Here is a 53878-nt window from a genome sequence, read left to right on the forward strand (position 1 = left end):
TTTCGGGCTTACCGCATTCTTCCTGCCGCACGTGATGCTGGTGGTGGGAGACATCTCGACCGTGGCGGCGGCGGGCGTGGCGGTTCTGTTCGTCGCCGGCTTTTTCGTCCTGTTCTGGCTGCGCGCGCGCAGCCAGCGGCGCAAGGGGCGGTGAGGGCTACGCCAGACTTGCCGCCAGAAGCATGAGCCCCAGCACGAGGATGAGAAGCGCGCCGGCAATCTCGATGCCGGCATGGATGCGCGCGCTCCATGCGCCGCCGCCGGCGATCGCCACTGCCCAGTTCTTGGCTGTCACGGCGAGTGTGGCGAGGATGGAGACGGTGATGGCCGTGCCGAGCGCCATGGCGAAGACGGAGACGATGCCGCCAAGCCACAACGCGTTGAGAAAGGAAAAGGTCAGCACGATGAGAGCGCCGGAACAGGGGCGCAACCCCACCGCGGCGACGGCCGACCAGCCCGTTTTCCAGTCGAGGCGCTCCCCGGCGAGCACCGTCGGGTCCGGCGCGTGGGCATGGCCGCAGGTGGGGCAGGCTTCGCCCGGCGCATGATCGTGATGGTCATGGTGATGATGGTGGTCCTCGCCCTCGCCGTGCCCATGATGGTGATGTTCTTCTTGGGCATGGGCGGCCGAGAGGCTGTGGGCGGCCGGCCGTGAAGGCCCTCCCTTCGCCACCAGATGGCGAAGCTTGCGCCACAGAAGCCAGGCACCGAAGGCGGCGATGAGCGCGAAGCTCGCACTTTCCAGAAAACGGGTGGCGTGCGTCATGGAAATGGCGGTCCCGCGCAGCGCCAGAAAGACCGCCGCCATGAGCAGTATGGCGGTGATCGCCTGCATCGCGGCGGCAGCGAAGGACAGGAGGACGCCGCGCCTGAGCGTCACCTCGTTGGCGACCATATAGGAAGAGATCACCGCCTTGCCGTGGCCGGGGCCCGCCGCGTGGAACACGCCATAGGCGAAGGACAGGCCCACCAGCACCCACAATTGAGAGCCGTCCTGGCGCATGGCCTTCAGCGCGCCCGTCAGCGCCCGGTAGAAAGCCTGTTGCTGGGTGTTGATCCACTGCATGAGGCCGGCCAGAGGCCCCACGGGGGCGAGCGAAGGCTCGGCGGCGCCGATGCCGAGGGAGCTTTGGGCATGGGCGGGCAGCGCCAGGAGCGCCAGAACCCCGACAGCGAGCAGCAGCCTGGCCAGACCTGCCCTGGAGCTTAGGCTAGCCATTGGCGTCGCACCGGATCTCGAGCTTGGTGGCGAAGATCTTGCTCAGGTCGTTGCCGCCCGGATCGTTGAAGAAGGCTTCAGTCAGCGTCTGCTGATTCTGGGCGATGGCTTCCTCGGGGTCGGGGCGGATGACGGCCCGGCTGCAGCCCTCGGGCAGGTTCTCGACATTCATGTAGCTGTCTTCCACGAAGTCTATGGCGGTGTAGAAGGTGGGGTCGTAGACGCCGAACTCCACCCTGCCCTGAAGGGGCATCGGGCCTGCGGGCCGCGACTCGAACAGGATGATGAGCTGGCCATCCACGAAATCGGTCATCAGCCGCTCGGGCGGCTGCATCCCGACGTCGCGGCCGTTGGCGGTGACGACCTGGAAGTAATTGAACTCGGCCAGCGATTCGTGGACGACGTCGGCAACTTCCTGAAGCTCCTCGGCGTCCAGGGTGAGGTCCTGGTTGCGGTCGAATTCGAGCAGCACCGTGCTGGAGAAGAGGTCGTCGAACCGCCACACATGGCGCAGCGCCTCCACCTCGCGATTGCCGTTCACCATCACGTCGAGCCGCGCCTCGGCAAATACATGCGGATGGGCGAAGGCCGGTGTGCTCGCGGCACACACAAGGGCGAGCGTTGCCATTCGCGTCCAACAATGCATGTGCAGTCGTCCCCCATCTGAGCCGAGAGGCGACTTGTCTATCACGAAGCAGGCGAAAATGGGACAGCGGAACGGGGCAGCGGCGGTTGTCCGCCGGCCGCCCGTTCTCAACCCCTGTCGCAGTTTTCCTTGAGCCAGCGGGCCATGAAATCCACGAGCGCGCGCACCTTGGCCGGCAGGTGGCGGCGATGCGGATAGACGGCGAAGATGCCGGCGCCATCGGTGATGTGCTCGTCGAGCAGCGTCACGAGGCGCCCCGCCTCGATCTCGGGCGCGGCGATGAAATCCGGCAGGAAGGCAAATCCCAGCCCCGCCACCGCGGCATTGCGCACGGCCAGCGGGCTGTTGACCTCGATGCGCGCGGAGACGGAGACGGTGAGCGGCGTGCCGTCACGCTCCCTGAAGGGCCAGTTCTGGCGGAAGCGGCCGTTGGTGTCCACGATGCAGGGCAGGCGCTCGAGGTCCCGCGGATGGGCAGGCCTGCCCACCTTTTCGATGAGCGCGGGGGCGGCGCAGAGCGGCAGGGTGAAAGGTGCCAGGCGCCGGGCAATCAGCGAGGAATCCTCCAGCCTGGTGATGCGGATGGCAAGATCGAATCCTTCTTCCACCAGATCGACGAACCGGTCGTCGAGCTGGATGTCGAGCACGACCTCGGGATGGGCGGCCGCAAAGTCGATCAGCGATCGCCCGATGGGCGCGTCGGCGAAGGTGCGCGGTGCGGAAAGCCGGATGCGCCCCCTGATGTCGCCGGATGAGTCGCGAATGGTCTCGGCCAGGCTGTCGATTTCGCGCACGATCTCGACGGCCCGCCGGTAGTAGGTCTGGCCTGCCTCGGTGAGCGAGAATTGCCGCGTGGTGCGGTTGAGCAGCAGGGCGCCGAGCTCGTCCTCGAGTTCGCGCACATATTTCGACAACAGCGCCTTGGAACGGCCCACCTTGCGGGCGGCGGCGGAAAAGCCTTCCGCCTCGACCACGTCGATAAAGGCGCGCATGCGGGTCAGCGTGTCCATGCCGGGTCCCCTCCTCAGGCCAGGATGGCGGCAGCCAGGCGGATGAGCTGCCGGTCGCTTCCCGGCGGGCCGAGCAGCGAGATGCCGAAGGGCGCGCCATGCACCTCACCCAGGGGAAGGGTGATCTGGGGCCAGCCCAGCATGCCGGCGAGACAGGTGAGCGGCGCTGCCTTCTCCCGATAGGCGTCGAATTCGGGCTGGGTGGCGATCTTCAGCGGTGCGGCGCTGGGCGCAGAAGGCAAGACCACCACCATGTCCGGGTCCATGAGCGCCGTGAAATCGGCGATGACGTCGCGGCGGAAGCGGTGTGCCGCCTCAGCCGTCGCCGCGCTCACCGAGCGGGCATAGGCGAAGCGCTCCCTCACGCCGGGACCCAGACCGCGCTCCCCTCGGGAGAGGAAGGCGCCGTGCGCCTGCCATGCCTCGTGGGCCTGGATCTCCTTGAAATGCTCGAACAGCTCGCCCGTCGGGCAGGGCAGGGCGAGGAAGCCTGCCGGCCGCTCGAAATGTTCCAGCACGCGCCTCAGCATCGCGCCATAGGCCGTGCGCTCCTCCTGTCCGAAGAGCAACGTCTCCATTTCGGCGATGCGCACGGGGCGGGCGAGGGGCACCTCATGGCTGTCGGCACCCAGCAAAACGTCGCCCACGGCGGCATAGGTGGCGATGTCGCGGGCAAACCAGCCGAAGGTATCGAATGAAGGGGCGAGCGGCATGGCCCCCTGCATGGAGATGCGCCCATGGGTGGTGCGCAGGCCGACCAGCCCACAGAACGAGGCGGGCACGCGGATCGAGCCGTTGGTGTCCGATCCGATGGCGATGTCGGCGAGACCGCCGGCGACGGCGGCCGCCGAGCCGGAGGAGGAGCCGCCCGTCACCCGATCCCGCGCCCGCGGGTTCACCGGCGCGGGAAAGTGTGCGTTCATGCCGATCATGGAGTAGGCGAGCTCGTCGGTCTGGGTTTTGCCCAGGAACCGCGCCCCGGCATCGAGCAGCGCCTGGATGGCGGGGGCCGTGGTCCGGGCGATGCCGCTCTCGGCGCCCCTCTGCGGGTTGCCTCCGCCCGTCGGATAGCCCACCACGTCGTAGATGTCCTTGACGGCGAGGGTAAGGCCCATCAACGGCCCTTCCGGCGAAGAGGAGACCGCCGCCTGGGCGTAATCCAGAAAGGCATTCAACGCATCTCGTGTCGCCGTCATTCCTGCTCCTCGGTGGGTTTGCGGCCGACAATCGGCGCTTGCTCGAAATTTTTCAAGCCGAGGCCGATTTTTCATTTGATTGTGACAGGCAAGGCGCCTATATCCGCGCCTGCCCAAAGTCGCACGTGCCTGTGGGTGTCCGCCGGGCCTCGGAAATGGCGAGGAAACCGGTAAGGTACCTGGACCTAACCCCTCCAGTCGGTTTCGCGGCCAACCACGAAACCGAGGACACCTTGAAGCAACGACGGTGCGGGCCTTTCTGGTGTCTGCCGGTTGTCCAAAGACCGGGGTTACTAAAGAGGCACACCTTCATTGCCGGCAGTGCGGATGGGAATCTCCCATACCAAAGCTGAGGCAGACAAAGCGGAGCTTTCGCCGAGAGGCGGGCGCTCATTGTCATGCGTTAAGCGCATCCACGGGTTTCCGGCAACTTCCACCCTCCGGCCCGTCGATCCGTTTGCCGCATCCTTTGTCCACCGCGGGCCGATGGCCCGTTGAGCTTGAGCTTCCAGCAAGGGCGGCCTGCCGCCGCCGGAGAAGGAGATACCCCGATGGCCACGCAGCGCATTCTCGACTTTCTCGCAACCCGACGTCCCGAGGGGCCCTGCCTCGTCGTCGATCTCGACGTCGTGCGCGAGAACTATCGCGCCTTCGAGCGGGCCCTGCCCGATTCCAGGATCTTTTATGCGGTGAAGGCCAACCCGGCGCCGGAGATCCTGAAGCTTCTGGCCGATCTCGGCTCCTCCTTCGACACGGCCTCCGTGCCCGAGATCGAGATGGCGCTCGATGCGGGCGCGACCCCTGATCGCATCTCCTTCGGCAACACCATCAAGAAGGAGCGCGACATTGCCCGCGCCTTCGATCTCGGCATCCGGCTCTTTGCCGTCGACTGCAAGGAGGAGGTGGAGAAGATCGCCCGTGCCGCGCCGGGTTCGCGCGTGTTCTGCCGCGTGCTGACCGATGGGGCGGGTGCGGAGTGGCCGCTGTCGCGCAAGTTCGGCTGCGTGCCGGAGATGGCCGTCGACGTGCTGCGCCATGCGGCGGCGCTCGGCCTCGATGCCTATGGCGTATCCTTCCACGTTGGTTCTCAGCAGACGGATCTTTCCGCCTGGGACCGCGCGCTGGGCGATGCGCGCTTCGTCTTCGAGGCGCTGGCCGAGCAGGGTATCGTGCTCAGGATGGTCAACATGGGCGGCGGTTTCCCCACGCGCTACCTGCGCGACGTGCCGGCGGCCCAGGCCTACGGCCAGGCGATCTTTACCGCGCTCAGCAAGCATTTCGGCAACCGGCTGCCGGAGACCATCATAGAGCCGGGCCGCGGCATGGTGGGCAATGCCGGCGTCATCAAGTCCGAGGTGGTGCTGATCTCCCGCAAGTCGGAAGACGATGCGGTGCGCTGGGTCTATCTCGACATCGGCAAGTTCGGCGGACTGGCCGAGACGATGGACGAGGCGATCCGCTATCCGCTCGTCACCAGGCACGATGGCGAGGAAACCGCGCCCTGCGTGGTGGCAGGCCCCACCTGCGATTCGGCCGACGTCCTCTACGAGAAGACGCCCTATCCGCTGCCCCTGTCGCTGACGGTGGGCGACGAGGTGCTGATCGAGGGGACGGGCGCCTACACCACCACCTATGCCTCGGTGGCCTTCAACGGTTTTGCGCCGCTGCGATCCTACGTGATCTGAGGGGCGCATCAGCGCCCTTTTCCACCCGTGCCTGCCGGCGTCCCGCCCGCGGGCACGAACCCTGGCGGGCATTTCATACCGGGAAGGATTGCAGAGATGCTCGGACACGCTTTCAAGGATGCTGGCAACCCGGCCGCCGCCGGGCGGGCCGCCGCTTTCATCATCACCGAGGAAACCCCCGGTGACGCGGGCGCGCGCGAGGCGCTGCTCGACCGCGCCATGGGGCCGAAGCGCAAGCGCAAGTCTTCCGAGAGGCTGCGCCGCGGACGGCGGCCGGCGCAGGGGCTGGCCTTTGTCGCGCGCAGCGCGGACGGGGCGCTCGTGGGCACCGTGCGGCTGTGGGAGGTGCGGCTCGGCGCGGCCGGCGCGCCGGCCCTGCTTCTTGGACCGCTTGCCGTGGAGCCGGCGATGAAGGGGGCGGGGATCGGCTCCGCCCTCATGCGCCACGCCATCGGCGCGGCGCGACAGCTTGGCCACCGCGCCATACTGCTCGTGGGCGATGCCGGCTACTATGCCCGCTTCGGCTTTTCTGCGTGCAAGACCGGCTCGCTTGCCATGCCCGGTCCCTATGAGAGGGAGCGTTTCCTGGCGCTCGAACTTGTCGAGGGCGCGCTCGACGGCGCGCATGGGGTGCTGGTGCCGGGCGCTCGCCGCGCGGAGAAATTGGGCCGCTCAGATCACCTGGCTCAGCTGCATGGCCAGCGCCATGTCGCCGTCGACGCGCAGCTTGCCCTGCATGAAGGCAGAGGTGGGATCGAGATCGCCGGAGATCAGCGCCTCCAGATCGTCCCTGGAAAGCGCGATCGTGCAGTCGGCGTCGCCATCGCCCACGGAGATCTCGGTGCCGGACAGCAGCAGGGCGCCCTCGGCGCCGCAGTCGAACTTCACCGAACCGTCGAGTGACCGGCCGGCCAAACGTTCACGCATCTTCTCGGCGATTTCATCCAGTCCCATGGCTGCTCCTTCCTGCGGCTTGGGTGGCAGGCGGATAAGCCCGCCCGCTCCGCCCGCCGGCTTGAACCGGCGAGGCACCATGGCGTAGCAGCCAAGTTACGTTTACGTCAATGTGAATCTGCGGGCGAGGGCTTTCCCCCCTTGCCCGGCTCATCCAGCAGCCGGTCGAGGAGATCCGTCAGGCGCTCCAGATTCTGCCGTCCGCCGAGACGGGCAATCATGCGGTTCTCGTGCTCCTGCCAGAGTGCCGTCATCCGCTCCACGCAGCGCTCTCCTTCCTCGGTGAGGTACAGGGAATGGGAGCGGCGGTCCGCCTGACCCTTGCGTCGCTCCGCCAGGCCGCGGGATTCGATGCTGTCCATCAGGAACACGAAGTTCGCCCTCTTGATGCCCAGCCACTCGGCAATGGTGGTCTGCTTCTGACCGGGATATTCGGCGATCATGGCCAGCACCGAGAATTCGGCCGGGCGCAGCTTCACCTTCGCCAGCGTGGCGGCAAAGTCTTGAAACACGAGGAGTTGTGCACGCCGCAGCTTGAAATCGAGAAGCGAGGTGATGCAGGGCAGCCGCCTGCGAACCGCTGGCATGGCCTGGCTGTCGTTGCAGTGTCTGTTGGTCTGGGCTGCGGAAGAAATCATGACACCTCCAGGACTGGTGGTTGCGGCGCGTGATCAGAGTTGCGGCAGGACAGCCGACCTGCGCATCGAGCAGGCGGCGAAAGCCGTGCCGGCGGGAACTGCGCCATGGGAAAAATGCGCACTTCAGCGTGCGGAGATAAGGATTATTCTCCTCAAATATTTCATCAAAAACAATAACTGAATAGGACAGATGAAGCCTGTTTCCTATCTCAGTTACGCCGTTTACATTTCAAATTGCGTCATTTTTGGGGCGGTAAACGGCGGCGAATGGCGTTGTCGCGTATTTCTGCCTTGGAAAGATAGTCGATCTGCTCGACCATCACCTCGTGAACCAATTCCTCTCCCACCCGTGCGTTCATGCTCTCCCTGATGCCATTGCGCAAGGCATCCAGGTCGATGTTCGCCCGCTCGGTGAAATCGATCTGCGGATTGGCGTAGAGATAGCTGTGGAGCTCGTCTGTCAAGAGTGCTTCGGCGGGCAGGGACAGCGCTTCAAGCCTTTCCGGCGGCGCGGTGAAGACGAGGCGCGCGAGAAAATAGCCGTCCACCCGTCCTTCCTTGACCACGGGAATGGAGATGACCGGCGTGCGCACATAGTCGAGCCCGCCGAAGAAGGCGGGCAGGGGCGTGGCATTTCTCGCCGCCTGCGAAGTCTGAAACGAGTAGAGCACCGCGCCGAGGGTGGCGGCGCTGATCCAGACGGCGGCGAGAAGGAACTTGAACATGCTAGCGTCCGAACTCGCGCACCGAATAGGTGCCGTCGGCCTGGGCGCGCTCGATGGCGCTTTGCAGAAGCGCCGCAACCTCGCCGACGGCGCTCAGATGCGCCTGAATGGTCGCCTCGTTGGTCGCCAGGCTGTCGCGCAGGCGCATCATGGCCTGGCGGTGCTCTTCGCCGAGCTGTTGCGGCTTGACGCCCTTGAAGGCGCGGCCCAGCTCGTGGAGGTGGCGGCTCTTGCGGGCGTTCGCGGCCTTTATGTCGAAGTGCGGCTCGCTGCGGATTGCCGCCGTCTCGGCCTCGATGGCCTCGGTGACACGCTCCAGGAGCGGGATGAGCGCAACGGCGCTGCCGTCGGCCGGCGCGGGAGCGGCAGTGCTGGCGAGGGAGGCTGGATCATTCATGGGTGTCTGCTCACGCTGGCTATTGTCGTCCGTCTTTTGCGGGAAGGGCAGCGGCATCGGCGGACAGGCGCCTGGCCATCTGGCGTTCGATCTCCTGCACCAGCCCGTTGGCAAGCGCGCTCTGGCTTGCCGCTTCCGCGACCTGCGGTCCGGAGGAGACGCCGGAGACCGGCACCTTGCGGCCGTCCTCCAGCGTGTAGTCGCCAAGCACGCGCTCTGCGATGCCTATGCCGCCGCGCCGGGCCATGGCCTCGCCCAGCTCCTGGGCCAGGAGGCCGCGCCACATGTCGCCGGAAAGCCCTTCGCCGTAAAAGGCGTTTTCCTCCGGCAGCATGGTCTGCAGAAAGCTTTGCAGCACCATCGCCTCGAACTGCACATAATGCTCGGGCATGCGGGCGGCAGCGGCCTTCGGCGCGGGGGCGGACACCTCGAAGGTGCCGTCGGCCGTTCCTGCCGCATGGGCCTTCAGGCGCGCGCGGGCTGCCTCCGCCCGTTCCGGGTCGGCCGCCCTTGCCACGTCCATGAGAATGTCGCCGGGTGGTGAGATTGCCACGAGCACCGTCCGCGAGCCGTTTCGCCTGCTTCCGACTATGGCAGGCAAAGCTTGCGGCAGGCTTGCCGCTCAGGGCTTGCGCCGCTGTTCCAGAAGCTCCAACAGCGCCTTTTCCTGCGTCGCGCGTTCGTGCTTTCGCACCGCGTTGTCATGCGCGCGCCCGGCGACTTCCACGCGGGCACGGGCGGCGGCAACCTTGCGCGTCTCGGCCATTGCCTGATCGAGCTGCCGTTCCTTCTCGTTCAGGGCGCGGGCGATGCGATCATGATAAAGGGCGGGAAAGAGGGAGGCGAAGCTGTCCGGCGCATCGAACTGCCGGGCGAGGGACTCGGCCTCCCGTTCGGCCGCCGATGCCTGCTCCAGATGCGCTGCGCGGCGTGTCTCGTGAAGCTCCTGAAGCTGCTTCTGGAGCTTGACGAGCCGCGCCAGCCGCTTGTGCCTGTCTCCTGCCATCGTCTATCCGCCGATCGTGGTGGGAAGGAAGCCATCGACGAACAGGCGCAGAAAGGTGGCGATGCCGAAATAGAGAAGCAGCAGCCCGCCGGCGATGACGAAAGGCAAAGAGATGAAATAGATGGGAATCTGCGGGGTGAGCTTGTTGATGAAACCGACGGCGAGATTGACCAGAATGGCATAGGCCACGAAGGGGCTGCCCAGCCGGATCATCACAAGGAAGGCTTGCGAGAGCGTGTCGGAAAGATCGACCAGCGCGGCTTGCGGGTCGAACAGTCCATCCACCGGGGCCAGCTCGTAGGAGGCCACCAGCGCCTGGATGACGGCGTGGTGGAAATCGAAGACGAACAGCAGAAGCAGCGCCGAGAAGGAGATGAGGGCGGCAAGCTCCGGCTGCAGCTCGTTCTCCTCCACGGCCACGCCGCCGCCGGCCATCCCGAAACCGACCATCATGGCCATGGCCGATCCGATGAACTGCAGCGCCAGCACGTAGAAGCGCGCCACCAGCCCGATGAGCGCACCGATCAGAACCTCCGAGCCGATGAGCACGAACATGGCCTGCGGCTGGCGCGAGACGTGCGGCACGATGGCGCCCCACAGATGCGCCAGCAGGGCGAGCGAGGCGGCGATGGCGACGAAGAGGCGCACCTGCACGGGAAGGCGGGCGCTGCCCAACCCCGGCATCAGCATGAAGCAGGCGCCAATGCGGCAGAAGGCGAGGAAGGCGGCGAGGATGGCCGTCTCGATCATCGCGCGGGGTCAGGAGATGGAGCCCAGAACGCTGATCTCCACCCCCTTGGCGATCTCGACATGGCTCAGCACGGGCAGGGTGGGGAAGAGGCGTTCGACGATCATGCGCACATAGGGCCGTGCCTCGGGGGCGGTGACCAGCACGAAGCGCTCTCCGGCGTCGATATGGGTGCGGATGGCCTTGCTCGCCTCCTGCCCGAACTCCTCCAGTTGGCGCGGATCGATGTCGAACTCGCGCACCTCGCCCTTGGCGTCGCGCTTCAGCGCCTGGTGGAAGGCCAGGTCCCAGCGGTTGCCGAGGCGCAGGACCTTCAGGACGCCGCCCTCGGAAAGGTCGCCACAGATCTGCTGCGCCATGCGGATGCGCACATGCTCCACGATCTGCTCCGTGCGGCGGATGTGCGGCGCGATCTCCGCGATGGCCTCGATGATGAGATGCAGGTTGCGGATCGACACGCGCTCCGCCAGCAGAAGCTTCAGCACCGCCTGCAGGCCCGGATAGGTGATGTGGGCGGAGCAGATTTCGTCGGCCAGCTTGCGGTATTCCGGGTCCAGCCGGTCGATCAGCGCTTTCATGTCCTTGTAGGAGAGAAGCTGCGGCAGGTTGTTGCGGATCACCTCGCTCAGATGCGTCAGCAGCACCGACATGTTGTCGGCATAGGCAAGCTGCTTGCTCTTCAGCTCCTCGATAAACATCTCGGAGACCGAGTAGGCGCGCATCCCGAAGGCCGGCTCCTTCACCTCCTCGCCGGGCAGGTCCGGGGCAGGCTTGCTGCCCAGAAGAACGGTCAGCTCCCCGACGCGAAGCTGATGTTCGGCCACCACCGTGCCGTGGATGTTGATGCGGTAGCTCTTGGGCGGGATGGTGAAATCGTCGGTCAGACGCACCTCGGGCACCACGAAGCCGTATTGGGCGGCGAACTTCTTCCGCATCTTGTTCATGCGGAAGGCCAGTTCCTGGTGCGAGGCGATGAGCCGTGTGGAAAGCTGCTTGCCCACCAACAGCTCGATCTCGGCCGTCTTCAGCGAGGATTTGACGGAGTTCTGCTCTTCCTCGGCGGCGTGCAGCTTCCTGCGCCGCTCTGCTTCGGCAACCGCCTCCTCGCGTGCCTTCTCGCGCCGCGGCAGCACGTAGCCGAGCCCCGCCATGACGCCTGCCAGCGCCAGGAAGGGCAGGGCCGGCAGTCCCGGCATGAGCGCAAGCGTGGCAAGCAGCGCAGCAGCCACGAACAGGGCGCGCGGATAGGCGCCAAGCTGCCCGAAGACGGCCTGATCGGCCGAGCCGCGCGTGCCCCCCTTCGAGACGAGAAGGCCGGCGGCAAGCGAGACGATGAGCGCAGGAATCTGTGTCACGAGGCCATCGCCCACCGACAGCTTGGTGAAGACGTCGGACGCCTGGGCGAGGTCCATGCCATGGCGCGAATAGCCGATGGCGATGCCGCCCACGATGTTGATGGCGGTGATCACGAGACCGGCAATGGCATCGCCGCGCACGAATTTCGAGGCGCCGTCCATGGCGCCGAAGAAGGCGCTTTCCTCCTCCAGCTCGCGGCGCCGGCGCTGCGCCTCCTTGTCGTCGATGGTGCCGGCGGAAAGATCGGCGTCGATGGACATCTGCTTGCCCGGAATGGCATCGAGCGTGAAGCGCGCGCCCACCTCGGCGATGCGGGTCGAGCCCTTGGTGATGACCACGAAGTTCACCACGATGAGGATGAGGAAGACGATGAGCCCGATGACGAAGTCGCCGCTCATCACCAGCCTGGAGAAGCCGCCGATGACATGGCCTGCCGCGTTTGTGCCTTCGTGGCCGTTGGACAGGATCATGCGCGTCGTCGCGATGTTGAGCGACAGGCGCATCATGGTGGCGATCAGAAGCACGGTGGGGAAGGAGGAGAAGTCGAGCGGGCGCTGAATCCACAGGGCCACCATCAGGATGAGCACCGAGAAGGCGATGGAGAAGGCAAGGCCGACATCGATGAGAAAGGGCGGAATGGGCAGGAACAGCACCGCCAGAATGATGACGATGCCGACCGCAAAGCCGATGTCACGCCCATGCCGCCGCGGCTGCGTGCCCGCAAAGGTTTCGCTCAACGCCATCTGCACCTCCTTGTGGGCTGCGAGGATAGGATGCGAAGCTTGTGCGAGGGCGGAAAGGATGGGCGGCGATCAGGCCGGGGAGGGCTCAAAACCCGTCCTGGATTCTCTGAAAGATCACCGTCGTGAAGGAGGAAATCTGCGCTCCGACGAATGGCCCGGAGAACGCCACGGCAAGCAGGATGGCCACGATCTTCGGCACGAAGGTCAGCGTGATCTCCTGCACCTGGGTCAGGGCCTGGACAAGCGCGATGCCGACACCCACCACCATGGCGACGATCACCGCCGGGCTGGCGGCCACAAGCACCGTCCAGATGGCATATTGCACGATGTCGAGGGCGTCGGCCTCATTCATGGTCAGCGGATGACCACGCCGGGTCCGACGACGATCTCCTCGCCACCTTCCAGCGTGGCCACCACGCCGTCGCTGTAGATCTTTACCTGGGAGACCGTGCCGCTCACCGAGCCATCGGCCGAGGTGATCTCGCGGCCGACGAGGCCGCCGGCCTGGGACAGCGAGGCAGCGGCCAGAAGCTGGTCCAGCTTGTCGTTGATTCTCACCGACTGCTCGACCTGCGAAAAGCTTGCAAGCTGCGCCACATACTCGGTGGAATCCATGGGCGCGGTCGGATCCTGGTTGCGCATCTCGGCGACCAGCAGCCTCAGGAATGCCTGATAGTCCACCGTCTGCGGTGCAGCGGTGGAGGATGTCTGGTTGCCGGCCGTGCCCGTGACCGTCGAAACGTCCATGCCCGTCTCCTCTATTCTGCGACCGCCCTGGAGAGCGCGTCTTCCCTCGGTCTTCCTGCCGCCAGAATCTCTTCCTCCAGCGGGTAGAGGGCGCGGATCGCCTTCAGCGCATCATAGACGCGGCCCTCGCACACCAGCGTGTCCACGTGCTTCAGCCCCGCCAGCACGCGCGCGTTGCGGAACACGCCCAGAAGATTGGCGAGCGTGTCGCGGAAGACCTCGCGCGCCTTCTCCGCGCCCTCGGGATCCATCAGCATGATCTGCGCCGCGAAATAGAGCTGGCGCAGCGGCGTGCGCGCGTCCTCCGGTTGCAGTACGTGGTTCTGCAGCAGGAACTGCACGTCGTTGAGAAATTCCAGCGAGACCTTCCTGTCGACCCTGATGACGGCGCCGTTGACGTAGATCTTCTCTCCCGCCTTGAGCGATATCTTCAGTGTGTTGGTCATTTCAGGCCGTCGCGGATGATCTGCGAGATTTCGATGAGTCCGTCGAAATTCTCGGAGCGCCCCTGGCGGATCGCCTCGCCCTCGCGCAGGAGCCAAAGGCCGATGGAGATCAGGTTGGCGCGCAGTTCCTTCGGCAGCTCATTGTCCGGGCTGCCCAGATCGCTCAGAAGCGCGGTCCACACCCGGTTCATGAACAGGATGGCGTCGATCGCCTCGGGGGAGCCGGCTCCCGCCTCGCGGGCGGCCGTCAGAAGCTCGATGGAGCGCGTCAGCACCTGGCGTTCGCGGTCCTTCGCGTCGGCCACCGAATCTGTCTGAACCTCGCTGTAGGAAAACTGGTACATGGTTTCTTGGGTCCCGCCCCCGATCGTCACAGATAATTCACGAGGCTGAGCTGCCGGATGCGGCCGGTCAGCGCATAGGCCGTCTCGATCTGGGTCAGCAGCTCGTTGACCCTCGTCGCTGCCTCATAGGTATCGACCCCTTCGAGATCCCTGACCAGCGCGTTGAACAGGTCCCTTTGCGAAGAGATGCGCGTGTTGGCTTCCTCGATGCGCCCCTGGACGAGGCCGACCTCGCTCTGGGTTCGAGCAAGGTCGGCCACTGCCCCCCCGACGAGCGTGGTGGAGCGCTCGTAGAGCGTTTGCATCGCCTCGTCGCCAAGCGGTATCTGCAGAAGGTCGCTCAGCGCTGCCGTTGCCATGGCCAGCCTGCGCATACCCCGTTCGTTGGCCGTGGCCGAGGTCTCGGCCGTCTCGTTCAGCGTGATGCGGGTGGTGATCTTCTGGTCGGAGGCATTGGACCAGGCATCGGTCCAGCCCGTGCCCATGAAGCTTGCCTCCACGACATCCAGAAAGGCGTCCATCTGCGCTGCCGTGATGTTCGCGGCCGCGGGGTCCGTCTGGGGGAAGCCGAAATGGCTCGCAAACAGCGTGTCGAACTGGGCCTTGTTGGGCGAGGCGGGGTCGGTGAAATCGTTGATCGGCGCCTCGTCGGTGTTGATGCCGGCGAACAGATACTCGCCGTTCAGGCTGCTGTTGAGAACGCTGGTCATCGACTCCAGTGCGTGGCGAGCGCTGGCGCGGATCACCTGTGTGTCCGTGTCCCCGGAGGAGGCGGCAGTCAGCGCCTCCAGGACATCCTGGGAAATCCTGCCGAGCTTCTCCAGGGCATCCTGCGTGGCGTCGAGCCGTGCGGTCGCCAGCCCGTTGGTGGCGGCAAGGTTCTCCAGCCGGGCGATGTCCCGCGTGGCCGAGAAGCTGGTGGCGGCACGCGCGCCGAGCGTAACGCCCGGATCGGCCAGGCGCCCGGTGCTCATCTCTTCCTGGGCGCGCGAGAGGTCCGCCTGCATGCGCATGAGCTGGTGGCGCAGGGTCTGCGAGAGGCTGAGGGTGGAGATGAAGGACGTCTTCATGGTCAGCGCGTGGCCTCCATCAGAGCCGACAGCATCGTGTCGATGGTGGCGATCAGCCGGGCGGACGCCTCATAGGAATTTTCCAGATCGAGCAGCAGCGACATTTCCTCGTCGATGTTCACGCCGGTGGCATCGGAGAGCACGGTCTGGGTGTGCGTAGCCAGCGCCTCCTTGGTCTGCGCGCCTCTCGCGGCGTCCTTGCGCAGGCTTTCAAGCCAGCCGATGGATTCGGCGGCGAAGGCGTTGAGGCTCTGCGTGGCCTCCAGCCCGCCTGCCGGGTCGAAGCTCATCGGCGCGTCGAGCTTGCCCAGATAGGCGTTCAGAAGGTCGGCATAGGAAGCGCCGCCCTCGGTGTTGTGCACATAGCCGGCGCCGTTGGCGCCGCCGTCGCGCAAGAGATCCGGATCGGCGAGGAAAGACGTGTTGAGCGCGATATTGCCGGCCAGCCCGTGCACCAGCGTGGCCGCCGCCGGCAGGGCCGGCCCGCCAGGCCAGGTGAAAAGCCCCGCCCGGTCGGCCAGGGTGCCGCTCGGGTCGGTTTCGGCAAAGGCGGTGATGAGGCCGCGCGCCGTCTCGTCGAGCTGGCGCTGCATCTGCACGGCCACGGTGTCGCGCAGCTGCAGGTTCGCCGCCAGGCTTCCCGCCGCGCTGGTGTTGCCGCCGCTGCCGGCGGCCAGCGGCACGCCGTCGATGTAGACGGCATTGCCCGTCATGCCGGGGGCATAGGTGCTGTTGGGCGAGAAGGTGACGGTGCGCGCCACAGTCTCGAAGAGGGTCACGCCATCGCCCGTCACCAGCATCATGTCGTTGTCGCCGCGCGCCACCGACGAAACCGGCACATAGGCCGAAATGTCCTTGAGAAGCGCGTCGCGCCGGTCGAGGGCGTCGGAGATGTCGCGGCCGGCGCGCGTGCCGGTCACGACCTCATTGTTGGCGGCCTCGAACTCGGCGAGAAGCCGGTTCAGCTCCCCCACCGAGGTGGCGATCTCCCGGTCGAGCTCGGCGCGGAAGGACTGCACGGTGGCGGTGCCCTCGTTGAGGGAGCGCACGACCCCGCGCGCGGCCTCCATCACGCTTTGCGCTGCCGACTGGCTGGAGGGCGTGGCGGCGTAGCTTTGCAGCGCTTCCTGCAATGCCGTCAGGGCGGCAGCCGGCGAGCCGGCATTGTCCACGCCGTTCACCCGCACCTGAAGCGTATCCAGACCCTTGGAAAGGACGGACTGGCCGCTCCACTGGGAAAGGGCGGAAAGGTTCTGGCGGAACAGGGCATCGTCGGTCGCCCGCCGGATGCCGGTGATGCGGGCGCCGTCGCCGGAGCTGGCAAGTGCCGCGGAACGGCGGGCATAGTCCGGATTGGACGCCTCGGAGATGTTGCGCGAAACGATGTCGGTCCTGCGCGACGTGTTGAACAGTGCCGACTGGGCCGTACTCAATGCGGACGTAAGCGACATTGCCTGCCTTCCTGTCCCCTCTTAATGCCTGGCTACCTCTTCAGGTTGACCAGAACCTCCATGAGCTCCGAGCCGGTCTGGAACACCTTGGAGTTTGCCGTGTAGCTGCGTTGGGACTGGATCATCTCGGTCAGCTCCTCGGCGATGTCGACATTGGAATTCTCCAGGGCGCCGGAGACCACCTTGCCGACGCCGATCTCCGCGGCATTGCCGTAGAAGATGGGACCGGAATCCGGGCTTTGGGCGAACACGTTGCCCGACAGCACCTCGAGCTGGTCCGGGCTCGCGACCTTGCCGAACTGGATCTCGTAGAGAGCCACGAAGGAGCCATCCTCGTATTGCGCGTAGACCGTGCCGTCGGTGTCGATCTGGATCGTATCGATCTCGCTTCCCAGCGTGCCGTTCGTTTCGGCCTGGTCTAGCTGGTATTCGTTGCCCGTCTGGCTCAGCGAGAAGTCGAGGGCGATCGTCTGGCCCATGGGCAGGTTCGCCGTTCCCGACACCGTGTCGGTCAACGTTCCCGCGGACGCGTTGAAGCTGGCCGTGCCGAAGGCGTTTCCGTTCACGGTGATGTCCCAGTCGGCTTCGCCCGTGGCGACGTTTTCGCTCACCTTCTCGAAGACGATCTCCATCACCTGCGTGTTGCCGGTCTGATCGACATAGGACAGCGAGGTGGTGTGCGTGTGGCCGACATCGGCATCGGCCGGCAGATTGGCCGCGAAGCTGCCCTCGCTCGACGGCGTGGGCAGGCGGTTCTCGGCCTCGATGCTGATCGGCTCCTCTGCGCCCGTCTGGATATTCTTGCCGATCAAGTAGAAGCCTGCGGCGTTGACAAGCCGACCGGCCTCGTCGGGGACGAAGGAGCCGGCGCGCGTCAGGAAGTTCTGCCCGTCCGCGTTTTGAACCTTGAAGAAGCCGTCGCCATCAATGGCCAGGTCGGTGACCGATGTGGTGTATTGCAGAACGCCCTGCGTGGAAATCGAATGGCGCACCGTCGTCGTCACGCCGCCCGAATTGTAGGCGCCGGCCGTGCTGGGCAGGACAAGGCTGGAAAATTCGGTGCTGGCCCGCTTGTAGCCGTTGGTGCTGGAATTGGCGATGTTGTCGGCGACCGTGGACAGGCGGTTGGCCTGTCCGTTCATACCGGAGACGCCGGTTTTCATCATGCCGTACAGACTCATTGCAGGCCCTCGTCGCTTTCTTGTTCCCGAGGGGAGAGTAGACGGCGGGACTTGCGTGAAGCTGGCCTGTCGCCGGTTTTTGGCCCCACCTAAACGACCAGCCGATAGCCGAGATAGCGCTTGGATTCGATGGGGTCGAAGCCCAGCCTGGTGCGCAGCTTCTTGCGAAGCTTGCTGATGTGGCTTTCCACCACGTTCTCCTCGACCTCTTCGTCGAAGATGCCGTAGATGGCGTTGAAGATCTGCGTCTTGGTCACGCGGGGCGGGGCGTTGCCGGCCAGATATTCCAGGATCCGGCGCTCGCGGCGCGGCAGGGGCAGGGGCTCGCCGTCGATCTCGGGATCGCGCCCGTCGGCAAAGATGCGCATCGGCCCGACGTCGGTGAAGCTCGGCTCCTGGTGCTGGGCGCGGCGGCTGATGGCGGTGATGCGCGCAAGGATCTCGCGCACATGCACAGGCTTGCGCACCACATCGTCGACACCGTATTCGAAAAGCCTGAGCGTGTCTTCCAGCGAGTTCTGCTCGCTCAGCGCGATGACCGGCGCATTGGAGCGGTCGCGGATGCTGCGCGCCGGCTTCTCGGGCGCCTCGCACTGGCCGAGAAGAAAGGCGCTGACGGCCTTCAAATCGTCTTCAGGCGCCGTTTCCACCCATTCCCGGAACTCCCCGGGGCGAAAACCTGCCGTGGCGACCCCCTCCCGACCGAAAAGTGAACTGTACCCCTCGGTTACGAGCTCCCGCTCATCCACCACAACAATCATCAGCCCGCCTCCGAATCAGTTGCCTGTCAAGAGGTACCCGCTGATGGGAATCACACACAACCATTATTTTTCGTAACAAATTTTTAGGGATTCGTGAGCACCGCCGTCCGAATCGCGATTTCAATCAGGAATTGCAGAAAGCACGGGCTTTGGGCGTCCATGCGCCGAAGCCGACAGCCACCATGTTGGTGATGACTCTGCACAGATAGCGCTTCTGCGCGGGGTCGTTGTCGGGACCGGCGTGATAGCGCGCCACCGCCATGGACCAGGTGCCGTGCCGGCGTTTGAGCTGGCTGAGGAAACGGGCGGCATAGTCGACGTTGCGGGCCGGGTTCAGCATTTCGCCGATGCTGCGGAAGTGCTCGCCGTGATAGTGATGATTGATCTGCATGCAGCCCAGGTCGATGAGCTTCACGCCACGCCCGCGCGCCTCGGAAAAGACGTGCACCGCTTCACTGGCGCTCTTCGCAAACACAGCCTTGCCCTCGATGTTCAACGCATAGGGCTGCAGGCTGCCTTTCACCCCGGTTTCTGTCAGGCCCACGGCATACAGAATGCCCGGCGGAATGTCGTATCTGTCCGCTGCGCGCAGGATCTCGGCCTCGCAGGGATTGGCCGCGGCGATCGTTACGGACAGGAGAAGGCTAGATATAGAGACCGCCGCGCGCAGCGCCATGGCGTTGCTCCTGCCGGCCTCCGGCCTCCCGGCGCCCGCTGCCCTTCTCTCCCTGCGCGTCGGCGGCGCCGCCACCGGAGCGCCCTTCGCCGGTGCCCGTTTCAGGGCCGGAATCGCGTCCGCCGACATGACCGTTCGCCTGGTTGCCTGCGCTGGGGGTTCCGCCCGACGGCGCCTGCTGGACGGTAATGCGGTCCACCTCGTAGCCCAGCGCGCGCAGTGCCCGCGTCATGGCCTCGCCATCGGCGTTCAGCCGTTGCCGGGCCTCCGCGGTTTCCACCTGAAGTTCAATCGAAAGTTGTCCATCCGAAACCTTCAGCCTGGCCGTCACCATGCCAAGCTCGGCAGGATGAAGCTGGATCTTGAGCGTATGGACGGGCTCGGTGCCGCGCGCGACGGCGGCCATGGCGCGCGCTGCTTCGCCGGCGGCGGATGCGAAGGCCGGGCTGGCCTCGAGACCGGAGATCAGCGACGCGCCAGTGCCGCTCATGGCGGATGGCGTGGCACCGGGCGCCGGCGCCGGCGCCGTGTGCAGGCTGACGATGCGCACCGGCTGCAGCCGGCCGCTTTCGGCGTCCCTGCCGCCGGCATGCCCATCCTGCCGTGCCTCGGTGGCGTCCGTCATCGCCGGCTGGCCGTGCAGGGGGGCCTTGCCGGCGGGGCCGGGTGGTGCCTCGGCGCCCCGGGCGCGCGGTGCGGAGGGAGCCTCCATTTCAGGCCGGGCCTTTGGGGTCCGTGCCGTGCCGGCCTCCGGGCCTGGCGCGACAGCCCCTGCCATGTCCGTTCGCGTGGCAGCGGCGATCGGCTCCCGGTGTTCCGTCGGAACCGGGGCGAAGCCTCCAAGCGCATCCTCTGCCTTCTTTTCGCCCGTGCCGGCGCCGACGGCCTCTCGTTCCTCATCCGGCTCCATCTGCACGGGGCGCATCGCGCGCGGCTGCGCCTCCTGCGCGCTGACAGACGCCCTGCTCCCGGCCATCGCCGGGCCGGCATCGCCTTGCAGGGCGGCGGAAAGGCGGCCGATGAGCGCGGCGAGACGCAACGGCCGTTCGCCCGTCTCGCCGGGCGGTTGCTGTCTGCCTGCCGGCCCTGCGTCCTCCTCCAGGGCGCGGCTGAAGCCCGGCATCTGGCCCGGGGTCTCCTTTCCGCGCGGGCTGCCCTGTGTGCGGGGCAGGGCCATGGATCTTGCCGTTCCCACCGCTTCCGTCATGGTGTTTCCTCCCGCAGCAGGGCGTCGATGGCCGCGAGCTTCTCTCGCGTCTCGGCCAGGAAAAGGGCGCCGTCCTCGTCTATCGTTGCATCCTGAGCGGCCTCGGGGGACGGGGGTGCCACCACTTCTTCGGCGATTTCGGTGGCCGCGCGCAGAAGCCGCCGGTCGCCCGGGGAGAGACGCTGCGCGTCGATCTCCTTCAGCGTCTTGAGCACCTTCTCCGCGTTTTCGCCGGTCACGGCGGCGAGATTGGCATAAAGCACGGCGCGCGGGTCGCGCTCGTCTCCCTGTTCGACGGCGTGCTTGCGCGCATTGCGCGAAGCGAAGGCGAGCAGGCGTTCATGGCCTTCTATGGCGCTTTGGCGGGCGATGCGCAGATAGATGGTTCGCGCCTGCTCGGGCGTCATTCCGGCAACGACCTCCTCGACAAGCCCCAGATCCACCTCTGCCTGCAGGGCAATGACGGCGGAGACGAAGCTCTCCGCAAACTGGCTTGCATAGGGCGAGCGCAGAAAGCGGCGGACATATTGCCGGGAGGCCAGGGCAAAACGCTGCACGTCGTGCGCGCTGGCGCTGAGCGTGATGGAGCGGCGAAGGGCCGCCTCCTCGATCAGCGTGCCGGGGCTCAGAAGCCGCGCCTTGTCGAACAGCCGCAGCGCGCCGACGGGGTCTTCCTGGCTCAGCAGCGCCCCCATCATCAGCGCCAACGGTGCGGCGAGCGTGTCCTCCGTCGCCAGCGGATCGAAGCCCTCCAGCATGGCGCGCGCGCCGGCGAAATCGCCGCGGGCATAGCGCACGATGCCTTCGCTGAGCATCCTTTCGCGCTCACCGAGCGCCAGGCGCCCGACAATGGACTCCAGCGTGGCGGGATTGCCGCCACTGGCGCCATAGACCAGGAGGGCGCGAATGTTGCGCGGATCCTCGAAGACCGCCGGATCGGTGGCGCGCAGCCGCTCGTCGATGACGCCAAGCAGCCTGCGCTGCATGGGAAGGGCGGCATGGTCGCCATCGGCGATCCTGTCCTGCAGGCGGTGCAGCGAGCGTACCATCTGATAGGGCTGCATGCCCTCCGCGCCCGCCGGCAGGGACAGGCCGACCATCAGCGCGATGCCGGCGACGACAGGCCACCTCATCGTGGCACCTCCAGCAGGATGTCGATGCGGCGATTGGCATCGGCCAGCGGGTTGTCGGGCACCTTCAGCCGCCGGTCGGCAAAGCCCGCCACTTCGGAAATGCGCTCCTCCGCAAGCCCGCCGCGCACCAGCATGTAGCGCGCGGCGTGGGCGCGGGCCGTCGACAGGCGCCAGTTGTCATAGTCTCCATTGCTGAAAGGACGGGCGTCGGTGTGGCCGTGGACGCGCACGGTGCCTGGATGCCCGGCAAGCGTCTTGCCGATCTTCTCCATGGCCAGCACGAGCTGGCGCGCCGGCACCGCCGAGCCGACGGGGAACATGCCGTAGCGCATGTCGTCGGTGACGGAGATCAGCACACCGTCCTCTCCCGCGGTCACGGTGACGGTGGTGGCGATGCCCTCGCGCTGCAGCGCGGCGCGGATTTCCCGGCGCACCGCATCTGCGGTCTGCTCGCGCGCGGCCTCGGCCTGCCGCTCCTCCTCGGCCAACGGCTCGACGGGCGGCACGGGAGCCGGCGAGGGGGCTTGCGACCGTGTCTCCTGCTGTTGCGCGGGGCGGGCTTCCGCCTGCGCCGGCCCGTCGGGCGTGTGCGCCGGGGGCCCACCCTTCCCGCCCGGCTGCCCGCGCTCCTCGTCGGGGTCTCCCTGCACGCCCACCTGGGGTTCGGCCACCTGCTGGGACCAGAAGTCCGGCGCGAAGGGATCGCGATAGGCTTCGCCGCCGGAGGCGCCGGAGGAGGGGCCGGCGTTCTGCACGCCGCCTTCGCCCTTGTCCGAGACGTTCTGCCTCTTGTCGATGTCGGCCGCGATTTCGGCCAACACCGCATAGGGGTCGGAAAAGAAATTGTCGTCCGAGTGCCGGCCGGCCTCTTCAGGGGAGGCCGGCTTGTCCCTGCCTGCCTCGGGCGGGCTCGGCATGGCGGCTGGCGTCGGCTCCGCCGACGGGTCGGGCTCCTGCGGCTCTGCGGCGCTCTGCGGCCCCTGGCCGATGTCCTGCACGCCCCTGCTGCTGGTGTTGCGGTCGATCAGCTTGATGGGATTGAAGTAGCTCGCCAGGGCGGCGCGCGTCTGCTCGTTGGCGGCGTTGATGAGCCACATCACGAGGAAGAAGCACATCATCGCCGTCATGAAATCGGCAAAGGCGATCTTCCATACGCCGCCATGATGGCCTTCATCCTCATCGTCGCCGCCGCGGCGCACGATGATGATCTCGGCCCGCCGTTCCTCGCCCTGCGCGGCGCTCATGACAGCACCTCCGCCAGCGCCTGCGACCATTCGCCAAGCCGTGTCTCGAACAGGCTTTCGTCGATCTCGGCGGTCAGGTCGAAATCGCCGGCCTCGGAAAACTCCACCTGTGCGGCGCGTTCGCCGAGGCTGGCCCTCAGCGCATCGCACAACAGCGCGCTGCCTTTCACGCGGATGCGCACGGCCTCGCGGTCCTCAAGCGCGGCGGCGACGATGCGCGTCAGTTCCTCGACGGCGCGCTTCTGCAGGTCCTCCGTCAGAACGACGCCGAGGATGCGCGCACTCAGCGCGGCGGTAAGCGCGGTCACCTCGCGCTGCATCTTGTCGAAGCGTGCGGCAATGAGAGCGCCGGCCTCCTCGGCAAGCTGCCTTCTGGCCGCAGCCATCTCCTCCTCGTGACGTGCGCGCTCGGCAGCCAGCCTTTCGGCGTGCTGGCGTTCCAGGCGCTGGGCGAGCGCTTCCTCGGCGCGCGCCACCGCTTCCTCCAGCGTCTGCCGCTCTTCCCCCGCGTCGGGTGCCTCCGGGCGGGGCGGGGCGAAGGCCGGCTCCATGTCGGGCGCGACGGCGCGGCGGGCGGGAGCCGCCGCGCCGAAATCCGGCAGCGCATCGGCAAGCGCCAGCCCCGGCATCAGCCCGTGGCCTCCGCCTCGGCACGTGCCCACTTGCGCAGGATGTGGGCCGTGCGCTCCTCGCTGAGATCGACCATGCGGGCAAGGCGTGCCTGCGGGGCGGGCCTGATCTTCAGGCGGTAGTCCTCGTCCTCTTCCTCCATCGTCATTTCGGTGGCTGCCTCACCCTCAGCGGGGGGCAGGCGGGGGTTCTCCGCTGCATCCGGCAGCGAACGCTGGGCAGCTTCAAGCTGCGCTGCCTCCTCGCCGGCAGGCCGCATCAGGGCGCCGGCAAGCGGCTTCAATCCGAACCAGGTGACAAGGAAGGCGACCAGAACGAAGGCGGCGGCATTGATGAGGGTGCCGGCCTGCTGGCCGAGGAAGGCCAGCGCACCCGGCTCGGCGGCCTCCACACCGTCGAGCCCGTCGATGAACTCTACGGCCGCGACATTGAGAACATCGCCGCGTGTCTCGTCGAAGCCGGCCGCCGAGGCCACCACCGTCTGGATTTCGGCGATGCGCTCCTGCAGCGCCTCGGGCGGTGCATTCTCGCCCAGAAGGGCGGCGATGCGCGCCTCGTTCACCACCACCGCGATGGACAGCCGCGAGACGCGGTAGCCGTTGCTGGTGGTGGCGATGCGGCGCGTGTTGATCTCGTAGTTGGTGGTTTCCTCGCGGCGCTCGCTCGCTTCGGAGGAGCGCGGCGTTTCGGCGGCGGGCGTTTCCTCCTGCGGCAGGTTCTGGAGCACCGTCGTCGGCGTGGCGGCCGTCTCCTGCATTGCGCTGTCCTCGGTGCGCACGATCTGCACGGAGCGTTCGACGCGCGAATCGGGATCGTAGATGACTTCCTCGACCTGCTGGCTGTCGGTGTTGACATCCGCCTTGACGCTGGCGCGGAAGTTGTCCGGTCCGAGATACGGGGTGAGCGCGCGGCGGATGTTCTGCTCGATCTGGGTTTCCACGGTGCGTTCGATGCCGAGCGAACGCTGGGCGGTGTTGTTGGCGGGATCGTCGCCGGCGGCCAGCAGCGCGCCGGAGGAGTCGAGCACCGTGACCTTCTCCGCCGCCAGTCCCGGCACCGCGGCGGCGACCATGTAGCGGATGGCAGCGGCCTTTTCCGCTGCGTCGAGGCCCGAGGCACGAATGACGACGGAGGCCGAGGGCTCCTGAGCCTCGCGGCGGAAATTGCCGCGTTCGGCCATCACGATGTGCACGCGCGCCGCCTTGATGCCGGCGATGGACTGGATCGTGCGGGCGATCTCGCCTTCCAGCGCGCGCACGCGCGTCACCTCCTGCATGAAGGTGGTCAGACCCAGGGAGCCCACATTGTCGAACAGTTCGTAGCCCGCGTTCGTGCTGGTGGGCAGGCCCTTCTCGGCCAGCAGCATGCGCGCCTGGGCGGTGCGGCCGGCCGGCACGAGCACGGTGGTGCCGTCGGAGGCGACGTCGAAGCTGATGCCGGCCTCGCCGAGCACCAGGCCGATCTGGTTGACGTCCGAGCGTTCGAGCCCAACATAAAGCGTCTCATAGGCCGGGCGGTTGAGGTAGATCGCGCCGGCCACGACGACGGCCATCACCAGCGCCAGAACGCCGCCCATCATGGCCAGGCGCCTCGGTCCCAGGCTTTTCAGGTTTTCGACGACGGTCTGAAGCTGCTCCGGCAAAGCCTCGATACTCCCAGCAGTGAACCCGGGGGTGAGGCTAGCGGGCGAAGCTTGTGCGAAAATGAAATGGGGGCCGCAGAACGCGGCCCCCGCATCGCCAGATCGCTTTTCCGATCAGCGGAAGAGCGACAGGATGTTCTGGGCGTTGGAGTTGGCGATCGACAGCGCCTGAATGCCGAGCTGCTGCTGCGTCTGCAGGGCGGCAAGCCGCGTCGACTCCTCGTTCATGTCGGCATCGACCAGCTGGCCGACGCCGCGGTCGATGGCGTCCATCAGCGCCGAGGTGAACTCCGTCTGCAGGTCGATGCGCGACTTGGCGGCACCGAGCGCCGAGGCGCCGGTGGCAAGGCCGGAAAGCGCGGTCTCGATGCCCGTCAGGGTGTCGTTGAAGTCCGTCTCGTCCAGGCCGGCCGTCGTCACGTCGATGTTCAGCACCGTGAAGGTCGCAGCACCGGCGCCGGTGGTGGTGAACTGGGTGTCGAGGATACCCGCGTTCATGCCGCCCGTGTCGACCAGGCGCACATCGGCCAGCGTGATCTGCAGGCTGCCGGTCGTCACATTGCCCGAGGAGTCACGGTTGTAGGACGAGATCACGCTGAAGGTCGTCGTCGTGGCCGTGGAGTCCGTCGACAGGAGGTTGGTGCCGGCATAGCTGGCATTGGCGATCTCGGAGAGCTGATCCTGCAGGGCGCCGATTTCCGTCTGGATCTTGGCGCGGTCCTCGGTTCCCGAGCTCTTGGCCAGAAGGACCTTCTCCTTGATCTGGTCGACCACCTCGACGGCCTTGTTTATCGCCGTGTAGGCGGTGTCCACCTTGCCGGCGGCGAGGCCGAGGGCGTCCTGAACGACCGAGTTGGCCTTGTTGTCCGAACGCATGGTGGTGGCGATGGACCAGTAGGCGGCGTTGTCGGACGCCTGGTTCACCCGATAACCCGTGGAGATGCGCTCCTGGGTGGTCTCGAGCTGCTTGTTGATGCTCTGCAGCGTCTGCAGCGCGGTCATCGCCGAGGTGTTGGTGTTGATGCTAGCCATGGGAAAGTGTCCCTCAAGTAACGTTTGAACGGGACATACCGGGCTGTCCGGTATGGCGGGGCGGCATCATGCCTGTGACCTTGGGTCCAAGATCAGCCCGCCATGCATCGATTGCCGTTATGGCGGCAAGTTCCTACCAAATGGTAAGCGGGTCCGGGTTTTCGTGGGCACCTCCATCGTTATGCAAAAGAACGCACAAGGCTGCCGACAAGCAGGTTCCAGCCGTCGATCAGCACGAAGAACAGGATCTTGAAGGGCAGCGAGACCACCGTCGGCGGCAGCATCATCATGCCCATGGACATGGTAATGGTTGCCACGATCAGGTCGATGACCAGGAAGGGCAGCACCACCAGGAAGCCGATCTCGAAGCCGCGCCGGATCTCGGAGATCATGAAGGCGGGGATGAGCACGCGCAGATCGGCTGTCTCCGCCGATGTCGCCACCTCTCCGCGCTCGGCCGCCAGATCGGCAAACAGGTTGTAGTCTTCCTCGCGCACATTCGCCGCCATGAAGGCGCGGAAGGGCTCGGCGATGCGCGCCACCGCCACCTCCTCGGAAATCTCGTTGTCCATCAGCGGGCGCACCCCGTTGGCCCAGGCCTGATCGAAGGTGGGCGCCATCACATAGAAGGTCATGAACAGCGACAGGCTGATGAGGATGAGGTTGGCCGGCGTCGTTGCCAGCCCCATGCCGGCGCGCAGGATGGCAAAGGCGATGACGAAGCGGGTGAAGCTCGTCACCATGATGAGCAGCCCCGGCGCGATGGAAAGGACGGTCAGAAGCCCGAAAAGCTGGATGATGTAACCGACGGTCGTGCCGTTGGCCTCGCCGGCGAGCGCCCCGAGGTCGAGCGTCTGGGCGCCGGCGGGCGCGCTGGCGGCAAGCAGCAGGGCTATGGCGAGGCGGCCGGGTCTCATTCGTAGAGCAGGGTTTTGACGAGAACATCGACGACGCGGCCGTCGCTGCGGATGCGGGCGCGCTCGCGCAGGTCCGCCTTGAGGTACTGGAAGCCGCTGGCGCTTTCGATCTGGCGCAGCTTCACCGTACGCATGAAGGCGAAGAGATCCTGGTGGACGGCCTGGGCGAGGACGGGGTCCGGCTCGCCATCGAAGAGGATGGCCAGTTCCATGCGCAGCCAGACCTCTGTGGGGTCTGCCAGATTGGTGGTGATGGGCTCGAGCGGAACGAGGCTTTGCGGCATGCCGGCAGGGGCCTTGGCACCGTGCTCGCCGTCGGCGGCGCCGGCTTCCTCCTTGACGGGGGCCGGCTCGGCAGCCGGGGCCGCCGGCTGCCGGCGCTCCAGATAGCCGCCGGTGAACCAGCCCATGCCTACGGCAAGCGCGGTCACGGCCACGAGGGCGGCAAGCTGCACGACGAGCGGTGCTCCCTTCTTCTTCTCTTCTTCCTGCGCGACCAGTGCCATGCTTTCTCCTCTCCTCAGAACGGCAGCACCGCGTCGAGGATCTGCTGCCCGTAGGGGGGCTGCTGAACCTCCGTCAGGCGCCCACGCCCGCCATAGGAGATGCGCGCCTCGGCAATGCGGTCATAGGAGATGGTGTTGTTGGGGCCGATGTCGGCGGGCCGGGCGATGCCGGCAAGGGTGAGAACGCGAAGCTCGGCATTGACGCGCACCTCCTGGGTGCCGGAGATGCGCAGGTTTCCGTTTGGCAGCCTCTCCGTCACCACCGCCGCCATGGTGAGCTTGATGTTCTCCGAGCGCTCGGTGGCGCCGGTGCCGGTGGTCGAGGTGCCGGAGTTGATCTCGCCTTCCGCGTTGGCCGAGCCGCCGGCATCGTTCCAGCCATAGGAGCCGGCAAGACCCAGATTGCGCCCCACCAGGCGCGAGCGCTCCGATTCGTTCTGGAAGCGTGCCTTGTCGTTGACGACGATTTCCACCGTCAGGATGTCGCCCACGTCGAGCGCCCGCGGATCGGTGAACAGACGGCTCTGGCGGTCGCTCCACAGGGAATAGCGGGAGGCTGGTCTGGCCGGCTGCGTCGGATAGTGATAGGCGGGCAGCATGGTCGGCTCTTCGCCGGCGCCGACGGGCGACAGGCTGGGCGGCCTGCCGATCTCCTTGATCGGTGTGCAGCCACCGAGGCCCACGGCCGTGACAAGGACAAGCGCGGCGACCCTGCTCATGAGGGATCCTCGGGACGGGCCGCGCTGGCCATGATGGTGGTCAGCGTGGCGGCGTTCTTGCTGTTCATCTCGTTTAGGATGACGCCCGCCGTCCGCGGGTCGAGCTTCATCAGAATGGCTGCGGCCAGCTCCGCGCGCACCTCCGACAGGCGCTCGGCGGCGGCGTCGGGACGCATGTTGGAATAGATCTGCACGAGGTTGCCTTCCGCCTTCGCCAGAAAGGCGTCGCGGCGGGCCAGCCAGCCTTCATATTCGGCGCGCTTCTTCTCCAGGGCGGCGATGCGCGAATCCACTTCGCCGCGCAGCCTTTCCAGCTCCTGCGCCTGCAGCGCGTAGCGGCGGTCGCGCGCCGCATCCGCGATGTTGGTACAGAAGCGCTGCACCTCGTCGCTCCGCCCGCCTTCCGTCTCGGCGGCGTGAACACTCGACAGGGCAAGCACCAGCGCCGCAAGCGCCAGGCCGCCGCGGGGTGGGAATGTTGCGATCTTGCGGTAGAGAACCATCCTCGTCGCGCTCCTATTGCAACACCAGCTCGGCCTGCAGCGCACCGGCGGACTTGATGCCCTGCAGGATGGCAATGATGCCGTCCGGCTTCACGCCGAGCCGGTTGAGCCCGGCAACCAACGTCTGCAGATCGGGACCATCGAGCACGGCCAGCTTGGCGTCGGGCCGATCGGCGTCGATGACGGTGAAGGGCTCGGTCTCGGTCTCGCCGCGCGAGAAGGGCTCGGGCTGGACGACACGCGGCATCTCCGTCACGCGCACCGTCAGCGTGCCGTGGCTGATGGCGACGCGCGAGATGCGCACGTCGTTGCCGATGACGACCGTTCCCGTGCGCTCGTCGACGACCACGCGCGCCGGCGAATCCACTTCGACGGGGAGGTTTTCGAGCTCGGCATAGAAGCGGGCGGCGGAGACGCCCTTCGGCTTGCGGATCACAACGGTGCGCGAATTCTGCTCGGAGGCGAGGCTTGCGCCGTAGCGGCGGTTCGTGAATGCGTTGATGGTGTCCGTCACGCGCAGCGCGGTGGAAAAGTCCGGGTTGCGCAACTGCAGCGTCAGCATGAGCATGTCGTTGAAGGTGGCCTCGACATGGCGCTCGATGAGGGCGCCGTTGGGCACCCGCCCGGCGGTGGGCACGCCCTGGGTCAGCGTCTCGGCCTGGCCCTCGGCCTGAAAGCCGGAAACGATCACGGGTCCCTGCGCGACGGCATAGATTTCGCCATCGGCGGCGCGCAGCGGAGTCATGACCAGGGTGCCCCCGGCCAGCGAGGTGGCATCGCCCAGCGAGGAGACCGAGGCGTCGATGCGCATGCCCGATTGCACGAAGGGCGGCAGGTTGGCGGTAACGATCACCGCGGCGACATTCTTTGCCCGTGCCCGCCCTCCCTCCGTGGCGATGCCGAGATTCTGCAGCATGGCGCGCAGCGACTGTTCCGTGAAGGGCGCATTGCGCAGGCTGTCGCCGGTGCCGTTCAGGCCGATCACCAGGCCATAGCCGATGAGCTGGTTGTCGCGGCTTGCCTGAAGTTCGGCAATGTCCTTGATGCGCGAGGCCGCCGCCGCGGGCTGCGCGGCGAGAAGGACCATTGCGAGAAGCAGCAGGCGCGCGATCATGAGGCCCCGACCCTGACCGTTCCGTCGCTCATCACCGTGCCGGTGATGACGGCGCCGCTGTCCAGATTGCGCAGCCTGATGAGGTCGCCCGCCGCGCCCGATTGCAGCGGCACGGCCACCAGCGAGATGGTCAGCGCGCCGGCGGTGAAGACGACGGTCACGGCCGTTCCCTGCTCGACGAGATAGGGCTCGCGTACGGAGGAAAGGGGCACCAGCCGGCCCGGCAGCAGAGTGCGCCGGGCCACCTTGCCGTCCAGCTCTTCCGGTCCGCGGGCGACTTCCGCCATGTGGCGCTGCGGGCGGCGCAGAACCACCTCGCGCAGGGCTTCGGCGGTCACGGTTTCGCCCGGATAGATCACGCGCACGGGAACGACCACCATGTCCTGGGCGACCGCGGGCAGGGGGGCGCAGGCGAGGGTGGCCAGAAGCCCCGCCAGAAGAACCCGCCGCCCTGGGAAACCGCTCATCATCGCCCTACCGTATCGCCTGGGTCACGGTGGCGGCCATCTCGTCAGCCGCGGTGATGACCTTGGAGTTCATTTCGTAGGCGCGCTGGGCGGAGATGAGATCGGTGATTTCCTTCACCGGATCGACGTTGGAATCCTCCAGATAGCCTTGCTCGACCGTGGCAAAGCCCGGATCGCCCGGCACGCCCACCGTGGCCGGGCCCGAAGCGGCGGTCTCGCGGAACAGGTTGTTGCCGATGGGGGCCAGCCCGGCCTCGTTGGCGAAGGTGGCAAGCGTGAGCTGGCCGAGTTCCTGAAGCTCGGCCTGGCCTTCGACGCGGGCGAAGACCTGGCCCGACTTGTTGACCACCACTTCCACCGTGTTGTTCGGCACCACGATCTCCGGCACCACCGGAAAGCCGTCGACGGTGACGAGCTGACCGTTCGCATTGGTGTTGAAGGCTCCGGCACGGGTATAGAGAATCTCGCCGTCCGCGCCCTCGATCTCGAACCATCCCTTGCCCACCAGCGCCAGGTCGAGCTCGTTGCCGGTGTTGGTGAGCGAGCCCTGGGTATGCAGGTTGCGCACCGCGGTCGTCTTCACGCCCAGGCCGATATTGGCGCCTTCCGGCACGATGTTCTGGTTGGCCCTTTCGGGTACGCCCTGCAGCCTCTCCGCCTGATAGAGCAGATCGGAGAATTCGGCACGGGCGCGCTTGAAGCCGGTGGTGTTGATGTTGGCGATGTTGTTGGCGATCACCTCCAGATTGGTCTGCTGGGCGCTCATGCCGGTGGCGGCGATGGAAAGGGCTTTCATGGGCGTCTTCCTCAGATCGACATGCGGCTTATGTCGAGATAGGCTTCCACGATCTTGTCGCGGATGGCGATCGCGGCGCGCAGCGACTGCTCGGCGCTCATCACCGCATCGACCACGGCGCGCGTGTCGGCCTCGCCGCGCAGCGCATCGAGCGACAGCGCCTCGGCCTTTTCCAGCCGGGCAACGGTGTTGCCCGCCAGCTCCGTGACCATGGAGGCAAAGGCATCGCCTGCCGCCGTCTTCGCCGTCTGCGTCTCGGATAGCAGCGAACGCGTGTCGGAAAGGGGGGCGATGCCGCCAAGGCCGTTGATCATGAATTGCTCCGCAACAGGTCGATGGTCATGGAAATCATCTCGCGGGCCTGCTTGAGGGTCTGCAGGTTGGCCTCGTAGCTGCGGCTGGCCTCGCGCATGTCGGCCATCTCCACGAGCATGTTCACATTCGGCAGCTTGACGTAGCCGAATTCATCCGCCGCCTCGTGGCCGGGCATGTATTCGACGGGGAACTCGGTGGGATCGCGGGCTATTGCCGAGACCTCCACCATGCTGCCGCCCGTGACCCGGTCGAGCTCGGCGGAGAAGCTGATGGTCTTGCGGCGGTAGGGGTCGCCGCCGGGAATGTCGCTGGTGGATTGCGCGTTGGCCAGGTTCTCGGAGACCACGCGCATGCGCTCCGACTGGGCGGTGAGACCGGAGCCGGAGACCTTGAGTGCGGCGGAAAGCGCGTCGACCATGCCTCTAGCCCCGTGCCGTCATCGTCATCATGCGGTGAAAGGCCTTGACGATGGCCGTGTTGAGCTCGAAGGCGCGGCGGATCTCGCCGGCCTTGATCAACTCGTTCTCCAGCACGACGCTGTTCTCGGAGGGCAGGAGTTCGACATCCTCCTGCTCGTTGAGGGCAAAGCCCGCCTCCGTGGCCCCCATTTTCTGGTGTAGCGGGTTGGTCGCCTGCAGGGCCACCCGCGTGCCGCCGAGCACGCTTTCGAACGGTTCCACGTCGATGGCCTTGTAGCCCGGCGTGTTGATGTTGGCGATGTTGCCGGCCACCGTCGCCTGACGCACCGAGAGCCAGCGCGCCTGCTGCGTGGCGAGATCGAACAGATTGACAGGTTGCATGGCAACTCCCATCGGCTTTCGCGGCCCAAAGTAGGGGGCCAGTCTTGCGTGGGCCTTGCGTCAGGCGCTGCCTATCGCTCCAATCGTACCTCGGTATCCCTGGAGGTGATGAGAACCCAGGAGCCCTCGCGCTCGACGATCCTCGCAACCCGGCTGCCGTCGGGAAGCGGCGAGCCGTGCTGGACGATCCAGAATCCTTCCTCGTCCTCGATCATGGCGCGGCCATTGCCCGCGTCGATGAGACGGAAGCTCAGCCGGTCGCCGGGAAAGGGCTGGCGGGGCAGGTCGTCGGGCTCGACGCGCGGCGCGTCGGGCACCGTGCCGGTGGGAAAGAAGTCGAGTTGCGGGCGGCCTTCGGGCGGCGGCATCAGCCGTTCGCCCAGCGGCTGTATGCTTGCCGCCAGGCCCGGCGCGGCACGTCCGTCTGCCTGGCCGGAGAAGGTGAGCGGGCGAATGCCGAACTTCTCCTGGTGGAGGAAGATGTACCAGGGAAACAGCGCGCACACCGCCGCAAGACCGATGCCGCAGCCGGCGATCAGCCAATCGCTGCTGACGCGCGGCAGCCGAGGTCGCCGGAGACGCCTCTTCTTGTCCTTCTCGGGCACCTCCTCCAAGGTTTCCACCGGGGTGGCATCGGGCAGAACGAGGCCGGCAAGCTTATCCTTCACGCCTTTCCTCCTTCAGCTTCAGTTTCTGGGCCAACTCGGCAAAGGGGTCGGCGGACGTTCGCTCTCCGGGTGCCTGCTTGAGCGCCTCGTAGATCGCCGGCACCTGGCGCACCGCCATGTCCAGCTCCGGATCGAGGCCGGTCTGCACTCCGCCCAGAAGGCGGATGTCGCGGGTTTCCTCAAAACGGGCGATCATCGCCTTCAGGCGCTGCACGAGCAGCCGCTTCTCCTCGCTCCACGCCCGCTGGGCCAGCCGTGAGATGGAGGCCAGCGGATCGACCGGGGGATAGCGCCCCTGCTCGGCGATGGCCCGGTCCAGCACCACATGCCCGTCGAGGATGCCGCGCACGCAATCGGCCACGGGGTCGTTGTGGTCGTCACCGTCGACCAGCACCGACAGGATGGCCGTGATGGAGCCGTGGCCGTCCTCGCCGGGGCCGGCGCGTTCGAGCAGCCGGGGCAGGTCGGTGAAGACCGAGGCCGGATAGCCGCGCGCCACCGGCGGCTCGCCGGCGCCGGTGGCCACCTCGCGGGCGGCATGGGCATAGCGGGTGATGGAATCGAGGATAAGCAGAACCTTTTCGCCCCGGTCGCGGAAGCTTTCGGCAACGCGCATGGCGGTGTCGGCGGCGCGGCGGCGCATCATGGCGCTTTCGTCGCTGGTCGCCACCACGGCCACGGTCTTCTCCATACCGGCCTTGCCGATGGTATCCTCGAGGAACTCGCGCACCTCGCGGCCGCGCTCGCCGATCATGGCCACCACCACGGTGTCGAAGGCCTCGGCCCGCGCCAGCATGGCCAGAAGCGTCGACTTTCCGACGCCCGAGCCGGCGAAGATGCCAAGGCGCTGGCCATGGCAAAGCGGGGTGAAGATGTCGATGACGCGCACCCCGGTCATGAAGGGCGTGGCAATGCGCTGGCGGCGCAGGACCGGTGGCGTGCGCGGCCTGGCGGCATCGGGTTCTGCCGGCCGGCAGACGAGGGGCGGGCCGTCGTCCACGGGCTGGCCCAGCGCATCGACGACGCGCCCGCGCCAGCTTTCGTGCGGCGCGATGTGGAGCGGCCCGGCGTTGAAGACCGGCTGGCCCAGGCCGGCCTCGGCGCTCTCCTTGAAGGGGGCGACCAGAAGATCCTCGGCGCTGATGCGTACCACTTCGCCGCGGTGCTCCGCCCCGCCGCAGCGGAAGGAAACGATGTCTCCCAGCCGCGCCGCCTGCGACAGTCCGCGCACACGATAGTGAGTGGGGGTCACCTCGCAGATGCGACCGCCGGGACGGACGATGCGCCGCGGCGCGCGAAAGCGCAGATAAGTGCCCTCCAGCAGGGCAAGCGCGTTGGTGCCGGCCGGCTCCATGCCATCCATCAGCTTCCCATCGTCTTGATGGCGTCCTTCATGGCGGTGTCGCTGTCACGCATCAGGGCGCTTACCTGCTCGAAGGCGCGCTGCACCTGGATGAGGCGCATCATCTCTCGCACCGGATTCACGTTGGACTCTTCCAGGAAGCCCTGGGCCACGCCGACATCCGGGCGGTCGACCACCGGCTGCGGCTGAACGTCCGGCAGGAAGCCCGAGTTTCCGTAGCGCTGTGCGTTGGGGCCGGGAGTGAAGGCAAACAGGCCGATGGCGCCGAGAAGCTGGCCGTTCTGGCGCAGCGTGCCATCGGCACCGGCCTCCGGCGGGCCGGCCTGCGGGTCGAGAACCAGCGGCGCGCCGCCGGGGTCGAGGACGGGATGGCCTTCGAGGGTGACGAGCTCGCCCGTCTCCAGCATGGTGAAACGGCCGTCGCGCGTCATCATCGGTCCGGCCGGCGTTTCCACGGCGAACCATGCATCGCCCTGAACGGCGAAATCGAAGGGGCTGCCCGTCTCGCGAAGGCCGCCTGAACGCGTGTCGTAGAAGTCGCTGCCGGTGGCGACGAAACTCACCGATTCGTCGGTCAGCCCGCTCATCACGGCGTCGAAGGTGATACCTCCGGCGCGGAAGCCCACCGTGCCGGCATTGGCGACATTGTCGGCCAGCGTCGTCAAGCGGCGCTCAAGCGCCATCTGCGAGGACAGCGCGACGTAGAGTCCGGTCTGCACGGTCTATTTCCTCATCTGCGCGATGCTCAGGAGCACGTCGGTCGAAACGCCGAAGGCGGCGGGCCGGGTGAACAGCGCGGCGATGGAGTTCTGGGCGCCGCCGGGATTGTTGGCCTCCCACATGGCGGTGAAGCGCTTGAGGAAGTCCTCCAGCTTTTCGGGGTCCTGGAAATCGGCGATGTCGATGCGCTCCTTGAAGAGCTCGACCTGCTTGTCGATGTCGGCCTGGGCGAGCAGATCGGGAAGGCCGAGCGCGGTGCGCACCACCTTGGAAAGCGCGGCGTCGGCCAGCACGTCGTAGAAGGAGTCAATGTCCTTTGCCTTGCGTTCGAAATAGAGCGCCAGGCGCACGCCCTCGTTCTGTCGGCCCGCCTCTTCCTCCAGCGTCTGGCGCAAATATTTGTTCACCGTGCCTGTGGTGGGGCTGTAGAAGCTCGTGGTCTCCTCGCCGTAGCGGGCGAAATTGAAGGTCTTCACGAACTCCTTGTAGCGCGGGTCGGTGAGCTTGTTGGCGAAGCTGTCTTCCTCGTCGATGCCCTCCTTCAGCGCCTTGACCATGAAAGCCTTGGCATAGGCCATGTCTTCCAGCCCGTGCGCCTTCATCGCGTAGCGGAAGAGGCGGTCGTCGGCGACGAACTCCTCGATCGTCTTCACCTTCTCGATGTTTTCCCGGTAATACGCCGTCTCGCGGCTCACCATCGGCTGCGCCTCGATACGGCTCAAGGACTGGCCGATGTCGCGCGTAATCAGCAGATAGCTCGTGTAGGTGTTCATCGCGACGTTCCCGCTCTCCGGGTGGAAACGCTAGCGGTGCTGCCTTGCGCGAGGCTTTCCTTCGCCCTTTCAAGCCTCACGCAAGCCACGACGGCTAGTGCGGAAGGGGAGATTTGTCATGGCAAGGGTCGCAACGTGGGCATTCTTATAGGACTTGTCGTCACCCTGGGCTGCGTGATCGGCGGCTTCATGGCCATGGGCGGGCACATCGAGGTGCTGATCCAGCCCTGGGAGCTCGTCATCATCGGTGGTGCGGCGCTGGGCACCTTTCTGGTCGCCACGCCCATGGCGACGGTCAAGGATACGGGCCGGGCGTGCATGGAGGCTTTCAAGCATGCCGTGCCGAAGCAGACGGAGTATCTGGAAACGCTGGGCGTGCTGCACAGCCTGATGCGCGAGCTGCGGGCGAAGTCGCGCAGCGAGGTGGAGGCCCATATCGACAACCCGGAAGAATCGGCGATCTTCCAGGCATTCCCCACGGTGCTGAAGAACCGGGACCTGACGAATTTCATCTGCGACTACTGCCGCATCATCATCATCGGCAATGCCCGACCCTTCGAGATCGAGGCGCTGATGGACGAGGAGATCCAGACCATCCGCCGTGACAAGCTGAAGCCCTACCACGCGCTTTCCTCGGTTGCCGACGGGCTGCCGGCGCTCGGCATCGTGGCGGCGGTGCTAGGCGTCATCAAGGCCATGGGGGCGCTCGACCAGTCACCGGAGATCCTCGGCGCGCTGGTCGGTGCGGCACTGGTCGGCACCTTTCTCGGCATCTTCCTGTCCTATGCCGTGGTCGGTCCCATCGCCGCCAAGATCAAGCTCGTGCGCGAGAAGAACAACCGCCTCTACGTGATCGTCAAGCAGACGCTGCTGGCCTACATGAACGGCTCGCTGCCGCAGGTGGCCGTGGAGTTCGGGCGCAAGACGATCTCCGCCTATGATCGTCCCTCCATCGACGCGGTCGAGCAGAGCACGCTGGCACCCGGACAGCCGAGCGATGCGGAGAGGAAGGCGGCGTGAGCGCGATGGCGGCGAAGGCCGAAAACCCGGAGCTGATGCGCAAGCTCATTGTCGAGCGGCTGGTCGGCGAGACCGGCGATCCGCATCATGTCACCGAGTCGGCGCGCGCTGCCGCCATGCGGGCCTTGCCGGCGCTTGCCGAGGCGCTGGAAGAGCGCTTTCCCCAGCCGCTTGCCGTCGATGTGACAGAGATCGAGGTGGTGCGTCTTGCGCAATTGAAGCCGCAGGCCGATTCCTTCGATGCCCTGGTTGTGGTTCCGGCCGCAGCCTCGCGCGACGCGCTGACCATGCGGCTCGACCCGCAGGCGCTCTCCCTGCTCGTCTCCTCCTTCTTCGGCGGCGATCCGGACATTCCCCCGCCGCCGCTCGAACGGGTTCCCTCCCGCATCGAGCTCGATGTCGCGGCAATGGTGTTCGAGATTTTCGCCAAGGCCCTCAATGGCGAAGGGCCGCGCGCGCTGGGCCTGCGCCTGCCCGTGCCGCAGCCGCTCGCCGGACCCGGCGACTTCAAGCGCTTCGTGGTGCGTGACGGGCCGGGCGTGTGCATCACCTTTTCGCTCGGGGCGGGCGAGTCTGCCGGGCGGCTGACTGCCTGGATGCCCCAGCGCGTCGTCTTGGAGGGGCGCCGCGCGGCCGCACCGGATGCCGCCGGCGAGAAGCTGCAGGCCAGCGAGTGGCGCCGCCGCTTCAGCGACGAGGTGCTGCGCTCCCACGTGGAGCTGACGGCGACCGTTCCCCTGGCGAAGCTGCCGCTCAAGGCGCTCATGGGGCTCAGGGAGGGCCAGGTTCTGGAGCTGCACGAAAAGGCGCAGTCCGAGACGCGGCTTTCGGTGCGCGGGCGCACGATTTTCATCTGCGAGTTCGGCAAGCTTGGGCAGCACTATACGGTGCGGCTGACGCGGCCATTCGATGCCAGGCAGGAAGTGCTCGACGGGCTGGCCGCCAGCTAGACAGGAGAAGGAAATGCGCAAGAGCGAACCGGCAAGCGAGGAACTGGGCGACGAGCCGCTCAACAAGGCGATCGAGGAGCTGCGCGATGCCCTGCAGGAGGACGGCGCATCGTCCGCTGCCGGCCATGCGGGCTTTGTCATGAACATCCCTGTGGAGGTGCAGATCGTGCTGGGAACGGCGGAGATGCCGGTGTCCGGGCTGATGGCCCTGCAGAAGGGCTCCACCGTCTCCCTTGACCGGCGCATCGGGGAGCCGGTCGACATCGTGGTCAACGGCCGGCGGATCGCGCGCGGCGAGATTACCCTGCTGGAGGACGATCCGAGCCGTTTCGGCGTCCGGCTGACGGAGATCGGCGGCGCGGCGGCGCAATGACGGGCGACATCTCCACTACAGGTATGGGGCGATGGGGGCAGCGGTGAAGCTTACCCAGGCGCAAAAGGCGGCGGCCATCCTGGTCGCCATGGGCAAGCCTTCGGCGGGGCGGCTGCTCAAGTTCTTCAAACAGGAGGAACTGAAGGCGCTGGTGGAGGCGGCGCGGGTATTGCGCACCATTCCCCAGGCAGAGCTCGAAAAGGTGGTGGAGGAGTTCGAGCACGAGTTCACCGAAGGCGCGGGCCTGCTCGACTCGGCCGACAGCATGGACACCATACTGAGCGAATCGCTGTCCCCGGAGGAGATCAGCGTCCTGATGGGACGCAGCAAGCCGGCGCTTTCCAGGGAGGAGGTCTGGGCGGAGCTCGAAAAGGTCGAGCCGGCGCGGCTGGCGCAGCTTCTGGAGCGTGAGCACCCGCAGACCGCGGCGGTGATCCTTGCCCAGATGGCGCCCAAGACCGCCTCGAAGGTGATCCTCGTCCTCGGCAAGGCCAGGCGCGGCGACGTGATGCGCCGCATGGCCGCGCTGGGGCAGGTGCCGCCCGCCGCGCGGGCGCTCATCGAGAAGCGCATCGCGGAGATCCTGCGTGCGGAGGCCGGCGGCAAGGATGCCTCCGCCGGCCAGGCCCGGGTGGCGAGCGTCCTCAACGAGATGGACAAGGCGGAGGTGGACGAGCTCATCGGCGATCTGGAGGCGGCCGGCGCGGAAGACATTGAGGCCATCCGGGCGCGCCTCTTCAGCTTCGAGGAAATCGTGGATCTGCCGCACAAGGCGCGTGTGGCGCTGTTCGACGGGCTGGCAACGGATCTCGTCACGCTTGCCCTGCGCAACGCGCCGCAGGAGCTGGTGGAGGCGGCGCTTTCGGCACTCGGCCAGCGTTCGCGGCGAATGATCGAGGCGGAGCTGGCGATGCCGGCAGACGGAATCCCGGCCGAGGACATTGCGCAGGCGCAGAGGCGCATCGCGGCCACGGCCGTGGAGCTGTCGCAGAAGGGACTCTTCGATCTGCCCTCCGCGCAGAAGGCGGCATAGAGGCTGTCGAACGCCTGGGCGGGCGTGCCGCCCCCACGATGGCATCTGCGCCGGGGGCTTCGGCGTTGATGCGCACAGAAACAGAGCCAGTGTCCAGAGCCGATGTCGGACGCCCCAGACAAGGAAAGCAAGACCGAAGAGCCCACCGAGAAGAAGGTGCGCGACACGGTGGAAAAGGGCCAATTGCCCTTCTCGCGCGAGGCACCGGCCTTTGCCTCCTTTCTCGCCATCCTGGTCTTCGTGCTTTTCTTCGCCCGCGACAGTGCGGCCGAGCTGGGCGGCTTTCTCTCCATCTTCATCGAACGGGCGGAGGAATGGCAGCTCGGCACCCAGTCGGACGCGATCGCGCTTTACCGCATCGTCTTTCTGGAGATCGCCAAGGTGTGCGGCACCGTCATGCTGCTCCTGGTGTCGGCGGGGCTGGCCGCCTCGCTGTTGCAGAACACGCCGCGCTTCGTGCTGGAGCGCATCCGGCCCAAGGCGTCGCACATCTCGCCGGTCAAAGGCTGGTCGCGCCTGTTCGGCGCGCGGGGGATGGTGGAGTTTGCGAAGTCGCTCGGCAAGCTCCTCGTGGTCGGCGGCTTCGTCGCGTGGACGTTGCGGGCGGCGGATGTGCGGCTGCTCTCCGGCATGATTACCCCTCCCCTGGCCTTCACCGTGACCATACGCGACATTGCCGTCGACATTCTGGTTGCCGTCACCGCCGTGATGACGGTGATCGCCGTGGCCGACATCGCCTGGTCCCGCTTCAGTTGGCGGCAGGACCTGCGCATGACGCGCCAGGAGGTGAAGGACGAGCTCAAGCAGACGGAAGGCGACCCGATCGTCAGGGCGCGGCAGCGCTCGCTCGCCCGGGATCGGGCGCGCCGGCGCATGATGGCCGCGGTGCCGCGGGCCACGCTGGTGATCGCAAACCCGACCCACTATGCCATCGCCCTGCGCTACCGGCGCGGCGAGGACGCGGCCCCCGTCGTCGTCGCCAAGGGGCAGGACCTCATCGCGCTGAAAATCCGCGAAATCGCGCGCGAGCACGGCATCCCCGTCTTCGAGGAGCCGTCGCTTGCCCGCTCCATGTACAAGCAAGTTTCGGTGGATAGCATGATCCCATCTGAATTCTACAAGGCGGTGGCCGAGCTGGTGCGTCGCGTCTACCGGATTGGGGAGGGGACAAGGAAAGGCGACATGAAATGATCAGACAGCCGCACTCCGCCGCGCGCGAGGTCATCGTTGCCAGGGCCATCCGCGATGTTGTCAACGAGCTGCGGCTCATCGAGCTCGCCGACTATGTGGCCTTCATCCGCCTGGAGAGCATGGCGAGCATCGCCGACATCGTGGAGTCGGCGGCCGAGCTCTATTTCCTTCCCGGCACGCTGCGCTTCGGCCGCGGCTGCGAGGCCCATGTCGGCTGGACGGAAACGCCCTGGATCGCGCTCGACCTGGAGCTGCGGCCGAGGGGAGCCACGGTCTATTTCACCCTGTCTCTGGGCCCCCAGCAGGCGGCCGTGGAGCTTAACTATGTGGCCTTCGACCGTCCATTCGACGACCCGGAAGACAACTCGGCCTTTCTGGAAGCGGCGCTTGCGGATGCGCGCATCCGCAAGACGATGCCCGACTGCACCGTGGAATAAGCCTATTCGATCAGCCCTTCGCGCAGCGCCTTGGCCACGGCGTGAACGCGGTTGGCCGCGTTCAGCTTCTCCGCGACATTTGCCAGATACTGGTTGGCGGTGTGGACCGAAAGGCCGAGCCGGCGGGCGATGTCGTCGCTGGTCAGACCATCCGCGGTCAGCCGCAGGCACTGCAGCTCGCGCGGTGAGACGGCCGGAAGATCGGGCGCCGTGCGCGCCGGCTGCGCCTCCGGCAATGCGTCGAACAGGGCATGGGCGCGTGCATGGATGCCCATGAGCATCTCCTCCTCGCCGCATATCCGCCTGCCGGCGAAGACAATGGTGCCATGCCCGCCCGCCGCGCCGACGAGGGGAAAGGCAAGGCCCGCGCGCGACGCGCTGCAGTCCAGCCGCAGCATCCAGCCGGAAGTGACCGGCAGGGCGCAATACGCTTCCTTTCCCCACCAGAAGATGCATTGGCGTGTTGCCGCGCGCTCGGCAAAACTGTTCGGCAGCGCATCGGGAAGGGCATGCGTCAGCGCGTGGACGGCCGGCCATCCGGCGTCGAGAACCGGCACCAGCCGGCGCTTGCGGGCGGCGATGCGGTAGAGGTGGAAGCTGTCGGCGCCAAGCATTACGCACAGCCGCGCAAGTTCCCCGGCGACTGCTCCGGCTTCCGCCGGCTGGTCGGGCGGGGATGCGACGTCGTTCGGCATGTCTCTCGTCATGGTTTCATATCAGCCCGCGCCGGATGGCCGTGGCGATCGCCATGGCCCGGTTTCTGGCCTGCAGCTTGTGGATGGCATGGGCGACCTGGCTGTTGACCGTGTTGGGGGAGATTCCCAGGATGAGCGCCACCTCATCCGCCGTCTTGCCTTCCGACACCCATGACAGGCACTCGAGCTCGCGCCGGGAAAGCGGGTTGGCCTCGCGGGGTGCGCCATGCGGCAGGGAACTGGAGAGGGCGTAGCAGCAGGCCATCTGCAGGGCCGGCAGCGCGGTGTCGTCGATGCGGCCCGGCTGACCTGCCGAAAGCATCAGGTGCCAGCGCGCCTGGCCCACCGGCAGCGCCAGCACGAAAATCTCCTGATGCCCGTGATGGGCAAGCTCGGCAATCTCCTCGCGCTCCACCAGCGCGGCGAGGGCGAGGGGGTGGAAACCGCGGGCCGCCCTGCCGGGAAGACAGGCCGCCGCGCTCTGCGCCACATGCGCCAGCGCCTCCACGCCCACCGCCGTCACGGCATCGTAGAGCCAGTTGCACAGCACGATGCGCCGTCCGCCGGCGGGCGCCTGCGAACGCAGGAGCAGATGAAACTGAGCTCCCGCTGCGCGCGCCCGGCTGCCGATGAACGCCGCGAGGGAACGGTCCGTCGATGCGCCGGGCGCGGTTGCCCTCTCGGTTTCGTCGCAGATCTGCGCCGCCATGGCCCGCCTGTTCTCTCCAGCTTTCGGCTCTACGCATCACACGATACTTGGTGGCAAGGCGTCGGGCCGCTGTCGGCCGGGCCGCATCTGCCGGGAACAAGATCGGGAGGACACATCAAGACTGCGATGCGCGCTCATGCCGCACCATCGCCCCCGCATGGGCGCAACGATAGGGTGGCCTGCTGATTCGCGTCAAGAACGCGCCGAATGGCGACCGGCTCCCGCAATCGTGATCGGGCAGCGCGCCGGACCGTGCGTATACTGGACCGTGCGAGCCGAGAGATTCGCCGCTTCGCATGCCCCTTCGACGGGGCTTCGGGCGGCGTTTGCGGCGATCGCATCGTGCGCAGCGCCGCTTCGCGGTGGGGCGGGCGGAGCGTTGCGTACGCACGGGCGCTTTGCCGTCTTCCGTGCAAATTCCTCAATCAAATCCGCAAAATGACGGTGGCGGGTGCGGGTATCGTGCGGTATCGTGATCAAGTGCCGTCGCACCTGAAAAACTGCCGTGGCGTACATACATAAGAGGAAGGCGACGGCGAGGCGCACCCGGTGCCGCAGTCGGGCCGCAAGGTGCGCGGTAAGAGCCTTGGTTGCGTAAGTCGCGTCAGTTCCTGCCAGGAACCTTCGATGGCGAGACACCGTTCAGCCAATGCGGGAACCGACAGGCAGAGTGCAAATGACCGCCAACAGTCCTGTCACGAGAGAGAGCGATGCACAGGAGAGAATCTGAAGTTTTCGATCTCTTTTCCGAGATCTACACCAGCGCCAAGCGCGAGGAGATGAGCCTGCAGGAATATCTCCTTGCCTGCCGCGACGACCCCTCCATGTATGCCACCGCCGCCGAGCGCATGGTGGATGCAATCGGCGAACCCACTCTTGTCGACACCAGCGCGGACGAACGCCTGGGCCGTATCTTCGCCAATCGGACGATCAAGATCTATCCCGCCTTCTCCGACTTCTACGGCATGGAGGACACGATCGAACGCATCGTGGGCTACTTCCGCTATGCCGCCCAGGGCCTGGAGGAGCGCAAGCAGATCCTCTATCTGCTGGGCCCGGTGGGGGGCGGCAAGTCCTCGCTCGCCGAACGGCTGAAGAAGCTGATGGAGGAGCGCCCGATCTACACGCTGGCGATCGACGGCCAGATCAGCCCCGTCTTCGAATCGCCGCTGGGGCTCTTCCACCCCGAGCGCATGGCCGATCTGCTGGAGGACAAGTACGGCATTTCGCGCCGTCGCCTGACGGGTCTCATCTCGCCCTGGGCGACCAAGCGGCTGGACGAGATCGGCGGCGACATCTCCAGGTTCTCGGTCGTCAAGCTCATGCCCTCGCGCCTGCGCCAGATCGGCATTGCCAAGACGGAGCCGGGCGACGAGAACAACCAGGACGTCTCCGCCCTGGTGGGCAAGGTGGATATCCGCCAGCTCGAACATTACAACCAGTCCGATCCCGACGCCTACTCCTACAGCGGCGGGCTGAACCGCACCACGCAGGGGTTGCTGGAATTCGTGGAGATGTTCAAGGCGCCGATCAAGGTGCTGCATCCCCTGCTCACCGCCACCCAGGAGGGCAACTACAACGGCACGGAGAATTTCGGTGCCTTCCCCTATCAGGGCATCGTGCTTGCCCATTCCAACGAATCGGAGTGGCTGCAGTTCAAGAACAACAAGAACAACGAGGCCTTCCTCGACCGCATCCTGGTGGTGAAGGTGCCCTACTGCCTGCGGGTGACGGAGGAGAAGCAGATCTACGAAAAGCTTCTGCGCGAGAGCGAGCTGGTCCACAACCCTTGCGCGCCGGAGGTGCTCGAGATCCTGAGCCGCTTCACCGTCTCCACGCGGCTTGCCGAGCACGAGAACTCCTCGCTCTACACCAAGATGCGCGTCTATGACGGCGAGAACCTGAAGGATGTGGACCCGAAGGCGAAGTCCGTGCAGGAATATCGCGATGCCGCCGGCGTGGACGAGGGCATGACCGGGGTTTCCACCCGTTTCGCCTTCAAGGTGCTGTCGGAGACCTTCAACTACGACACCAAGGAAGTTGCCGCCGATCCGGTGCACCTCATGTATGTGCTGGAGCAGGCCATCCGGCGCGAACAGTTTCCGAAGGAGCAGGAGACGGCCTATCTCGACTTCATCAAGTCCGAGCTGGCCCCGCGCTATGCGGAGTTCATCGGCCACGAGATCCAGAAGGCCTATCTGGAATCCTACAGCGAGTATGGGCAGAACCTGTTCGACCGCTACATCGCCTATGCCGATGCGTGGCTGGAGGATCAGGATTTCAAGGATCCCGATACCGGGCAGATCCTCAATCGCGAGATCCTCGACAGCGAGCTGTCGCAGATCGAGAAGCCTGCCGGCATCGCCAATCCGAAGGATTTCCGCAACGAGGTGGTCAAGTTCACCCTGCGCGCGCGGGCCAAGAACCACGGGCGCAATCCTTCGTGGACGAGCTACGAGAAGCTGCGGGAGGTGATCGAGAAGCGCATGTTCGGGCAGGTCGAGGACCTTCTGCCCGTCATCAGCTTCGGCACCAAGAAGGACAGCCAAACGGAGAAGCAGCACGCGGAGTTCGTCAGCCGCATGGTCGAACGCGGCTATACCGAGCGCCAGGTGCGCCGGCTGGTCGACTGGTACATGCGCGTGAACAAGGCGGGCTGAGGACACGGGACCTGCGGGGCCACCCATGCCGAATTTCATTGATCGCCGCCTCAACCCGAAGGACAAGAGCCTCGGCAACCGGCGGCGTTTCCTGAAGCGGGCGCGGGAGGAGCTGAAGCGCAACATCAAGGAGCGCATCCGGTCCGGCAAGATCGCCGATGCCGATGCCCGCCACGCCGTGCCGATGCCGCAGGACGGGACGAGCGAACCATCCTTCCAGCATGCCAGGGCGAGCGGGCGGAGGGACTATGTGCTGCCCGGAAACCGGGAGTACGCGCCGGGCGACCGCATTCCCAAGCCGCCGGCGGGCGCCGGCGGCAACGGCTCGCGCGCCGGCATCGGCGAGGCGGAGGACGATTTCCGCTTCGTGCTGTCGCGCGAGGAGGTGCTCGACCTGTTCTTCGAGGACCTCGAACTGCCCGACATGGTGAAGCTCTCCTTGAAGGAGGCGGTGGCCTTCAAGCCGCGCCGCGCCGGATACACGACGTCCGGCACGCCCACCAATGTCAACGTCACGCGCACCATGCGCAACAGCTATGGCCGCCGTTTGGCACTTCGCCGCCCGCGGCAGGAGGAGATCGAGGCACTTGCCCGGCAGATCGAGGAACTCGAGGCAAAGCCGGGCACGCCGGATAGGCGCACGCGCCTCGAAGCGCTGCGTGCCGAGCTCGACCGGCTGCAGCGCCGGCGCCGGCTGGTGCCCTTCGTCGATCCGGTGGACATCCGTTTCAACCGCTTCGAGCCGCAGCCCCTGCCGAACGCGAATGCTGTGATGTTCTGCCTCATGGATGTTTCCAGCTCCATGGGCGAGCGCGAAAAGGATCTGGCCAAGCGCTTCTTCGTGCTGCTGCACCTCTTTCTCAAGCGGCGCTACGAGCGCATCGACATCGTCTTCATCCGCCACACGCACGAGGCCGGCGAGGTGGACGAGGAGACCTTCTTCTACTCCACCCAGAGCGGCGGCACGGTGGTCTCCACGGCGCTTGAGGAGATGCTGTCCATCATCCGCAAGCGCTATCCTTCCCGCGAGTGGAACATCTATGCCGCCCAGGCTTCCGACGGCGACAACATCGCCGGCGATTCGGAGCGCTGCGCCTCGCTTCTCACACAGGAGGTGATGCGGCTGTGCCAGTACTATGCCTATGTGGAGATCATCGACGAGCGCGAGACCGAGATTTTCGGCGCCACCGACAACGGAACCTCGCTGTGGCGCGCCTACCGCACGGTGGGCGAGTCGTGGCCGAACTTCCAGATGGCGCGGATCGCCCGGCCGGCGGACATCTATCCGGTCTTCCGCAAGCTCTTTGCCAGGCAGCCCGGCAGCCAGATGCGCTAGGCGAGGAGGGCCGATATGACGGAAAAGGGTGTGTCCTCCTCCGGCCTGTTGTTTTCGGGTTCTGACTGGAATTTCGAGACGCTGGCCCGCCTCTACGACGCGATCGCCGAGATCGCGCTCGAGGAGCTGAAACTCGACATCTATCCCAACCAGCTCGAGATCATCTCTTCGGAGCAGATGCTGGACGCCTATTCTTCCATCGGCATGCCGCTGATGTACCAGCACTGGTCCTTCGGCAAGCGCTTCGCCTTCGAGGAGCATCTCTATCGCAAGGGCTATCGCGGGCTGGCCTATGAGCTGGTCATCAACTCCAATCCCTGCATCACCTATCTGATGGAGGAGAACACCGCGGCCATGCAGGCCCTGGTGACGGCGCACGCCGCCTTCGGCCACAACCATTTCTTCAAGAACAACTACATGTTCCAGCGGTGGACCGATGCCGGCGCCATTCTCAGCTACATGGACTTCGCCAAGAAATATGTCGCCCGCTGCGAGGAGCGATATGGCACCTCCGCGGTGGAGGCAATCCTCGATTCGGCCCACGCGCTGATGGATCAGGGTGTGTTCCGCTATCGCCGCCCGCCGCGTCTTTCCTCCGAGAAGGAGCGGGAGCGGGTGCGCGAGCGGCTGGACTATGAGGCCCAGACCTACAGCGACCTGTGGCGCACCCTGCCCAGGAAGAAGACCGAGGGAGGATCGGAGGAGCGCGACCGCGAGGTGCGCGAGCGCAAACGCAATCTCCATCTGCCGGAGGAGAACCTGCTCTATTTCCTGGAAAAGAACAGCCTCATCCTGGAGCCCTGGCAGCGCGAGCTTCTGCGCATCGTGCGGGTGATCGCGCAGTATTTCTATCCCCAGCGCCAGACCAAGGTGATGAACGAGGGTTGCGCCACCTTCGTCCACCACACGATCATGAACCGCCTCTACGACAAGGGAAAGATCAGCGAAGGCGCGATGCTGGAGATCCTGCAGAGCCACTCGAACGTGATCTTCCAGCCCGGTTTCGACGATCCGCGCTTTTCGGGGCTCAACCCCTATGCGCTGGGCTTTGCCATGATGAAGGACATCGAGCGCATCTGCACCGAGCCGACGCCCGAGGATCGCGACTGGTTTCCCGATATTGCCGGCAGCGGCAACTGGCGCGAGACCCTGCTCGACGCGTGGGCGAACCACCGCGACGAATCCTTCATCCTGCAATATCTGAGCCCCGCCGTGATCCGCCGTTTCCGGCTGTTCCAGCTCGCCGACGATGCCGGTACCCCCTATTGCGAGGTGGCAGCCATCCACAACGAGCGCGGTTACGAGGCGATCCGGTCCGCGCTTGCGCGCAGCTACGACATCGGCATCATCCAGCCGGACGTGCAGGTGGTGGACGTCGATCTTCTGGGCGACCGCCACCTGAAGCTTCAGCACAGGGTGCGGAACGGCGTGCTTCTTGAGGAGGCGACCCGCGACGCCACGCTGCGCCATGTGCGCCGCCTGTGGGGATATGAGGTCAGCCTCGAAGGCATCGACGCGGTGACGGGCGAACGCCTCTACGAGCGCTCGACCAGGCAGGTGGGGACATAGGCCGCGGCGTTGATGCCGAAAACCGGCTTCCACTTTTCGGCGCGCCGCTTTAGCTTGCCTGCAATCCACCCCGAATCCGAACAGGAGGGCTCCCATGCTCCGCATTCTTTCCCACATCTCCGCAGCCCTCCTCGGCGCCAGCCTGCTCGCCGGCGCGGCCCATGCCGAGGAATGGCGGTTCAACAACGGTCTGCCGGAAGGCCGCAACGAATCGAAGCAGCTCGACCAGTTCGCCGAGGATGTCGCCCGGCTGAGCGAGGGCAGCCTCACCATCAAGGTCTTCCATGGCGGCTCGCTCAACCTCAAGGACAGCGACGTCCTGCGCTGGCTGCCGCGCGGCGCGGTGGAGATGGGCCTCGTGTGGGCGAACTATGTGGGGCGCGACGCGCCGGCTCTCAATGCCGTATTGATACAGGGCTCGGTGGGCAGTTCCGAAGAGCTGATCGAGGTGCTGCCAGAGATTCAGGACATCTATCGCCAGGAGCTTGACGAGTGGGGCGTCGTCACTGCGGGCTTCATGGCGCTGCCGCTGCTGAAGGCCTCCATCTTCTGCCGCGATGCGCCCGTGCGCACCCTCGAAGAGCTCAAGACCAAGAAGCTGCGCGTGTGGAGCAACGACCAGGTGGAGACCTTCCGCCGCCTGGGCGTGTCGGCGCAAATCGTCGGCCAGAACGAGCTCTATGTGGCGCTGCGCACCGGCGTGGTGGATTGCGCGGTCTATCCGGCGCTCTTCGCCCACACGATCTCGCTGCAGGAGGTGACGGATTACGCCGCCTATCTCTACCCCATCGCCAGCGTGCCCTATGTGCTGGGCGCCAATCCGGATGCCTGGGAGAGGCTGACGGAGGAACAGCGGCAGGCCGTCACCCAAGCGGCCGAGCAGCTGTGGGCGCGTACCAACGAATACAGCCAGGCCGAGGAGAACGAGCAGGCGGCCCGCGCCGCGCTGAAGGAGCAGGGGGTCGAGTTCCTGGAGCCCTTCTCCGAGGAAGACCGCGCTGCCTTCCTCGAAGCGGCTTCCCAGACCTGGAAGGAGATGGCGGAGGAAGCGGGCGGCAATGCGCCCGAATACCGCCAGCGCATCCTTGACACGCTCGGGCGCTGATGGCGGGCGAACCGTCGTCTTATGGCGGGCTGGCGGCTGCTGCGCAGGCGGTCGAGCGGCTGCTTTCGCCGCTTCTGGTCGGTCTTGCCGTCCTGGCGACGGCGGCCGGCGCGGCCATCGTCGCCCTGGTCGGCGTCAGCGTGGCGATGCGCTATCTCGCCAATGCGCCGCTCTACTACACCGAGGAGCTGGTGGGTCTTCTCATGACGGCGGCCTTCTTCCTGGCGCTGCCGCTGGTCACGCTCAGGGCTGAGCATGTGCGCGTCACCATCCTGGTGGCCAACCTGCCGCCGGCCATGCGGCGGGCGGCGGGCCTTCTGGCCGGCCTCTTCGGGGTCGTCTTCTGCCTGTGGTTCTTCGCGCTGTGCCTGCCCTGGCTGGAGTTTGCCTTTTCGCGCAACCTCAAGTCCGAGGTGGCGCGCCTGCTGCTCTATCCGTGGATGGCGCTTCTGCCCCTCTCGCTGATGCTTTCCGCACTTGCCTTCGCCGTGCGCGCGCTGGCAGGCCGGCGCAACGGGGTGGGAACCTGAGGCAGCCGCGCAAGGCGGCGGGGAAATCCGAAAAACGGAGTGTCGTTCATGTTCTGGGGGTTCTTGCTCGGCGGGCTCGGCGTGTTCGCCGGATCGGGGCTGGCGCTCGGTGCGGCCCTCGGGCTTACCGGCTTTCTCATCCTGCATTTCGTGGCCGGCGGCGCCACCTTCGTGGCGGTCGATGCGGTGTGGAACGTCTTCAACGCCTTCACGCTGAGCGCCATTCCGCTGTTCATCATCCTTGGGGAGGTGATGCTGCGCAGCGGCATGAGCGAGCGTATCTACAGCGCGCTGACGCCGCTTTTCCAGCGCGTGCCGGGCGGCCTGCTGCACACCAATATTGCCGTGTGCACCGTGTTCGGCGCCGTCAGCGGGTCGAGCCTCTCGACGGCGGCGGCCGTCGGCTCCGTCGCCTATCCGGAAATGACGGCACGCGGCTATGACCGCGGCATGGTGGTGGGCTCGCTGGCCGGCGGCGGCACGCTGGGGCTGCTCATCCCGCCTTCGCTGTCGCTGCTGATCTATGGCGCGCTGACGGAGACCTCGATCGGCCGGCTGTTCATCGCGGGCATCGTGCCGGGCCTCATGATTGCCGGCCTGTTCATGGTCTACATCTTCCTGCGCTGTCTGGCCAAGCCGGGTCTGGCGCCGAAGGAGACAGCGCGGGTGCGCCCCCTTCGCATCCTGCTCGACCTTCTGGGCCTTTGGCCGTTTCTCCTGCTCATCCTCACCATCATGGGCAGCATCGCCTACGGTTTTGCAACGCCTACGGAGGCCGCCGGCATCGGCGTGCTCGCCACCATCGTCGTGGCGCGCGCCTGGGGCAGGCTCACGCTCGCCATGCTGGCGGAGAGTTTCTATCGCGCCATGCTGCTCTATGCCGCGATCGCCTTCGTGGTGATGGGTGCCACCATCCTGGCCCAGGCGGTCAGCCTGCTCGGCGTGCCGCAGGCCATTCTGGAGACGGTGAGGGCGGCCGACCTGCCGCCGCTTGCGGTGCTTGCCCTCGTGGTGGCGATCTATCTGGTGCTTGGATGCTTCTTCGACGGCCTGTCGCTGATGATCATGACGCTGCCCATCGTCTTTCCGCTGATGACCGGGCTCGGTTTCGATGCGGTGTGGCTCGGCGTCATCATCACCGTCCTGATCGAGATCGGCCAGGTGACGCCGCCGGTAGGGCTCAACCTCTCCGTCCTCGTGTCCGTTGCCAGGGAAGAGGTGACGCTGGGACGGGCTGCCTATGCGGCCGCGCCGTACTGGATGATCCTGCTTCTGGGCGTTGCAATTCTGACCGCCGCACCCCAGCTAGCTCTCTACCTGCCCGCAAAGCTGATGTGAAGGAGCACGCGATGGCCTTGAGACTGAAGCCGAAGACCTATGGGCCGCTTGCCGCACGGCTGGAGGCGGGGCGCGTTACGGTCGAGACCGCGCCTGCCCAGAGCGTGACCATCGCCTCGCCGCCGGTCGAGGACGCGGCCTCGCCGGTGGACTTTCTGGTGGCCGCGGTCGCCTCATGCCTTGCCATCTCGCTCGCCGCGGCTGCACAGGGCATGAAGCTCGATGTCGGGCACATTGCCGTCTCCGCGAAGGCGGAAAGGGCGCTCGACCTGCCGAGCCGCGTCGCCGGCATCGAGGCTGTGGTCACATTCGAGCGCAAGCCGCAGGACGAGGAAACGGCCAGGCAGCTTCTTCGCCGCGGCAAGGAGATGTGCACGGTCAGCAATTCGCTGAACGCGCCGGTGGCGCTATCGCTCGCCTGACGTGGCGGGCTATTCCTCCAGATTCACATAGCTCTGGGGCTGGAAGCGCGGCGTGCACAGGCAGTAGAACTCCAGGTCGTCCTCGCCCGTATTGGTGATGCGCTGGGCCGCATCCGCCGGGATGATGGCCTGATCGCCGGCCCGAAGGGTCTGGCGCTCACCGTCGATCTCCACCACGCCCTGGCCCTTGCGCACGATGTAGCGCTCGCAGACGCCCGCAAGCTTGTGAAGCTGGGTTGTCACGCCGGGCTCTACCCGGGCAAGGGCAAGCGAGGCTTCCGGTGAAGCGGGCGTGTTCAGAAGCTCGGTGATGAAACACCGCTCCTCGGTCCAGAATTCCGGCTTGCCAGTCGCGGGGACGAACCACTCGGCCTGCATTTCCACCTCGCCCGGTTGAACAATTTCAGCAAATATCAGGTCGCTTGACAATTGTTAGAAATGGCATCCTAATTTGTCAAAAGCGTACAGCCGGGCTTGCGAAGCAGCGCCGTTTTCCGTTGCATGGTGCCGGTCGGCTCCGACAGTCCGAATGCATGTCCGCCTTGCGGCACCGGACGTGCCTCCAATGCCGATCCGCCTTGTCTGCCGGTCGCCTTCGGGCGCTGCCGGCGCGAGGGTGAACAGGGAGATGACCGAATGAAGTTCTTGAAAGCACTTCTCGTTGCCGGGCTGGCAGGCGCGGCGGGAGCGGCGTCCGCGCAGGAGGACAGGCTTTTCGTCTATGTCTCGCCGGACCCCATCGGCGTCAACGCCTTCCTGCAGATGGGTCGGGAGGGCATCGAGGCAGCAGGGGAGAAGTTCGGCGCCGAGGTGCGCACCTATGAAAGCCGCACGGCCGCCGACAGGCTTGAAAACGTGAATGCGGCCGTGAACGAGGGTGCGGACATCGTGGTGCTGCTCGGTTTCGAGTTCAACGATATCGTGCGCCAGGTGGCACCCACGGCGCCCGACATCCAGTTCCTCATCGTCGACCAGTGCATCGAAGACCGGCCGGAGAACGTTCACTGCGCGGTCTTCCGCGAGTATGAGGCAAGCTATCTCATGGGTGTCGCCGCCGGCATGCTCACCGAATCGGGCAAGGTGGGCGTGGTCGGCGCGCTCGATATTCCCTTTCTGCACCGCTACACCGATGGCTATGCGCAGGGTGTGAAATCGGTGGCGCCCGATGCGGCGGTCGATGTGCGCTGGGTGGGCGGCGAGAATCCGTTTTCGGATCCGGTGCGCGCCAAGGAGCAGGCCTTGGCCATGCATTCTGCCGGCTCCGATCTCATCTTCACCGCCACCTCGGGCGGCGATTTCGGCGTCTTCGAGGCAGCGCAGGAGAACGATTTCCTGGTCTTCTCGGTGGACATCAATCAGTGTCCGCAAGCGCCCGGCCATGTGGTGGACGTGACGTTGAAACGGGTGGACACGGCCATGCTGCAGGCGATCGAGGCCATTCTCGGGGGCGAGCATGTGATGATGTCCCTCGGCCTGAAGGAGGGCGGCATGTCGGCCATGGCGCTGGAAAAGGACGCTCTGGCCGACAGCCAGTGCGTGGTCGCCGAGCATCCCGAGGTCGTCGAGAAGATGCGCAGCGTGGCCGCCAGCATCGCCGACGGCTCGCTGGTGCTCGAAGACCCGATGTTCGCCCAGTGAGGGCGCCGGCTGGTACAGCAGGAAGCGCGGCCGCCGGGCGCGCGCCGGAGGGCTGATGCCCATGCGCGTGGCGCTTTGTGGCATCACCGTCCGTTTCGGCGCGCTGACCGCGGTGGAGGACGTTTCGCTGGCCATCGAGCCGGGCGAGGTGCACGCTGTCGTTGGCGAGAACGGGGCGGGCAAGACCACACTCATGAACGTGCTGTTCGGCCTTGTGGCGCCGCAGGCGGGCGCCATCCGCCTCGACGGGCAGGACAGGCGCTGGACCTCGCCACAGGATGCGATCCGCCACGGCCTGGGGATGGTGCACCAGCACTTCATGCTGCAGGAGTCGATGAGTGTTCTCGAAAACATCGTCCTGTGCGCGGAGCCTGCTGGCCGCTTTGGCCTCGTGGATTTTTCCGCCGCGCGGAGCCGGCTTCGCCGGATCGCCGAGCAGCACGGCATCTCCCTCGCCCTCGACCGCCCGGTGGCCCGCCTCTCCGTCGGGGAGCGGCAAGTGGTGGAGGTGCTGAAGATGCTCTACCGGCAGGCGGAGGTGCTGATCCTCGACGAGCCCACCTCGGTTCTGACCCCGCAGGAAAAGGACCGGCTTTTCGCCACGCTGCGCAGCTTCCGGACCGCCGGCAAGGCCATCGTGCTCATTACCCACAAGCTCGACGAGGTGATGGAACTGGCCGACCGGGTGAGCGTCATGCGGGCGGGCCGGCTCGTGTGGTCGGGGCGGTTGTCGCAAACCAGCAAGGAGGAGATCGCGCGCGGCATCGTCGGCGGCGCGCTGCCGCCGGCGCGCCAGCGCGCGGTGCGGACCCCGGGAGAGCCGGTGCTTGCCGTGCGCGACCTCGAGGTGGCGGGTCGCAGCGGCGCGGTCGGACCCCTGTCGCTGCGCGTGCACGCGGGAGAGATCGTCGGCATCGCCGGCGTTGCCGGCAACGGCCAGGGGGAGCTCATCCAGGCGATCACCGGGCTCGCACCGGCGCTTTCCGGGGAGATTGCGCTTTGCGGTCGGCCGGTGACGCATCTCGACGTCGAACGGCGAAGGCGGCTCGGCATGAGCTACATTCCCGAGGACCGCCAGCGCATGGGGCTGGCCCTTGGCGCCACGGTCAGCGAGAACGCCAATGCCGGGCGCGACGACCGCCGGGCCTTCACTCGCGGCCCCTTTCTCGATCGCGCGGCGATGGCGCGCTTTGCCAGCGGGCTCATCGAGCGCTTTCGCATTCGCGTCGGCGGGCCGTCAGCGCTTGCCGCCACCATGTCCGGCGGCAACAAGCAGAAGCTGGTGGTCGGGCGGGAGCTGGCACGCAACACGCCGCTGGTCATC

At 66.4% G+C, this 53878-nt stretch carries 62 protein-coding genes and 1 pseudogene (2 of these 63 running past the window's edge); 19 read left to right on the forward strand and 44 right to left on the reverse strand.

The window, feature by feature from the left end; translation table 11 throughout:
* Window positions 1-154: the 3' portion of a hypothetical protein gene (locus NYR58_RS04975; RefSeq protein ID WP_261519371.1), read on the forward strand. 50 nt of this gene lie to the left of the window's left edge; only the last 154 of its 204 coding nucleotides appear in the window; the start codon falls outside the window, past its left edge; the stop codon is at window positions 152-154.
* Window positions 155-157: 3 nt separating this feature from the next.
* On the opposite strand, the gene NYR58_RS04980 is transcribed toward NYR58_RS04975, so the two are convergent.
* From NYR58_RS04980 to NYR58_RS04995, 4 genes are all read right to left on the reverse strand, one after another.
* The gene (locus NYR58_RS04980) at window positions 158-1219 is read right to left on the reverse strand and encodes a nickel/cobalt transporter (protein WP_261519372.1); all 1062 of its coding nucleotides are present in this window, start codon (window positions 1217-1219) and stop codon (window positions 158-160) included.
* Complete coding sequence (locus tag NYR58_RS04985) at window positions 1212-1847, reverse strand: DUF1007 family protein (RefSeq protein ID WP_261519373.1); 636 nt, start codon at window positions 1845-1847, stop codon at window positions 1212-1214. The genes NYR58_RS04980 and NYR58_RS04985 overlap by 8 nt, the downstream gene beginning before the upstream one ends.
* A gap of 125 nt (window positions 1848-1972) precedes the next feature.
* Entirely contained in the window at window positions 1973-2875 is a 903-nt protein-coding gene (locus NYR58_RS04990) for a LysR family transcriptional regulator (RefSeq protein WP_261519374.1), read from the reverse strand.
* Window positions 2876-2889: 14 nt separating this feature from the next.
* Window positions 2890-4071: an amidase gene (locus NYR58_RS04995; protein ID WP_261519375.1), complete on the reverse strand. Its 1182-nt coding sequence runs from the start codon at window positions 4069-4071 to the stop codon at window positions 2890-2892.
* Between the two features lie 551 nt (window positions 4072-4622).
* On the opposite strand from NYR58_RS04995, the gene NYR58_RS05000 reads away from it, so the two are divergent.
* A complete protein-coding gene (locus NYR58_RS05000; protein ID WP_261519376.1) occupies window positions 4623-5756 on the forward strand; it encodes a type III PLP-dependent enzyme in 1134 nt (377 codons plus the stop codon).
* 96 nt (window positions 5757-5852) lie between these two features.
* A pseudogene (locus tag NYR58_RS05005) lies at window positions 5853-6410 on the forward strand (GNAT family N-acetyltransferase); the annotation flags it as partial.
* 18 nt (window positions 6411-6428) lie between these two features.
* Here NYR58_RS05005 and NYR58_RS05010 read toward each other — a convergent pair.
* On the reverse strand, window positions 6429-6791 hold the full coding sequence (locus tag NYR58_RS05010; protein ID WP_315903321.1) for an SCP2 sterol-binding domain-containing protein: 363 nt from the start codon (window positions 6789-6791) through the stop codon (window positions 6429-6431).
* 26 nt (window positions 6792-6817) lie between these two features.
* The gene (locus tag NYR58_RS05015; protein WP_261519377.1) at window positions 6818-7348 is read right to left on the reverse strand and encodes a MarR family winged helix-turn-helix transcriptional regulator; all 531 of its coding nucleotides are present in this window, start codon (window positions 7346-7348) and stop codon (window positions 6818-6820) included.
* Between NYR58_RS05015 and NYR58_RS05020 the strand changes: the two genes are divergently transcribed.
* Window positions 7347-7529, forward strand: coding sequence for a hypothetical protein (locus NYR58_RS05020; RefSeq protein WP_261519378.1), 183 nt, complete (start codon window positions 7347-7349; stop codon window positions 7527-7529). The genes NYR58_RS05015 and NYR58_RS05020 overlap by 2 nt on opposite strands.
* A 58-nt stretch (window positions 7530-7587) precedes the next feature.
* Here the strand turns inward: NYR58_RS05020 and NYR58_RS05025 are convergent, their stop codons facing one another.
* From NYR58_RS05025 to NYR58_RS05195, 35 genes are all read right to left on the reverse strand, one after another.
* On the reverse strand, window positions 7588-8073 hold the full coding sequence (locus tag NYR58_RS05025) for a hypothetical protein (protein ID WP_261519379.1): 486 nt from the start codon (window positions 8071-8073) through the stop codon (window positions 7588-7590).
* Between the two features lies 1 nt (window position 8074).
* Entirely contained in the window at window positions 8075-8470 is a 396-nt protein-coding gene (locus NYR58_RS05030; RefSeq protein WP_261519380.1) for a hypothetical protein, read from the reverse strand.
* Window positions 8471-8489: 19 nt separating this feature from the next.
* Window positions 8490-9023: a rod-binding protein gene (locus NYR58_RS05035; protein WP_261519381.1), complete on the reverse strand. Its 534-nt coding sequence runs from the start codon at window positions 9021-9023 to the stop codon at window positions 8490-8492.
* 69 nt (window positions 9024-9092) lie between these two features.
* Complete coding sequence (locus NYR58_RS05040) at window positions 9093-9476, reverse strand: hypothetical protein (protein ID WP_261519382.1); 384 nt, start codon at window positions 9474-9476, stop codon at window positions 9093-9095.
* Window positions 9477-9479: 3 nt separating this feature from the next.
* The gene (gene fliR, locus NYR58_RS05045) at window positions 9480-10226 is read right to left on the reverse strand and encodes a flagellar biosynthetic protein FliR (RefSeq protein WP_261519383.1); all 747 of its coding nucleotides are present in this window, start codon (window positions 10224-10226) and stop codon (window positions 9480-9482) included.
* Between the two features lie 9 nt (window positions 10227-10235).
* Window positions 10236-12323: a flagellar biosynthesis protein FlhA gene (gene flhA / locus NYR58_RS05050; protein ID WP_261519384.1), complete on the reverse strand. Its 2088-nt coding sequence runs from the start codon at window positions 12321-12323 to the stop codon at window positions 10236-10238.
* A gap of 85 nt (window positions 12324-12408) precedes the next feature.
* On the reverse strand, window positions 12409-12675 hold the full coding sequence (fliQ, locus tag NYR58_RS05055) for a flagellar biosynthesis protein FliQ (protein WP_261519385.1): 267 nt from the start codon (window positions 12673-12675) through the stop codon (window positions 12409-12411).
* A gap of 2 nt (window positions 12676-12677) precedes the next feature.
* The gene (gene flgD, locus NYR58_RS05060) at window positions 12678-13070 is read right to left on the reverse strand and encodes a flagellar hook assembly protein FlgD (RefSeq protein ID WP_261519386.1); all 393 of its coding nucleotides are present in this window, start codon (window positions 13068-13070) and stop codon (window positions 12678-12680) included.
* An 11-nt stretch (window positions 13071-13081) separates the two neighbouring features.
* Window positions 13082-13516, reverse strand: a complete 435-nt coding sequence (gene flbT / locus NYR58_RS05065) for a flagellar biosynthesis repressor FlbT (protein WP_261519387.1) — start codon at window positions 13514-13516, stop codon at window positions 13082-13084.
* A complete protein-coding gene (gene flaF, locus NYR58_RS05070; RefSeq protein WP_261519388.1) occupies window positions 13513-13860 on the reverse strand; it encodes a flagellar biosynthesis regulator FlaF in 348 nt (115 codons plus the stop codon). Before flaF ends, flbT begins: the two co-directional genes overlap by 4 nt.
* 26 nt (window positions 13861-13886) lie before the next feature.
* The gene (locus tag NYR58_RS05075; protein WP_261519389.1) at window positions 13887-14930 is read right to left on the reverse strand and encodes a flagellar hook-associated family protein; all 1044 of its coding nucleotides are present in this window, start codon (window positions 14928-14930) and stop codon (window positions 13887-13889) included.
* 2 nt (window positions 14931-14932) lie between these two features.
* Window positions 14933-16381, reverse strand: coding sequence for a flagellar hook-associated protein FlgK (gene flgK, locus NYR58_RS05080; protein ID WP_261519390.1), 1449 nt, complete (start codon window positions 16379-16381; stop codon window positions 14933-14935).
* 32 nt (window positions 16382-16413) lie between these two features.
* A complete protein-coding gene (locus NYR58_RS05085) occupies window positions 16414-17562 on the reverse strand; it encodes a flagellar hook protein FlgE (protein ID WP_261519391.1) in 1149 nt (382 codons plus the stop codon).
* Between the two features lie 89 nt (window positions 17563-17651).
* The gene (locus NYR58_RS05090; protein WP_261519392.1) at window positions 17652-18323 is read right to left on the reverse strand and encodes a response regulator transcription factor; all 672 of its coding nucleotides are present in this window, start codon (window positions 18321-18323) and stop codon (window positions 17652-17654) included.
* Window positions 18324-18447: 124 nt separating this feature from the next.
* Entirely contained in the window at window positions 18448-18999 is a 552-nt protein-coding gene (locus tag NYR58_RS05095) for a lytic transglycosylase domain-containing protein (protein WP_261519393.1), read from the reverse strand.
* Window positions 18968-20206 carry a flagellar hook-length control protein FliK gene (locus NYR58_RS05100; protein ID WP_261519394.1) on the reverse strand — a complete coding sequence of 413 codons (1239 nt, stop codon included), beginning with the start codon at window positions 20204-20206 and terminating at the stop codon, window positions 18968-18970. Before NYR58_RS05100 ends, NYR58_RS05095 begins: the two co-directional genes overlap by 32 nt.
* Complete coding sequence (locus NYR58_RS05105; protein ID WP_261519395.1) at window positions 20203-21339, reverse strand: chemotaxis protein; 1137 nt, start codon at window positions 21337-21339, stop codon at window positions 20203-20205. Before NYR58_RS05105 ends, NYR58_RS05100 begins: the two co-directional genes overlap by 4 nt.
* Window positions 21336-22583 (reverse strand): MotB family protein, encoded by a 1248-nt coding sequence (locus NYR58_RS05110; RefSeq protein ID WP_261519396.1) that lies wholly within the window; start codon window positions 22581-22583, stop codon window positions 21336-21338. The genes NYR58_RS05105 and NYR58_RS05110 overlap by 4 nt, the downstream gene beginning before the upstream one ends.
* A complete protein-coding gene (locus NYR58_RS05115; RefSeq protein ID WP_261519397.1) occupies window positions 22580-23212 on the reverse strand; it encodes a hypothetical protein in 633 nt (210 codons plus the stop codon). The genes NYR58_RS05110 and NYR58_RS05115 overlap by 4 nt, the downstream gene beginning before the upstream one ends.
* Window positions 23212-24855 (reverse strand): flagellar basal-body MS-ring/collar protein FliF, encoded by a 1644-nt coding sequence (gene fliF, locus NYR58_RS05120; RefSeq protein WP_261519398.1) that lies wholly within the window; start codon window positions 24853-24855, stop codon window positions 23212-23214. The genes NYR58_RS05115 and fliF overlap by 1 nt, the downstream gene beginning before the upstream one ends.
* 114 nt (window positions 24856-24969) lie before the next feature.
* Window positions 24970-25887, reverse strand: a complete 918-nt coding sequence (locus NYR58_RS05125; RefSeq protein WP_261519399.1) for a flagellin N-terminal helical domain-containing protein — start codon at window positions 25885-25887, stop codon at window positions 24970-24972.
* Window positions 25888-26066: 179 nt separating this feature from the next.
* Window positions 26067-26804 carry a flagellar type III secretion system pore protein FliP gene (gene fliP, locus NYR58_RS05130; RefSeq protein WP_261519400.1) on the reverse strand — a complete coding sequence of 246 codons (738 nt, stop codon included), beginning with the start codon at window positions 26802-26804 and terminating at the stop codon, window positions 26067-26069.
* The gene (locus NYR58_RS05135; protein WP_261519401.1) at window positions 26801-27310 is read right to left on the reverse strand and encodes a flagellar basal body-associated FliL family protein; all 510 of its coding nucleotides are present in this window, start codon (window positions 27308-27310) and stop codon (window positions 26801-26803) included. The genes fliP and NYR58_RS05135 overlap by 4 nt, the downstream gene beginning before the upstream one ends.
* A gap of 14 nt (window positions 27311-27324) precedes the next feature.
* Window positions 27325-28029 carry a flagellar basal body L-ring protein FlgH gene (gene flgH / locus NYR58_RS05140; RefSeq protein WP_261519402.1) on the reverse strand — a complete coding sequence of 235 codons (705 nt, stop codon included), beginning with the start codon at window positions 28027-28029 and terminating at the stop codon, window positions 27325-27327.
* The gene (locus NYR58_RS05145; RefSeq protein ID WP_261519403.1) at window positions 28026-28532 is read right to left on the reverse strand and encodes a MotE family protein; all 507 of its coding nucleotides are present in this window, start codon (window positions 28530-28532) and stop codon (window positions 28026-28028) included. The genes flgH and NYR58_RS05145 overlap by 4 nt, the downstream gene beginning before the upstream one ends.
* Before the next feature lie 13 nt (window positions 28533-28545).
* On the reverse strand, window positions 28546-29646 hold the full coding sequence (locus NYR58_RS05150) for a flagellar basal body P-ring protein FlgI (RefSeq protein WP_261519404.1): 1101 nt from the start codon (window positions 29644-29646) through the stop codon (window positions 28546-28548).
* The gene (gene flgA / locus NYR58_RS05155) at window positions 29643-30113 is read right to left on the reverse strand and encodes a flagellar basal body P-ring formation chaperone FlgA (RefSeq protein WP_261519405.1); all 471 of its coding nucleotides are present in this window, start codon (window positions 30111-30113) and stop codon (window positions 29643-29645) included. Before flgA ends, NYR58_RS05150 begins: the two co-directional genes overlap by 4 nt.
* Window positions 30114-30120: 7 nt before the next feature.
* Complete coding sequence (flgG, locus tag NYR58_RS05160; RefSeq protein WP_261519406.1) at window positions 30121-30909, reverse strand: flagellar basal-body rod protein FlgG; 789 nt, start codon at window positions 30907-30909, stop codon at window positions 30121-30123.
* An 11-nt stretch (window positions 30910-30920) separates the two neighbouring features.
* Entirely contained in the window at window positions 30921-31223 is a 303-nt protein-coding gene (locus NYR58_RS05165; protein ID WP_261519407.1) for a flagellar hook-basal body complex protein FliE, read from the reverse strand.
* Window positions 31220-31642, reverse strand: coding sequence for a flagellar basal body rod protein FlgC (gene flgC / locus NYR58_RS05170; protein ID WP_261519408.1), 423 nt, complete (start codon window positions 31640-31642; stop codon window positions 31220-31222). The genes NYR58_RS05165 and flgC overlap by 4 nt, the downstream gene beginning before the upstream one ends.
* A 4-nt stretch (window positions 31643-31646) precedes the next feature.
* Complete coding sequence (flgB, locus tag NYR58_RS05175; protein ID WP_261519409.1) at window positions 31647-32024, reverse strand: flagellar basal body rod protein FlgB; 378 nt, start codon at window positions 32022-32024, stop codon at window positions 31647-31649.
* 71 nt (window positions 32025-32095) lie between these two features.
* The gene (locus NYR58_RS05180; RefSeq protein ID WP_261519410.1) at window positions 32096-32692 is read right to left on the reverse strand and encodes a hypothetical protein; all 597 of its coding nucleotides are present in this window, start codon (window positions 32690-32692) and stop codon (window positions 32096-32098) included.
* Window positions 32682-34055 carry a flagellar protein export ATPase FliI gene (gene fliI, locus NYR58_RS05185; protein ID WP_261519411.1) on the reverse strand — a complete coding sequence of 458 codons (1374 nt, stop codon included), beginning with the start codon at window positions 34053-34055 and terminating at the stop codon, window positions 32682-32684. Before fliI ends, NYR58_RS05180 begins: the two co-directional genes overlap by 11 nt.
* Entirely contained in the window at window positions 34055-34774 is a 720-nt protein-coding gene (gene flgF / locus NYR58_RS05190) for a flagellar basal-body rod protein FlgF (RefSeq protein ID WP_261519412.1), read from the reverse strand. Before flgF ends, fliI begins: the two co-directional genes overlap by 1 nt.
* A 3-nt stretch (window positions 34775-34777) precedes the next feature.
* Complete coding sequence (locus NYR58_RS05195; protein WP_261519413.1) at window positions 34778-35548, reverse strand: DUF1217 domain-containing protein; 771 nt, start codon at window positions 35546-35548, stop codon at window positions 34778-34780.
* A 135-nt stretch (window positions 35549-35683) separates the two neighbouring features.
* On the opposite strand from NYR58_RS05195, the gene motA reads away from it, so the two are divergent.
* From motA to NYR58_RS05225, 6 genes are all read left to right on the forward strand, one after another.
* A complete protein-coding gene (gene motA, locus NYR58_RS05200; RefSeq protein WP_261519414.1) occupies window positions 35684-36568 on the forward strand; it encodes a flagellar motor stator protein MotA in 885 nt (294 codons plus the stop codon).
* A gap of 5 nt (window positions 36569-36573) precedes the next feature.
* Complete coding sequence (locus NYR58_RS05205; protein WP_261519451.1) at window positions 36574-37518, forward strand: FliM/FliN family flagellar motor switch protein; 945 nt, start codon at window positions 36574-36576, stop codon at window positions 37516-37518.
* Window positions 37519-37531: 13 nt separating this feature from the next.
* On the forward strand, window positions 37532-37891 hold the full coding sequence (gene fliN / locus NYR58_RS05210; protein ID WP_261519415.1) for a flagellar motor switch protein FliN: 360 nt from the start codon (window positions 37532-37534) through the stop codon (window positions 37889-37891).
* A 31-nt stretch (window positions 37892-37922) separates the two neighbouring features.
* A complete protein-coding gene (locus NYR58_RS05215) occupies window positions 37923-38924 on the forward strand; it encodes a flagellar motor switch protein FliG (protein ID WP_261519416.1) in 1002 nt (333 codons plus the stop codon).
* Window positions 38925-39026: 102 nt separating this feature from the next.
* Window positions 39027-40115: a flagellar biosynthesis protein FlhB gene (gene flhB, locus NYR58_RS05220; RefSeq protein WP_261519417.1), complete on the forward strand. Its 1089-nt coding sequence runs from the start codon at window positions 39027-39029 to the stop codon at window positions 40113-40115.
* Window positions 40112-40552, forward strand: a complete 441-nt coding sequence (locus tag NYR58_RS05225) for a hypothetical protein (RefSeq protein ID WP_261519418.1) — start codon at window positions 40112-40114, stop codon at window positions 40550-40552. Before flhB ends, NYR58_RS05225 begins: the two co-directional genes overlap by 4 nt.
* A 2-nt stretch (window positions 40553-40554) precedes the next feature.
* Here the strand turns inward: NYR58_RS05225 and NYR58_RS05230 are convergent, their stop codons facing one another.
* Window positions 40555-41247, reverse strand: a complete 693-nt coding sequence (locus NYR58_RS05230) for a helix-turn-helix transcriptional regulator (protein WP_261519419.1) — start codon at window positions 41245-41247, stop codon at window positions 40555-40557.
* A 16-nt stretch (window positions 41248-41263) separates the two neighbouring features.
* Complete coding sequence (locus NYR58_RS05235; protein WP_261519420.1) at window positions 41264-41956, reverse strand: helix-turn-helix transcriptional regulator; 693 nt, start codon at window positions 41954-41956, stop codon at window positions 41264-41266.
* Between the two features lie 710 nt (window positions 41957-42666).
* On the opposite strand from NYR58_RS05235, the gene NYR58_RS05240 reads away from it, so the two are divergent.
* From NYR58_RS05240 to NYR58_RS05270, 7 genes are all read left to right on the forward strand, one after another.
* Complete coding sequence (locus NYR58_RS05240) at window positions 42667-44616, forward strand: PrkA family serine protein kinase (RefSeq protein ID WP_261519421.1); 1950 nt, start codon at window positions 42667-42669, stop codon at window positions 44614-44616.
* 25 nt (window positions 44617-44641) lie between these two features.
* On the forward strand, window positions 44642-45952 hold the full coding sequence (locus tag NYR58_RS05245; protein WP_261519422.1) for a YeaH/YhbH family protein: 1311 nt from the start codon (window positions 44642-44644) through the stop codon (window positions 45950-45952).
* Window positions 45953-45967: 15 nt separating this feature from the next.
* On the forward strand, window positions 45968-47521 hold the full coding sequence (locus NYR58_RS05250; protein WP_261519423.1) for a SpoVR family protein: 1554 nt from the start codon (window positions 45968-45970) through the stop codon (window positions 47519-47521).
* Window positions 47522-47615: 94 nt separating this feature from the next.
* Entirely contained in the window at window positions 47616-48626 is a 1011-nt protein-coding gene (dctP, locus tag NYR58_RS05255) for a TRAP transporter substrate-binding protein DctP (protein WP_261519424.1), read from the forward strand.
* Window positions 48626-49156, forward strand: a complete 531-nt coding sequence (locus NYR58_RS05260; RefSeq protein WP_261519425.1) for a TRAP transporter small permease — start codon at window positions 48626-48628, stop codon at window positions 49154-49156. The genes dctP and NYR58_RS05260 overlap by 1 nt, the downstream gene beginning before the upstream one ends.
* Before the next feature lie 48 nt (window positions 49157-49204).
* Window positions 49205-50494, forward strand: coding sequence for a TRAP transporter large permease (locus NYR58_RS05265; protein ID WP_261519426.1), 1290 nt, complete (start codon window positions 49205-49207; stop codon window positions 50492-50494).
* An 11-nt stretch (window positions 50495-50505) separates the two neighbouring features.
* Window positions 50506-50916, forward strand: coding sequence for an OsmC family protein (locus NYR58_RS05270; protein ID WP_261519427.1), 411 nt, complete (start codon window positions 50506-50508; stop codon window positions 50914-50916).
* 9 nt (window positions 50917-50925) lie between these two features.
* On the opposite strand, the gene NYR58_RS05275 is transcribed toward NYR58_RS05270, so the two are convergent.
* A complete protein-coding gene (locus NYR58_RS05275; protein WP_261519428.1) occupies window positions 50926-51294 on the reverse strand; it encodes a cupin domain-containing protein in 369 nt (122 codons plus the stop codon).
* Window positions 51295-51552: 258 nt separating this feature from the next.
* On the opposite strand from NYR58_RS05275, the gene NYR58_RS05280 reads away from it, so the two are divergent.
* Both NYR58_RS05280 and NYR58_RS05285 read left to right on the forward strand, forming a co-directional pair.
* Entirely contained in the window at window positions 51553-52554 is a 1002-nt protein-coding gene (locus NYR58_RS05280) for a BMP family ABC transporter substrate-binding protein (RefSeq protein WP_261519429.1), read from the forward strand.
* Between the two features lie 55 nt (window positions 52555-52609).
* Window positions 52610-53878: the 5' portion of an ABC transporter ATP-binding protein gene (locus NYR58_RS05285; protein ID WP_261519430.1), read on the forward strand. Its footprint extends 258 nt past the window's final position; only the first 1269 of its 1527 coding nucleotides appear in the window; its start codon is at window positions 52610-52612; its stop codon lies off the right edge, out of view.

Source organism: Chelativorans intermedius, assembly GCF_025398255.1.
GTDB lineage: Bacteria > Pseudomonadota > Alphaproteobacteria > Rhizobiales > Rhizobiaceae > Chelativorans > Chelativorans intermedius.

Coding starts and splice junctions, on each gene's coding strand:
- flgK (WP_261519390.1), bottom strand. CDS start 16,381: ATGTCGCTTACGTCCGCATTGAGTACGGCCCAGTCGGCACTGTTCAAC.
- flaF (WP_261519388.1), bottom strand. CDS start 13,860: ATGTACCAGTTTTCCTACAGCGAGGTTCAGACAGATTCGGTGGCCGAC.
- NYR58_RS05025 (WP_261519379.1), bottom strand. CDS start 8,073: ATGTTCAAGTTCCTTCTCGCCGCCGTCTGGATCAGCGCCGCCACCCTC.
- NYR58_RS05245 (WP_261519422.1), top strand. CDS start 44,642: ATGCCGAATTTCATTGATCGCCGCCTCAACCCGAAGGACAAGAGCCTC.
- NYR58_RS05275 (WP_261519428.1), bottom strand. CDS start 51,294: ATGCAGGCCGAGTGGTTCGTCCCCGCGACTGGCAAGCCGGAATTCTGG.
- NYR58_RS05115 (WP_261519397.1), bottom strand. CDS start 23,212: ATGCCGGGGCTGGCGCTTGCCGATGCGCTGCCGGATTTCGGCGCGGCG.
- NYR58_RS05270 (WP_261519427.1), top strand. CDS start 50,506: ATGGCCTTGAGACTGAAGCCGAAGACCTATGGGCCGCTTGCCGCACGG.
- NYR58_RS04995 (WP_261519375.1), bottom strand. CDS start 4,071: ATGACGGCGACACGAGATGCGTTGAATGCCTTTCTGGATTACGCCCAG.
- NYR58_RS05280 (WP_261519429.1), top strand. CDS start 51,553: ATGAAGTTCTTGAAAGCACTTCTCGTTGCCGGGCTGGCAGGCGCGGCG.
- fliI (WP_261519411.1), bottom strand. CDS start 34,055: ATGGATGGCATGGAGCCGGCCGGCACCAACGCGCTTGCCCTGCTGGAG.
- NYR58_RS05100 (WP_261519394.1), bottom strand. CDS start 20,206: ATGACGGAAGCGGTGGGAACGGCAAGATCCATGGCCCTGCCCCGCACA.
- NYR58_RS05020 (WP_261519378.1), top strand. CDS start 7,347: ATGACACCTCCAGGACTGGTGGTTGCGGCGCGTGATCAGAGTTGCGGC.
- fliQ (WP_261519385.1), bottom strand. CDS start 12,675: ATGAATGAGGCCGACGCCCTCGACATCGTGCAATATGCCATCTGGACG.
- NYR58_RS05015 (WP_261519377.1), bottom strand. CDS start 7,348: ATGATTTCTTCCGCAGCCCAGACCAACAGACACTGCAACGACAGCCAG.
- NYR58_RS05240 (WP_261519421.1), top strand. CDS start 42,667: ATGCACAGGAGAGAATCTGAAGTTTTCGATCTCTTTTCCGAGATCTAC.
- NYR58_RS05215 (WP_261519416.1), top strand. CDS start 37,923: ATGGGGGCAGCGGTGAAGCTTACCCAGGCGCAAAAGGCGGCGGCCATC.
- NYR58_RS05225 (WP_261519418.1), top strand. CDS start 40,112: ATGATCAGACAGCCGCACTCCGCCGCGCGCGAGGTCATCGTTGCCAGG.
- NYR58_RS05040 (WP_261519382.1), bottom strand. CDS start 9,476: ATGGCAGGAGACAGGCACAAGCGGCTGGCGCGGCTCGTCAAGCTCCAG.
- flhA (WP_261519384.1), bottom strand. CDS start 12,323: ATGGCGTTGAGCGAAACCTTTGCGGGCACGCAGCCGCGGCGGCATGGG.
- NYR58_RS05110 (WP_261519396.1), bottom strand. CDS start 22,583: ATGAGCGCCGCGCAGGGCGAGGAACGGCGGGCCGAGATCATCATCGTG.
- flgB (WP_261519409.1), bottom strand. CDS start 32,024: ATGCAACCTGTCAATCTGTTCGATCTCGCCACGCAGCAGGCGCGCTGG.
- NYR58_RS05230 (WP_261519419.1), bottom strand. CDS start 41,247: ATGCCGAACGACGTCGCATCCCCGCCCGACCAGCCGGCGGAAGCCGGA.
- NYR58_RS05195 (WP_261519413.1), bottom strand. CDS start 35,548: ATGAACACCTACACGAGCTATCTGCTGATTACGCGCGACATCGGCCAG.
- dctP (WP_261519424.1), top strand. CDS start 47,616: ATGCTCCGCATTCTTTCCCACATCTCCGCAGCCCTCCTCGGCGCCAGC.
- NYR58_RS05075 (WP_261519389.1), bottom strand. CDS start 14,930: ATGAAGACGTCCTTCATCTCCACCCTCAGCCTCTCGCAGACCCTGCGC.
- NYR58_RS04980 (WP_261519372.1), bottom strand. CDS start 1,219: ATGGCTAGCCTAAGCTCCAGGGCAGGTCTGGCCAGGCTGCTGCTCGCT.
- flhB (WP_261519417.1), top strand. CDS start 39,027: ATGTCGGACGCCCCAGACAAGGAAAGCAAGACCGAAGAGCCCACCGAG.
- NYR58_RS05145 (WP_261519403.1), bottom strand. CDS start 28,532: ATGGTTCTCTACCGCAAGATCGCAACATTCCCACCCCGCGGCGGCCTG.
- NYR58_RS05250 (WP_261519423.1), top strand. CDS start 45,968: ATGACGGAAAAGGGTGTGTCCTCCTCCGGCCTGTTGTTTTCGGGTTCT.
- NYR58_RS05150 (WP_261519404.1), bottom strand. CDS start 29,646: ATGATCGCGCGCCTGCTGCTTCTCGCAATGGTCCTTCTCGCCGCGCAG.
- NYR58_RS05125 (WP_261519399.1), bottom strand. CDS start 25,887: ATGGCTAGCATCAACACCAACACCTCGGCGATGACCGCGCTGCAGACG.
- NYR58_RS04985 (WP_261519373.1), bottom strand. CDS start 1,847: ATGGCAACGCTCGCCCTTGTGTGTGCCGCGAGCACACCGGCCTTCGCC.
- NYR58_RS05085 (WP_261519391.1), bottom strand. CDS start 17,562: ATGAGTCTGTACGGCATGATGAAAACCGGCGTCTCCGGTATGAACGGA.
- NYR58_RS05265 (WP_261519426.1), top strand. CDS start 49,205: ATGTTCTGGGGGTTCTTGCTCGGCGGGCTCGGCGTGTTCGCCGGATCG.
- fliP (WP_261519400.1), bottom strand. CDS start 26,804: ATGAGACCCGGCCGCCTCGCCATAGCCCTGCTGCTTGCCGCCAGCGCG.
- NYR58_RS05000 (WP_261519376.1), top strand. CDS start 4,623: ATGGCCACGCAGCGCATTCTCGACTTTCTCGCAACCCGACGTCCCGAG.
- NYR58_RS05030 (WP_261519380.1), bottom strand. CDS start 8,470: ATGAATGATCCAGCCTCCCTCGCCAGCACTGCCGCTCCCGCGCCGGCC.
- flgG (WP_261519406.1), bottom strand. CDS start 30,909: ATGAAAGCCCTTTCCATCGCCGCCACCGGCATGAGCGCCCAGCAGACC.
- NYR58_RS05235 (WP_261519420.1), bottom strand. CDS start 41,956: ATGGCGGCGCAGATCTGCGACGAAACCGAGAGGGCAACCGCGCCCGGC.
- NYR58_RS05090 (WP_261519392.1), bottom strand. CDS start 18,323: ATGATTGTTGTGGTGGATGAGCGGGAGCTCGTAACCGAGGGGTACAGT.
- NYR58_RS05165 (WP_261519407.1), bottom strand. CDS start 31,223: ATGATCAACGGCCTTGGCGGCATCGCCCCCCTTTCCGACACGCGTTCG.
- flgC (WP_261519408.1), bottom strand. CDS start 31,642: ATGGTCGACGCGCTTTCCGCCGCACTCAAGGTCTCCGGCTCCGGTCTC.
- flgH (WP_261519402.1), bottom strand. CDS start 28,029: ATGAGCAGGGTCGCCGCGCTTGTCCTTGTCACGGCCGTGGGCCTCGGT.
- NYR58_RS05105 (WP_261519395.1), bottom strand. CDS start 21,339: ATGAGGTGGCCTGTCGTCGCCGGCATCGCGCTGATGGTCGGCCTGTCC.
- fliN (WP_261519415.1), top strand. CDS start 37,532: ATGCGCAAGAGCGAACCGGCAAGCGAGGAACTGGGCGACGAGCCGCTC.
- NYR58_RS05135 (WP_261519401.1), bottom strand. CDS start 27,310: ATGGCACTGGTCGCGCAGGAAGAAGAGAAGAAGAAGGGAGCACCGCTC.
- flgD (WP_261519386.1), bottom strand. CDS start 13,070: ATGGACGTTTCGACGGTCACGGGCACGGCCGGCAACCAGACATCCTCC.
- fliR (WP_261519383.1), bottom strand. CDS start 10,226: ATGATCGAGACGGCCATCCTCGCCGCCTTCCTCGCCTTCTGCCGCATT.
- NYR58_RS05205 (WP_261519451.1), top strand. CDS start 36,574: ATGGCGGCGAAGGCCGAAAACCCGGAGCTGATGCGCAAGCTCATTGTC.
- NYR58_RS05010 (WP_315903321.1), bottom strand. CDS start 6,791: ATGGTGCCTCGCCGGTTCAAGCCGGCGGGCGGAGCGGGCGGGCTTATC.
- NYR58_RS05260 (WP_261519425.1), top strand. CDS start 48,626: ATGGCGGGCGAACCGTCGTCTTATGGCGGGCTGGCGGCTGCTGCGCAG.
- flbT (WP_261519387.1), bottom strand. CDS start 13,516: ATGACCAACACACTGAAGATATCGCTCAAGGCGGGAGAGAAGATCTAC.
- flgA (WP_261519405.1), bottom strand. CDS start 30,113: ATGAGCGGTTTCCCAGGGCGGCGGGTTCTTCTGGCGGGGCTTCTGGCC.
- NYR58_RS04990 (WP_261519374.1), bottom strand. CDS start 2,875: ATGGACACGCTGACCCGCATGCGCGCCTTTATCGACGTGGTCGAGGCG.
- NYR58_RS05095 (WP_261519393.1), bottom strand. CDS start 18,999: ATGGCGCTGCGCGCGGCGGTCTCTATATCTAGCCTTCTCCTGTCCGTA.